Origin of the sequence: Burkholderia pseudomultivorans (assembly GCF_001718415.1) — a bacterium.
In the GTDB taxonomy this organism is placed as follows: Bacteria; Pseudomonadota; Gammaproteobacteria; order Burkholderiales; family Burkholderiaceae; genus Burkholderia; species Burkholderia pseudomultivorans_A.
Genome location: NZ_CP013377.1, coordinates 2,912,826 through 2,969,546, shown reverse-complemented (window position 1 = coordinate 2,969,546; position 56,721 = coordinate 2,912,826). Strand labels below are relative to the sequence as shown.

Below are 56,721 nucleotides of genomic sequence, written 5' to 3'. Positions count from 1 at the left end.
CGCCGTCGTCGCAGGAACTGGCGGCGGCGTGGCAGCCGTATTTCGACATCTGCGTCGAATGCTTTGGCGTCGATCGCTGCATGTTCGAAAGCAATTTCCCCGTCGACAAGGGGATGTTCAGCTATCGCGTGCTGTGGAACGCCTTCAAACGACTCGCGTCCGCGATGTCGGCCGACGAAAAGGCCGCGCTGTTCAGCCGGACGGCTGCATCGACGTACCGCGTCGCGATTCCCGGAGACAACCCATGAAGACGAGTGCAACCGTGGCGACGCAGGACCTGGAGTCCGCAGCCGCGAAAAAAGGGTCCACGCGCATGACCGGTATCGAGTGGCGTTCGCTGTCGCTCGCAGGGCTCGGCTGGACGTTCGAGAGCTACGACTCGTTCCTGCTTTCGCTGCTGCTGCCGACGCTCGCGCTGCAGTTCGGGCTGAGCAAGGCGCAGCTCGGCATTTTCACGAGCGTCACGGCGGCCGGACAGATCATCGGCGGCATTCTGTTCGGCTTCGTGTCGGACCGGATCGGGCGCGTGCGCACCGCGCTGCTCTGCGTCGGCATCTACTCGCTGTTCTCCGGCCTGATTGCATTTGCGCCCGACGCGCACGGGTTTGCCGCGTTGCGCTTTTGCGGCGCGCTCGGGATGGGCGGAACCTGGACCGCCGGCGCGGCGCTCATCGCGGAAACCTGGCACCCGAGCCGGCGCGGCAAGGGTGGCGCGCTGATGCAGATGGGCTTGCCGATCGGCGCGATTCTCGCGATCGCGATCTCGGGCATCGTCAGTGCCGCGCATGGCGGATTGGGCGGCGACAGCTGGCGTCTGCTGTTCCTGATCGGTGCATCGCCGTTCTTCATTCTGTTCTGGGTCGCGCGCAAGACGCCGGAATCGCCGATCTGGCTCGAACGCCGGCACGCGAGGTCGCAAGCCCGCAAGCCCGGCACGGCAGGGCACGAGAAGCTGAATGTGCGCGGCCTGCTCACCGCCTTCGGCTTCATCTTCTTTCTGCAGTACCTGTACTGGGGCGTATTCACGTGGACGCCGACGTTCCTCGTCACGGTGAAGCACCTCGACTTCGTGCATAGCCTGAAGTTCGTGCTCGCACTGCAGTTCGGCGCGATCTCCGGCTTTCTGCTGTTCTCCGCATGGGTCGACCGGATCGGCCGGCGGCCGATGTTCCTGGCGTACCTGCTGGTCGGGGCGATGGCCGTCGGCGTGTACATCGTGTCGGCGAATCCGTTGCTGCTGATGAGCGCTATCTTTCTGACCGGCTTCAGCGTGAACGGCATCTTCGCGGGTGCCGGCCCATTCCTCGCCGAGATCATCGGCAACACGGCATCGCGCGGGTTCTTCATGGGCCTCGCGTACAACGGCGGCCGGCTCGGCGGCTTCATCGCGCCGTTGGTCATCGGTACGCTGGCGTCGACGTCGGGCGGCTTCGTGCTCGGACTCGCGACGACGATCGTCGCGTTCATCGCTGCGGCCGTGGTCGTGCTGTTCGCGCCCGAAACGCGCGGGAAGGCGCTGTCATGAACGTGGCGACGCAAGCGGGGTGGGTGAGCAGGCTGTTTCCCGCGCTGTCGGAGGCATCGCTGCGGCGCTATCTGAGCGGGCAGGTCGCGTCGGTGCTCGGCAGCTGGACGCAGAACGTCACGCTGAATCTGCTGATCTATCACCTGTCCGGCTCGGCGGCGATCCTCGCGCTGCTCAACTTCCTGCTGTACGGGCCGCAGTTGATCGTCGCGCCGGTGGCAGGCTCCCGCATCGGCTCGGCCAATGCGCGCCGCGTGACGCTCTGCGTGCTGACGACGTCACTGCTGCTGACCAGCAGCCTCTTCACGCTGTCGCTGCTCGGCTTGCTCGGCGTGAAGCTGATCCTCGCGCATGCGCTGGCGATCGGCGTGTCGAGCGCGGTGGAAACGCCGGCGCGGCAGGTGCTGCTGCTGACGAGCCTGCATGATGCGACGCACACGTCCAACGCGGTCGCGATGAACACGATGGTCTACAACGTCGGGCGCATGGTCGGCCCCACCATCGCCGGGTTCGTCTATCCGACGCTCGGGCCCAGGACGTCGTTTGCGATCTATGCGCTCGCGCTCTGCTTCATGGCGACGTGCGTGCGGTCGATCCGGACTGCGTCGGTGGAGCGCCCGTCGCGCGCGGAGAGCGGCCTGCGCGACGCGGTCGGCTATGTGCTGTCCGATGCGTTCTCGGCCCGCTATCTGCCGATTCTCGCGTGCATCGGCCTGTTCGCCGGTAGCTACCAGACGCTCGTGCCGCTGCTCGCGGACCACGGCTTTCACGACGCGGCGCGCTTTACCGGCGTGTTCTTTGCGTGCGCCGGCGCCGGCTCGTTGAGCGCGGCGGTGCTGCTGTCGTCGGCGTTCGGGCCGCGCGCATCGCACCGCTTCATCGCGTATGCGCCGTGGACGGCAGTCGGCGCGCTGACCGTGCTGGCCGCGACGACCGATGCGGCGGGATCGATCCCCGCGTTCTATGCACTCGGCTTCAGCCTCACGTTCGCGGCCACGTCGACGAACGCGACCATTCAGCGCCAGTGCCCCGAACACGTGCGCGGCGGGCTCGTCGGGATGTACGGCATGGCCTACAACGGCACGATGCCGTTCGGTTACCTGCTCGTCGGCAGCGCATCCGAGGCGCTCGGCGTGCGACACACCTTCGCCGCCATGGCCGCCGTGCTCGCGTGCGGCGTCGTGGCGGTCATCGCGTGGCAACGGTTTACAGGAACGCGCCCAGGCGCACAATAAACGGAGACAACATGCAAACCGCTTTCATGGACGCGTCCGCGATCGAACGCCGGACCATACGAAAGGTCGTCTGGCGACTCATTCCCTTTTTGATGATCTGCTACCTGCTTGCCTTCATCGACCGGGGCAACGTGGGGATGGCGTCGCTGCAGATGAACCATGACCTCGGGATGTCGGCGCAGGTGTTCGGTTTCGGCAGCAGCCTGTTCTTCATTTCATACTTCTTTTGCGAAGTGCCGAGCAATCTCGCGCTGCAGAAATACGGCGCGCGGATCTGGATCGCCCGGATCATGATCACGTGGGGCATCGTGTCGGCGGCGACCGCGCTCGTGCACAACGCGACGACGTTCTACGTGCTGCGTTTCCTGCTGGGTGCGGCCGAGGCCGGCTTTTTCCCCGGCGTGCTGCTTTATCTGTCGTACTGGATTCCCGCGCAGTATCGTGCGCGGATCGTCGCAACGTTCATGGTCGCGATTCCGGCCGCGAGCTTCATCGGCTCGCCGATCTCCGCGCTGCTGTTGCAGATGGACGGTGTCTGGGGCCTGCGCGGGTGGCACTGGCTGTTCATTCTCGAAGGCATTCCGACCATGCTGCTCGGCATTGCGTGCCTGTTCGTGCTGACGAACAAGCCGGAGAACGCGAAGTGGCTCGACGACGACGAGCGCGCGTGGCTCACGACTACGCTGGCCGCCGGCCACAAGACACGCAAGAAGGTGCCGTCGCTGCCGCTCGCGCAACTGTTCCGCAACCGCTACGTGCTGTGCCTCGCGCTCGTCGACACGTGTGCGTCCGCGGCAGGCAGCACGCTGTCCGTGTGGCAGCCGCAGTTGCTGAAGTCGTTCGGCTTGACCGTCATGGAGACCGGCCTGCTGAATTCGGTGCCGTACGCGGTGGCCTCCGTCCTGATGGTCTACTGGGGGCGGCGCTCGGACCGCGTCGGCGAACGGCGCTGGCACACGGTCGTGCCGATGCTGCTGATCGGCGTGGGCCTGTTCGCGACGTCGCTCAGCGGATCGCTGCTGCCGACGATCTGCATGCTCTGCGCGGTGCTGGTGGGCGCGTATTCGTTCAAGGGCCCCTTCTGGGCGCTCGCGACCGACATGCTGTCCAACAGCACCGTGGCGGCCGGGCTCGCGACGGTCAATGCGATTGCGAACCTGCTCGGCGGCGGGCTGATGGTGAACGTGTACGGGTGGGTGAAGGCGGCGACGGGCAGCTATGCGCTCGCATTGATGCCGCTCGCGATCCTCACGCTCGTGAGCGTCGCGACGCTGCTGCTGCTCACGCGCAATCATGCGTCCGGCAAGCTGGTCGGCAAGACGGGGACCATCTGATCATGGCGCGGATGGCAAGACGCGGGTTCCTCCGGATCGCCGGTGCGACGCTGGCTTCGGCTGCATTGCCGAGGCCGGCCGCTGCCGACGAAACCTGGTCGAGCGGCATCGCGCGCCCGGCGTTCCGGCTGCCCGAAGGGGCGATCGACTGTCACATGCACATCTACGACGACCGGTTCCCGGTCGCGCCGGGCACGACGCTGCAACCGCCGAATGCGACCGTCGCGCAATACCGGAGCGTGCAGACGCGCGTCGGTGTGAAGCGCAACGTGGTCGTGACGCCGTCGACGTACGGGACGGACAACCGCTGCACGCTGATGGCGCTCGCGCAGTTCGGCGACGCCGCGCGCGGCGTCGCCGTCGTCGACAGCACCGTGAGCGACGACGAACTTCGGGCGCTCGATCGCGGCGGCATCCGTGCGATCCGGTTCAACCTGAGCTATCCGGGCGCGACGACGCTCGACATGCTGGCGCCGCTCGCCGCTCGCCGCGCGCATCGCGAACCTCGGATGGCATATCGAGCTGGTGGTGCAGGGCGCGCGGCTGCCGGAGCTGGAACGTCATCTTGCGGTGTTGCCTTGTCCGCTCGTCATCGACCATATCGCGCATGTGCCGCAGCCCGGCGGGCTGTCGTCGGCCGCGTTTCGTAGCGCGCAACGCCTGGTTGAAAAGGGCAATACGTGGATCACGTTGTCGGGCCCGTACGTCGACAGCAAGACGGGGGCGCCTGCCTACGACGACGTCGCCCCGGTCGCGAAGGCGCTGATCGACATGGCGCCGGAGCGCATGCTGTGGGGCACCGACTGGCCGCACCCGACGCAGAAGACGGACAAGCCGGATGACGCGAGCCTGCTGGACGTGATCGCCGGCTGGATCGGGCGTCCGGACTGGCAGCGGCTGATATTCGTTGCCAACCCCGCGAAGGTGTATGGGTTTGCGTAGCGCAGGCAGGATGTCGCGAAAGCGTCGGGGCAGTGTGGTCGGGTATCCGGGGCCGACTGCATCCGTCGACTCTCGGCCAGGAGGGGACACGGGGCCTTATGCCAGCATCGTTGACAATCGCAGCAAAAAAGCGCCTAAAGCAACTGGGGTTCACGACCAATCGAAAGATAGGTTGATTGTTCGAATCAAGATTGACGCCTCCGTCATGCATTTCCACAATCTCTTTTGCCTATTTTGACGGAGTGAGGATCGCAAATGGATCAGCCCCAAGCTTGCATGGTCGCCGCCGATGCAGTACCCCGTACGAAACCTTCAAACTACCCTGAGCCGTTTGCCTCGCGCATGACGGGACGGGAGAAGAAACCTCTTGGCGATCCGTTCGGTTTGAGTCAGTTTGGTGTGAACTTGACGACATTGAGCCCCGGCGCGGTGTCTGCTCTACACCATCGGCACTCGAAACAGGACGAGTGGGTGTATGTCCTCAGCGGCGAGGTTACCCTCTACGTCGGTGACGAAAGCTACCTCATGCGACCTGGAATGTGCGCCGGGTTTTGCGCGAATGGTATGGCGCACCATCTACAAAACAACTCGGCAGCCGATGCCACGATCATCGAGGTCGGCAGCAGGGTATCTGGCGACGCAGTAAGCTATGCAACAGACGATCTCGTTGCTGTGATGGGTTCAAACGGCCAGTGGGGTTTCCAGCACAAGAACGGTGAACCCTACTAATTTCAACGTCCGCTTTGGACGGAGCCGAACGTCACCGATGGGTCGATCACGGCCCTTGATGAAGTGACGGCGAAGCAATCTCAGACCTGATCTGACGCTGACTGAGAGATCAGGTCTTGACTTACGCAACTGCTCGACTGATACCGACATCACAAGGCTGGCCTCGACGGAGACCGGAATTCAACGGAGACCCGGCGCGAGCGGCCATCGGCTTTGCCACCGCACTTCGGAACACGACCTCGCGCGATGGAGAGGTGAAGCCGCGCGGCGAGCGACTGTTCCAGCGGCAACGCACGTGCATTGCAGACGTATCACCAGACGAAGGGAAGGCAAGATCCGCGCTGGCCGCCCATCACGCCGAAACGTCGATCGACGAACTGCCCGGTAACGTCAAGACGAACGTGCAGCCCTCTTCCGGGCGAGTGTGCAGTTCGATGTTGCCGCCATATCGCTTGGCGATCGTTTTCACAAAGGCCAGTCCGAGGCCGGCGCCGGCGGGGTGACGAGGCGGTTCGACCGGCAGGCGTTGAAATGGCTCGAACAGACGTTCCCGGGCTTCAGCGGAAATGCCGGGCCCGTGATCGGAAACGGAAATGGCATATCCGTGCTCGACGCAGTACAGACGCACGGTTACCGTGGCATCCGCCGGACTGAACTTGATCGCATTGCTCACGAGATTGACGACCGCGCGCACCAGCAGGAAGGGTTCCACGCGCGCGACGCAGACCTCATCGCCAATGTCCACGTCGAGCCGGATGCCGCGCGCTCGAGCCGGCGCCCACAATTCATCTATCGCATCGAGCACCACGCTGCCGATGTCCGTTTCCGCCAGGGACCAGATCGGCGCTTCGGCGCGCGCCAGCAGAACGAAGTCGTCGGCCAGCGCCAGCGTTCGGCGCGCGTATGCGGCAATTCGGTCGAGCAGGCCCTGGGTGGACGGGCCCGGTTCAGCCGCTCGCTGAAGATCGATCAACGCGAGAATCGACGACTGAGGTGAGCGCATGTCATGGGAAATGAAGTGCAGCCACGCTTCCCGCCGACGCTCAGCGAGACGGATCTTCGTTACGTCGAGCACGAAGCCGATCGTTCGCTTGACCCTGCCGTTTTCATTCTGAGGACAGGCCGTGGTCTGAACCCATCGGATTTCGCCATCGGGTTGAACGACGCGGTACTCGACCCGATGATCCGTGTCGGACGCAATGCACGCCTCCGCGGTGCGGGTGACCTCGACCGCCATCTCGACATCGTCGGGATGAATGAAGCGGCGGAACTGCTCGATCGAGGTGATCGGATGGTCGGGCGAGCGGCCCATGATGCGATACCAGTTCTCGTCACACTGCAGTGTGTCCGATTCGATGTCGTACTCCCAGATTCCCAGTCCGCCGACACGGGCCGCGATAGCCAGTCGTTCTTCGCTGCGCCGGAGCAAATCAAGCGCGACGCGTTCGCGCGTGACGTCTCTCGAAACGCACAGAATGGCTGTCGTTTTTCCCTCGGCGTCCAGTATCGGCGTCAGCATATTGTCCCAATACCGGGTATCGTGTCCGGCGCGCTCGCTTCGCCCGGGAAACCTGCCGGATGCGCCGTTCCTTGCGGATTCCAGCGCGATACTTCCCTCGGGACGGACGTCTTCGGGCAACAGTGGCAGCCACGGCATGCCGAATCCCGAGTCTTCATCGACATCCAATGCCTGGCATCCGGCGCGGTTCATGTGCAGCAGCCTGCCTGTCGGCGAAATCAGCTTGATGCAGTCGATGCTGATATTCAGCATATCTGACTGTATCGACGTATGACCCTTCAGCTCCATTTCCCTGGCCTTCAGGTCATGGATGTTCGTGCACGTGCAGAGCGATCCGGTGTCGACTCGATGAAGATTGACGATGAACCACTCGTCGACGCCGCGGGAACCCAGCAGCCGGCACTCGAGCGTTTCGTGTTCCGATCCGGATTGCATGGCGCGCAGGGCCGACAGGGCGGCATATCGGTGCTCGGCATGCACCAACTCGGTCCATTGGAGCCGAGAGGGCGTCTCGATCGAGCGATCGGCGTAGGCAAGCCACGCGTCGTTGATGCCGATGACCTCGCCGTTCTCGTCGAAGTGGCATGCCGGTGTCCGAAGGGCGTTGATCAGGCCGGCAGTCGCAAGGCCGTCCGGGTTCACGGGGCGAGATTTTTCTGAAGAAACAGCGGGAGATTCCGTTTTCCGGGGTCTGGGGTATGAATGATCGAGGCCGTCTATGCCGGACGCGCGAGAAGTTTCATTTTCAAAACAAAATCCGTTCATTTAAATTACGTTCCGCGCATTGACGACACGTTTTACAGAATGTCAGACATCAAATAAAGCATCAATGGGGGGACGGAAATATGAATTCATATCGTAGTAGTCCATATTATTTTTCAGGTCGGAAGAAAGAAGTGGCGCTCTGCCACGATTGGACATCTCGCCAGACATAGTGTCGGCGTGAGGTGGAGAATTAAAAACCAGTGGTATCGAATGACGCCGACATCCGCGCAGCGTGCCGGCCCGGCGACACGCCCGCGCTGTCCCGATACGACCACGCAATGTCCCGTTTCGACAAGGGCAGCGCACGCCGGAACGTCCATCATCGGCAAACCGGGTGCACGAGGCCTCGTGTCCCGCGATCGGGATGACGGGCGCACGCGCATCCCCGAAAGAGATCAAGCACGCCGCACGGGCCCGGGCTGAATCGGGCGAAACGGCGGCGCGGCGCACACCGAGGAGATGACGGAATGTTCTATGAAAATGTGGCGACCGAATGCATCGACGACGCGTCGATGCCCTGGATACCGATGTCGGCCGACTTGCCGGACGTGAAGGTGAAGTACTTCAAGCTCGACCCGACGCGCGGCGAGATCATCGTGCTGCTGAAGTCGCCGGCGCACGCGCAGTTGCCGAAACATCACCATACCGGGACGGTCATCGTCTATACGTTGTCGGGTCGCTGGAAGTACGTGGAGCACGACTGGGTCGCCGGCCCCGGCAGCCTCGTATTCGAAACCGCGGCGTCGCGTCATACGCCGCAGGCGCTCCCCGGCGACGAAATCGTGACGCTGAACATCGTGCAGGGCGAGCTGATCTACCTCGACGACGAGGATCGCATCATCTCGACCCAGAACTGGTCGTCGGCGCTGCAGCACTATCTGTCGTATTGCGCCGGAAACGGTACCACGCCGAAGGACATCACCGCGTTCGGCGCGTGATCGGCACGTCGGCCCCGATGCAGCGGCATTCACGGTCGACTATGATACGGAGCCGCCGTCGTTCTTCGAACCGACGCCGGCTATCCGGGCACCTTCCGTGCCGGCGCGATCGTACATGAAACAGGCGCTGCTGATCGTCGACGTCCAACCCTGCTTTTCCCCGCCGTCGTGGCTGGTGGACGGCATTCGCGCGTGGGTCGGCGTGATTCCCACCGTCGCGACCGTCGAGCGGCACGACGAGCAGCGCGTCCCGTTCCGGCGCCAGCTGGGCTGGGCGCCGGGCCCGGCGGACGACAGTCTCGTCGCGGCCGACCGGATCTTCATCAAGCACGGATATGCGCCGTCGGCCGACACGATCGACCATCTGGTGCAACTCGACGTCGAGCGTGTGCTGGTCTGCGGCATCCAGACGGATACCTGCGTGCTGGCCGCCGGGTTTGCGCTGTTCGACGCGGGGCTGAGGCCGACGCTGGTCGAGGATCTGACGGTCGGGTCGTCGCTCGATCGGTCGGGCGCGCTGGGCGTGACGCTCTGGCGGCATCATTTCGGGCACGTTATTCGATCCGCGCAGATTCTTCATCGATCGACGTCGAACTGAAGACCCGCACGATGCGATCCATCGTGACGATCGGGTTCACGATCACGAGGCGGTTCAGCCGCGTCCGAACATTTCCTGACAGAATACGGTCACATTCGCGAGAAATCGCATTCGCTGAAACCCGCCCGGGTTTCCGTGCCGATACGCGGCGGCCATTCCGCCGCGCCCACTTCGCGATAAAGATCGAACGAAAGAGGAAATTTGCAATGACCAGAACGGATAAGTCGGCGAAGGCTCGCGCGGCGCTCGACCAGTTGTTTTCGGATGTGCCGACCGCCGGCGGCAGCGACGGCGCGCGTCCAGGCGATCCGTTCGCACCCGCGTCCGCCGATGCCGGCGCGCGCGCAGGTCTCGAGGTGACCGTGTCGACACGAATCCAGCTGCGCGGCTATCCGAACGCCGACGCGTTCATGAAGCGGATGGCCGAAGCATGGGGGCTGACGTGGGGCGCCTACGACAATGTGCAGGCCGTCGCGACGCTGCCTTTCGGCTGGCGACTGCGCCAGTTGCCGGGCGTCACGCAGATCGTCGACGCGCGCGACGTGCTGCGCGCCGAGAGCAGCCTGCAGGGCGGCGACATGTCCTATCTGAAAGTGCAGCCGCGTTACTACATCGACGCGCGCAAGGGCTTCGGCTGGGGCAAGTCGTCGCGGGCGTCCGACGATCCGGATCTCGACGGCCCGGACTGGCGCTGCCTCGTGATCGACCGCGAGACCTCCACGGAAGTGCATGAAATGACCAGTTCGCCATCCCGGGCCGACCTGGACAATGCGCGTGCGGAATTGCTGAAGTGGCTCGACGCGCACTACCCGCGTCATCGCGATCCGTTTGCGTACTGGACGGATTGCGAAGGGGGCGCGTGATCCGGAGGACGGGGCGAATCCCGGTGGGGGTTCGATTCAACGGCTCGGCATGAGGCGGCGGCGAATCGCGCCCTTCATGACCGGAACGCCGATCTGCAGCAGCTTGCGGATACCGTCGTCGCGGCCGACCTTGTCGGTCGCGCTGTCGGTCATGATCTTCATGATGTCGGCCGGATAAAACTCGGTGAAGAGCGCATTGGCGCCGAACTTGGCGAACACATGATGCAGGAACGAGCCGACCGGCGGCCCGATCTTCTTGAACAGCCCCATCTTCACGAGCCGGTTGTTCCACAGGTGCAGCGTGTAGGAATCGGCGCACAACGCTGCGCACTCGTCGAAGTGTTCGGGCAGGAAGACCTTGTAGTAGTCGTCGTAATGCACCGGGTAGAAGAAATTCTGCGGCAGTCCTGCGTCGATTCCGTATATTTTCGTCAGCAGCAGCGGACCGGTCTCGCCCCACTGAATCGGGGTGCCCTTCATGGCTTCGATCTGGCGAATCGTGTCGTGCAGACGCGGATCGTCGGAATCCAGTCGAAGGATCGCGTTACAGATTTTTATCGGGTCTTCGCGGCCGATCAGGTTGCGCGTGTCGCCGAGGTCGAAGTCGCGCAGCAGCAGGATATCGGTGTCGACCCAGATTTCATCCGTCTTCGTAAACATCATGAAGCGGAAGTAGTCGGTGAAATGCGCCATCGACGGCACGCCATTGACCGGGAAGGCGTTGAGGGTATCGCGGGAGGTAATCGTGCTCGCGTCCTTGGCGACGATGCCCTCGGGCAGGTTCCTGATCTCTTCGTAGCTGTAGAGGCTCACCTCATTGCCATAAGCAGCAAAGGAATTCAGGCAGGCGGTTTCATAGGGCGATAATTCCGGGCCATGCCAGAACGATGCAAATTTTACTTGGGTCATGATCTTTCCTGCTGCAGGATGCCGATAATCGATTCGGCGTGCAGATCAAGCACGCGGTGTCGGCTGATCTGCGGGGACTCCGTGGGGGCAGGATATCCTTTCACGGTTGCCCTGCATTTTTTGTTCGGTAGATCACCGACGGGGGGATGAGGCGGTTCCGTGAAGCGCCGGCGCTTCGGAAGAATCGCGACCCGATTCAGGATGCCGAAGCAGGGAAATACCGCCGCGACCGGCGATTGCATCTATCGTCGACCGAATGCAAAGCGGGACCTGTGCCGCTCGCGTGGGGAAGATGGCGCGAGTGGCGGGCGGCGGCATGTCGAGCCGCCGCCTGTTCGCGAAAACGCGGCGTTCCGCGCCATGCGACGATCACGGGCGGCCGCGGGCAGCGGCCGGACCTCGATCGTCGTCGGCGCGGCGCGATCAGCGATAGACCGGGAAACGCTTGGTCAGCTCGGCGACCTGCGCACGCACGCGCTCGATCGTCGCGGCGTCTTCCGGATTGTCGAGCACGTCGGCGATCAGGTTGCCCACCTGCTCGGCTTCCGCCGGGCCGAAGCCGCGCGTCGTCATCGCCGGCGAACCCAGACGGATCCCGCTCGTCACGAACGGCTTTTCCGGATCGTTCGGGATCGCGTTCTTGTTCACCGTGATGTGCGCCGCACCCAGTGCCGCTTCCGCCGCCTTGCCGGTGATGTTCTTTGCGCGCAGGTCCACCAGCATCACGTGGCTTTCGGTGCGCCCCGACACGATCCGCAGGCCGCGCTTGACCAGCGTCTCGGCCAGCACGCGCGCGTTCTCGACCACCTTCTGCTGGTATGCCTTGAACTCCGGCGACAGCGCTTCCTTGAACGCCACCGCCTTCGCCGCGATCACGTGCATCAGCGGGCCGCCCTGGATGCCCGGGAAGATCGCCGAGTTGATCGGCTTCTCGTACTCGGCCTTCATCAGGATCACGCCGCCGCGCGGGCCGCGCAGGCTCTTGTGCGTCGTCGTCGTCACGAAGTCGGCGTGCGGCACCGGGTTCGGATACACGCCCGCGGCGATCAGGCCCGCGTAGTGCGCCATGTCGACCATCAGGTACGCGCCGACCGACTTCGCGATCTTCGCCAGACGCTCGAAATCGATCTTCAGCGCGAACGCCGACGCGCCCGCGACGATCAGCTTCGGCTTGTGCTCGTTGGCCAGCTTCTCGGCCGCGTCGTAGTCGATGTCCTCGTTCTCGTTCAGCCCGTAGCTGACGACGTTGAACCACTTGCCCGACATGTTCACCGGCGAGCCGTGCGTCAGGTGACCACCGTGCGCGAGGCTCATGCCCATGATCGTGTCGCCCGGCTTGAGCATCGCGAAGAACACGCCCTGGTTCGCCTGCGAGCCGGAGTTCGGCTGCACGTTCGCGGCTTCCGCGCCGAACAGCTGCTTCACGCGGTCGATCGCGAGCTGCTCGACGACGTCGACGTATTCGCAGCCGCCGTAGTAGCGCTTGCCCGGATAGCCTTCCGCGTACTTGTTCGTGAGTTGCGAGCCCTGGGCGGCCATCACGGCCGGGCTCGTGTAGTTTTCCGACGCGATCAGCTCGATGTGATCTTCCTGGCGGCGGTTTTCCTGCTGGATCGCGGCGAAAACTTCGGGGTCCACGTTTTCGACGGTGCTGGTGGCGCGATTGAACATGTCGTATTCCAAAGCAGATTGAGAGGCGGCCTGACGGACGTTCGTCCCACAGGGCCGGTGCGCGTTTTTTCTGACGAATGCAACGGAAAGGCGGGCCGACCGGTCGAATCGGCGGACCGGGCGAAGCGGTGTCTGTCGCCCGGCGTCATTTGAAAAGACGGGCCGTTTTTCCGCTAGAACGATTGCGACAAACTGGTAGAACGCCGTCGGTTTCGCGATGGCGCATACGGACAGGAAAATGTCCGGGATGCGCAGGCACGGGTGTTCGCGCGCCGGCCGTCGAGGCTTCGCGGCGGCTGGCGCAACGCGGGGCCGCCGCGCGCTCGCGCCGTTCCGTGGAGAGGAAGTTCGGAAGCCGCGCCCGTCAGCCCCGCCGCGCGCGCGCCTTGCCCTGCGCCGGCGCGGCCGGCTTTGCGCTTTTCGCCTCGCGCTTGCGTGCCGGCGCCGCGCTTGCGTCGCGCAGCGCGGCGGCGTGCGCTTCGCCCATCGAGCCGAGCGCGTCGGTCAGCTGCGACATGTACGTCGCCATCGAGCAGCCGTCGCGGGACTGCAACGACACGAACGCGCCGTCGAACCCGGCCATCCCGAAGTGCGCGAACCGCTCGGCGACGGCCGCCGCGATCGCTTCGCCTTCCGTGCTGAACGCCGCGCGGATCATCTGCCGCATGTAGTCGCGGCCCTCGTTGCGCACGGTCGCGACGATTTCCATGGCCTCGGGCGCGTCGGTCGCCTCGCTGGTCATGACCATCACCATCAGCAGGCGCAGGAAATTCTCGCGATGCACGAACACTTCGCCGGTGCGCTGCAGATACCAGCCGAGCCGTTCGCGCGGCGTCCCGTCCTGCGGCGGATCGCGGTGCGCGTCGCGCATCGCCTCGAAGAAGCCGTGCGCGCCCTGCGCCATCACTTCCGCCAGCAGCCCCGCCTTCGATCCGAAGTGGTGATAGATCGCGCTTTTCGGAATGCCGGTCGCCTCGACCAGCGCCGACATCGACGTGCCGGCGTATCCGTACGCGGACATCACGCGCGACGCCGCGTCGAGGATCTCCTGGCGCGACTGCTGGCCGCGCCGGTTGCCGGTGGGTTGGGAATTTTTCATGGCCGAAGTATACCGTTCCCCATTTATGGACCGATCGGTCCAATACTCGTATTCCCTAGTTTTTAGTTTTGGACCTATCGGTACAATTCCGTCGCATCGAAGGCGGTTTCGCGGCAACGCGGCACGCGCCGGGCGACCGGTCCGCCGGACAGCGGATGAGAGACAGGAGACAACGAATGACCCAGCACTACGATGCGGACGTCGCGATCGTCGGCTATGGCCCGACCGGCGTGATCGCCGCGCTTGCATTGGCGAAGCACGGCATTTCCACCATTGCGTTCGAGCGTCACCGCGACATCTACCCGCGCGCGCGGGCCGTGACCGTCAACGACTGGACGATGCGCATCTTCCAGAACCTCGGCGTCGACGAGCCGGTGCTCAAGCAGATCGACCCGCAGCGCGCGCTGCGCTGGATGCGCTACGACGGCACCGAGATCCTGCGCATCGAGCACCCGCCATCGACGCTCGGCATCAAGCCGCGCTTTTTCAACATCTACCAGCCGACGATGGAAGCGACGCTGCGCGAGTGCGCGGCCGCGCACGGCGAGCGCATCGACGTGCGCTACGGCAGCGACGTGGTGGCGCTCGAACAGGACGAGGACGGCGTCACGGTGACCGCGAAGGACGCGGCGACGGGTGAACTCGGCAGCGTGCGCGTGCGCTACGTGATCGGCTGCGACGGCGGCAGCAGCGCGACGCGCGGAATGATCGGCGTGAAGCTGCTCGGCGACACGCTCGACGTGCAGTGGATCGTGATCGACTGTCGCGTGAAGCGCTGGTGGCCGGACCGAAACCTGCTGACCTTCTGGTCCGACAAGGAGCGGCCGGTGGTCGACATCGCGCTGTCCGGCGGCAATCACCGCTGGGAGCTGCCGCTCAAGCCGGGCGAGACCGAGGCCGATTTCAGCACGAACGAGCAGGTGTGGCCGCTGCTCGAGGCGCTGGGCGTCAGCGAGGACGACGTCGAGATCCATCAGCACGCGTTCTACCGGCACCACACGCGGATGGCGGACCGGTGGCGCGTCGGCCGCGTGTTCCTGGCGGGCGACGCGGCGCACCTGATGCCGCCGTGGGCCGGCGCGGGGATGCAGACCGGCATGCGCGACGCGTTCGATCTCGGCTGGAAGCTCGCGGGCGTGCTCAACGGCAGCTTGCCGGCGCACTTCCTCGATACGTACGAGGCGGAGCGCCGCCCGAACGCCAGCTTCTACACCGATCTCGCGGTGCAGCTGGGCCGCATCATCAAGCAGGAACTGACCGACGAAGAGCAGGCCGCGCTCAACGCACCGCCGGCGCCCGATGCGCCGGAAGCGCCGCTGATCGCACCGCCGGTGCTGGCCGCCGGCTGGCTGCGCGGCCCGCTTGGCGAAGGCAGCATCGTCGGCCGCATGGTGCCGCAGCCCGTGGTCGGCGACAACCGCGGCGTGATGGCGCGCCTCGACGATCTGCTCGGCGACGGCTTCGCATTGCTCGGCGACGACGTCGATCCGGCCTCGCTGCTGACGCCGCAGGAAAAGGCCGCATGGGACAAGCTCGGCGCGCGCTATATCGCGCTGCGTCAGCAGGACCAGCGCACGCAGGGTCGCGACGAACTGATCGATCTGGATGGCGTGCTGCGTCCGTGGCTACGCAAGTACGGCGTGCGGGCAGTCGCGCTGCGGCCCGACCGCTTCGTCGCCGCCGCGGACGTCAGCGGCCTCGCGGTGCCCGCATGAGTACGTGTGCGTCGCCGGACGAAACAACGAAGGAGATTTCACGAATGAGCACTGTGACCGAACTCGGTTACGTCGGCATCGAGGCGAGCGATCTTGCCGAATGGGAACGCTTCGGCGTCGAGCTGCTGGGCATGCAGCACGCGAGCCGGACCGATACGTCGCTGAGCCTGCGCATGGACGGCAAGGCGCATCGCTGGATCGTCGAGGCCGGCAGCGCCGACGATCTCGCGTTCACCGGCTACGGCTGCGAGACCGATGCCGATCTCGATGCGATCGTCGTGCGGCTGCGCGCGGCTGGCACCCGGGTCGACGCAGGCGACGCGGCGCTGGCCGCCGCACGCAAGGTGCGGCGCATCGCCGTCACGGCCGACCCGCTCGGCAACCGCATCGAGCTGTACGTCGGGCTGGCCGACGCGGACACGCCGTTCGCATCGGACCGGCTGGTGTCGGGCTTCGTCACCGGCGCGGGCGGCGCCGGCCATCAGGTGCTGATGGAGCGCGGGATGGACCGGCAGGTGCTGGTCGACTGGTACGGGCTGCTCGGCTTCCGGATCACCGACGTGATCGATCAGCAGCTGGCGCCCGGCATCGTCGCGAGCGTGACGTTCATGCGCTGCAACGGGCGTCACCACACGGTCGCGCTCGCCAACATGCCGTTTCCGAAGCGGATGCATCACTTCATGGTCGAGGTCGCGGACATGAACGACGTGGGTCTCGCATACGACCGCTGCATGGACGCGAAGCAGCGCTTCGAGATGACACTCGGCCTGCACCCGAACGACCGCATGTTCAGCTTCTACGTCCGCACGCCGTCGGATTTCAACGTCGAGGTCGGCTGGGGCGGGCTGATGGTCGACGACGCAACCTGGCAGGTCCAGCATCTGGACCGGCTCAGTACCTGGGGGCACCGCCCGCCGCACGTCGTGGCCGACCTGCTGCGGTCGTGACGGCGGCCATCGCCGCAAACAAACCGCCTTCCTGCGCGATGCGCGAGCGCATCCGCGATTTTTGAACGAGGACCGAAATCATGGCACTGACTCAGGCTGGAACGAGCCGTACCGTCAAGACGCGCGACTGGCAACTGCACTATCAGGAGGCCGGCACAGGGCATCCGCTGATGCTGCTGCACGGCAGCGGCCCGGGCGCGACCGGCTGGAGCAACTTCTCCGGCAACATCGAAGCGCTGTCGAAGCAGTTCCACGTGTATGCGGTCGACATGCCGGGCTGGGGGCAGTCGGATGCGGCGACGGTCGAGCAGCTCGATCACGTCGACGCGGCGATCCAGTTCATGGATGCGCTCGGCATCGACAAGGCCGCGTTCGTCGGCAACTCGATGGGCGGCCAGACGTCGCTGCGCCTCGCGACCGAGCATCCCGACCGCATCACGCATCTCGTTACGATGGGCCCGCCGGTCGGGCGCATGCCGACGCTGTTCGGCGCCGGCGACGGGCCGTCCGAGGGGCTCAAGGTGCTGATCCAGGCGTATCGGGACCCGAGCGCGGAGAACATGCGCCGGCTCGTGGAGATCATGGTGTACGACAAGGCGCGCTTCGCGACGCCCGAGCTGTGCGAAGCGCGTTCGAACGCCGCGCAGGCGCGTCCCGAGCATCTGCGCAACTACGTCGAGGGGCTGCCGAAGGGTGCGCCGCTGCCGAAGTGGGTGAAGCCCGAACTGCTGCCCGCGATCAAGGTGCCGACGCTGCTGATCCACGGCCGCGACGATCGCGTGGTGTCGTACGAGACGTCGCTGTTCCTGCTCGCGAATATCCCGAATTCGCGTCTGGTGCTGCTCAACCGCTGCGGGCACTGGGCGATGATCGAGCACCCGGAGGAGTTCAACCGGCTGGTCGCCGATTTCGTCGCGAACAACTGACGAAACGATCACGCGTGCCGGCGCGGTGCTCGTGCCGGTGCGCGCCGGTCGACGGATGGCCGGACGAAACGCGGGCTGCAGGCGCGGCCATATCGTTCGCACCACGAATTGAAGCAACAACCGAAACGGAGGCCGCGATGACGGACCCGAATACCGTGCATGAGCTGGCGGCGCGACTGCGCGAAGCCGAGGCGTCGCGCAGGACGATCGAACCGGTGCGCGGCACGATCGCACTGGACGACATGACCACCGCCTACGCGGTGCAGCAGGCAAACGTCGAGCGCCGCATCGCCGCCGGCGAGCGCGTCGTCGGCCGCAAGATCGGCCTCACGTCGCGCGCGGTGCAGCAGCAGCTGGGCGTCGACCAGCCCGACTTCGGCGCGCTGTTCGCGTCGATGGCGTACGGCGACAGCGAGCCGATCCCGCTGTCGACGCTGATCCAGCCGAAAGTCGAGGCCGAGATCGCGCTGGTGCTCGAGCGCGATCTTACGCACGACAGGCACACCTTCGCCGACATCCTGCGTGCGAGCGCCTATGCGCTCGCCGCGATCGAGGTCGTCGACAGCCGCATCGAGAACTGGAACATCCGCTTCGTCGACACGGTCGCCGACAACGCGTCGAGCGCGCGCTTCGTGCTCGGCAGCCGGCCGGTGCCGCTGTCGCGACTCGACCTGACGGCCTGCGCGATGACGCTCTCGCGCGACGGCGAGGTGCTGTCCGAAGGCAGCGGCGCCGCATGCCTCGGCAATCCGCTGAACGCGGCCGTGTGGCTGGCCGACCGGATGGCGCAGCTCGGCACGCCGCTGCGCGCGGGCGACGTGGTGCTGACGGGCGCGCTCGGCCCGATGGTCGCGGTGCGCGAAGCCGGCACCCATGTCGCGCAGATCGACGGGCTCGGCAGCGTCCGGGCAACTTTTACGGCTTAACCGAGGCATTCGCATGGCTTCCGAAAAACTCAAGGTGGCGATCATCGGCTCCGGCAACATCGGCACGGACCTGATGATCAAGATCCTCCGTCATGGCAGGCATCTGGAAATGGCGGCGATGGTCGGCATCGACGCGAACTCGGACGGTCTCGCGCGCGCCGCGCGGCTCGGCATCGCGACCACGCACGAAGGCGTCGAAGGACTGACGCGCCTGCCGGTGTTCGACCGGATCGACTTCGTGTTCGACGCGACGTCCGCCGGCGCGCACGTACGCAACGACGCGCTGCTGCGCACGCTCAGGCCGTCGATCCGGATGATCGACCTGACGCCGGCCGCGATCGGCCCGTACTGCGTTCCGGTCGTCAATCTCGACGCGCACATCGACGCGCCGAACGTGAACATGGTGACCTGCGGCGGCCAGGCGACGATTCCGGTCGTCGCGGCCGTGTCGCGCATCGCGCCCGTGCACTACGCGGAAATCGTCGCGTCGATCAGCAGCAGGTCGGCCGGCCCCGGCACGCGCGCGAACATCGACGAATTCACCGAGACGACGTCGAAGGCGATCGAGGCGGTCGGCGGCGCGGCGAAGGGCAAGGCGATCATCGTGCTGAACCCGGCCGAGCCGCCGCTGATGATGCGCGACACCGTCTATACGCTGTCCGCGCTCGCGTCCCGCGACGCGATCGAGGCGTCGATCGAGGACACCGTCGCGAAGGTGCACGCGTACGTGCCCGGCTATCGGCTGAAGCAGAAGGTGCAGTTCGACGAGATTCCGGCGCATGCGCCGCTCCATATCCCGGGCCTGGGCCGCTTCAGCGGGCTGAAGACGTCGGTGTTCGTCGAAGTCGAAGGCGCCGCGCACTACCTGCCTGCGTACGCGGGCAATCTCGACATCATGACTTCCGCCGCGCTCGCGACCGCCGAACGCATGGCGCAGGCGCGCGTGAGCGCGTAAGGAGCATCCGGCGATGAGCAAGAAAATCTATATCTCCGACGTCACGCTGCGCGACGGCAGCCATGCGATCCGGCATCAGTACTCGATCGCGAACGTGCAGGACATCGCACGCGCGCTCGATCGTGCGAAGGTGGACAGCATCGAGGTCGCGCACGGCGACGGCCTGCAAGGCTCGAGCTTCAACTACGGCTTCGGCGCGCACAGCGATCTCGAATGGATCGAGGCGGTGGCCGAGGTGGTCACGCACGCGAAGATCGCGACGCTGCTGCTGCCGGGCATCGGCACGATCCACGACCTGAAGGCCGCCTACGACGCCGGCGCGCGCATCGTGCGCGTCGCGACGCACTGCACCGAGGCGGACATCTCGAAGCAGCACATCGAATATGCGCGCGCGCTCGGGATGGACACGGTCGGCTTCCTGATGATGAGCCACATGACCACGCCGGAGAACCTGGCCGTCGAGGCGAAGAAGATGGAAAGCTATGGCGCGAACTGCATCTACGTCGTCGATTCGGGCGGCGCGCTGACGATGCGCGACGTGCGCGACCGGTTCCGCGCGGTGAAGGCCGTGCTGAAGCCCGAGACGCAGACGGGCATGCACGCGCATCACAACCTGTCGCTCGGCGTCGCGAACTCGATCGTCGCGGTCGAGGAGGGCTGCGACCGGATCGATGCGTCGCTCGCGGGCATGGGCGCGGGCGCGGGCAACGCGCCGCTCGAGGTGTTCGTCGCGGCGGCCGAGCGGATGGGCTGGAACCATGGCACCGATCTCTACACGCTGATGGACGCGGCCGACGACATCGTGCGGCCGCTGCAGGACCGTCCGGTGCGCGTCGATCGCGAGACGCTCGCGCTCGGTTACGCGGGCGTGTATTCGAGCTTCCTGCGTCATGCGGAGGTGGCCGCGAAGAAGTACGACCTGAAGACGGTCGACATCCTCGTCGAGCTGGGCAGGCGCCGGATGGTCGGCGGGCAGGAGGACATGATCGTCGACGTTGCGCTCGATCTCGCCGGAAAGTAGCCGTCGGCGGGCCGCATTCGAATCGCGCCATCACAAGAACGCCTGACGTCGCGGCCGATTCGAAAAAATAAAACAATGTTTGGAGACACGAATGAAAAAGAGATTTGCTGCCGTATGTTTTGCAGTCCTCCCGATCAGTTCGGCCATTGCGCAAAGCAGCGTCACGATCTACGGCTTGATCGATGCCGGTGTGACCTATGTTTCGAACGAGGGCGGACACGCCGTGGCGAAGTTCGACGACGGGATCCTCGTGCCGAACCTGTTTGTGATCCAGGGCGCCGAGGATCTCGGCGGCGGCACGAAAGCGATCTTCAAGCTGGAGGACCAGTTTCAGCTCGGTTCGGGCATGACCATGCAGCCCGGAATCTTCGGCCGCAACGCGTACGTCGGTCTCGACGACGCCCGCTTCGGCAAGCTGACGCTCGGGAATGTCTACGAGTTCATGTTTACGTCGCTCACCGAAGCGAAAAACACGCCGGGCCTGATCTCCGGTGGCCTTTACAGTATCGCGGCCGGTCCGTTCCAGAATCTCGGCATCCCGCAAAACCCGACCGGCTGGTTCTCGTGGGCCCGCACGAACGGCATGCCGATCAACAACGCGGTCAAGTACCAGTCGCCGCAGATCGCCGGCTTCTCCTTCGGCGCCCTGTATTCGTTCGGCGGCGTCGCCGGGTCGTTCGGATCGAACTCGGGCATCAGCTTCGGCCTGAACTACGATCGCGGCCCGTTCGGCTTCGGCGCCGCCTATACCGAACAGAAGTATCCCGGTGCGGCCGATGGTTCGCCGCAGGTGGCGATCCGGAACTGGGGCGTCGGTGCCCACTACGCGCTCGGCCCGACGCTGAACTCGGCCAGCTTCGTCACGGTCCGGAACGCGCAGACGGGCGCCTATGCGTATGCCGGACAGCTCGCCAGCAACTGGCAGATCACGGCCGCGCTTTCGCTCGGCGTCAGTTACATGTACATGAAAGGGAACGACGTTCTGTACGGCAACCATGCCAACCAGGTCGACGCGATCCTGGGCTACTCGCTCTCGAAACGCACGATGGTCTATGCGGAAGGTGCGTACCAGCGGGCCAACGCCGGCGCGCGGGCCGCCATCAACGGAATCCTGAATCCGTCCGGCTCGTCGAGCGGCGCTTCGCAGGCGATCGCCCGGGTCGGGATCCGGACCATGTTCTGATCGAGGGAATGACGGACGCGAGGGTAGCCGGCTTTGGGCTGGCTACCCGGTCGGCGCGCCTGGCGGCCGTCCGGCACCGAACGCATGCCGGCTTCCACCCCGTGCTCAATGCGAACCGAGCACGTCCCGCGTGCCGATCTCCAGGTTCACGCGCATCGCCCAATGTACCGCGCGCCAGCCGTCCGGCGTGCGCTTCCAGGCCGCCACGTATTCGCCCAGCGCCTCGTACAGCAGAGGCTGTTTCGCGCCGGCGCCGCGATGCGCGGCCCGCACGTAGATGCGGCTGCGCGCGTCGGTCTCGCCGTCGCCGACCTCGACGTGCGGCGTGCCGAGCAGATGCTGGGTCGGGCCGCAGCCGTCGAGGTGCGAGCGGATCATCGCGACCAGTTCGGCGCGCCCGTCGACGCGAAACTCGCCGCTGTTGTAATCGGCCTGCACGTGCGGCGCGAATACCGTGTCCAGCATCGGCCAATTCCGCTCGTCGAGGGCGCGTGCATACCGGCTGTGCGCCTCAGCGATCGCCAGTGCTGCCGCGACGTGATCCGAATCCATCCGGGTTCTCCGTATCGATGTACCTCCCGACGCGTGCGTGCGCACCGTCGGGCGTGGCGGCGCGCAGCGATGCGCGCCGTGTGTCACAGTCCCGAGCCGCGTGCGGCGTCCGGCGCGAAGTACGCTTCGTTGAAGGACGGATTGCGGTTGAGGACGGTCATCGGTCCCGCGTTCGTGAGCCGGTCGGCCATGTACGCGCCCGACACGAGGTCGTGATAGAAGACCGCGGTCGGATAGAAGCGCTGCGCGTCGTACGCGTAGACGTTCGTCTGAATGTTCGTGCGCCACAGCGCGCCGCGCGAGTCGAAGTTGTCGGACAGCAGGCCGTACCACGAATCCTCGTCGAGGTAGATCACGCGCTTGGCGTACTGGTGGCGGAAACCGGGCTTCAGCGTCGCCTCGAGCACCCAGACGCGATGCAGTTCGTAGCGCATCCGGGCCGGATCGGCATGGTGCGGCGTCAGCAGCTCGCTGTACTTCAGCGACGACGACAGCATCCGATAGTTGTCGTACGGCACGTAGATCTCGCGCTTGCCGACGATCTTCCACTGGTAGCGTTCCGGCGAACCGTTGAAGAAGTGGTCGTCGTCGACGGTGCGGAATCCGCCGGGCCCTTGCGGCTGATCGTAGCCGTATTCCGGCGCCTGGCGCACGCGCCGCGTGCCGGGGCTGTACATCCAGGTGCGGTTGGAACTCGCTTCGGCGCTGTCATAGACGGAGTAGCCGACCATGATCGTGCCGCGCTCGTTCAGCGGCAGGTCGGTCGCGACGCGGAAGTACGCACGATTGAGGTTCGACAGCTTCGGATCGAACGGCCGCGCGTCCTTCGGCGACCAGATGTCGTACTTGACCTTCCCCCACGCAATATTGCCTTCCGGATAGACGACCGCCTGGTCGTAGACGGCCTTTTCCGTATCGATCGACGAAGCGTATTTCAGGTTCCACAGCAGTTCGAGGCCGGTTTTCGGCACGGGGAACGGCACGGTCGGACCGGCGTTCTTCAGGCCGTTGCCGTCGCCGATCATCTCCACGCCGGCCGCATAGGTGCGGATCGCCTTGTAGGTGCCGTCGTCGTAGCGGAAGTCGCGGTGGCTCGGATAGACGGGAATCCTGAACGTGTCCGGGTACTTCTTCAGCATGGCCTTCTGGCCGTCGGTGAGGTTCGCTGCATATTGCGACATGTTCTGCGCGGTGATGACGAACAGCGGCTTCTCGTCCGCGTAGGGATCCGGGTAGCGGTCGCCCGGCTGGTATTTGATGGTCGGCGGCGCGCCGAGCCATTTGCCGGACCATGCGGGCACGTTGCCGTCGCTGGATGCCGCGCGCTGCGCGCCCATCGGCGTCAGCGTCGAGTCGAGCGCCTTGAGTCCGTCCGGCGAGATGCCGGCCCATGCCGTCGCGGCCAGCCACGTGCCGGTCGCGATCAGCCCGGTTCGAATCAGACATGCCGTGCTTGGTTTCATCTGGTGATTCCCCCTCGATAGTCGTGGATTGGGTACGACGCCGGCGCACCGCCCGCGCGCGTGATCGGCGCGGCACGGCATCGGCTGGATATCCGGATTCGGTTGCCGCTCGCCGGAAGCCGGCTGGCTGGGTCGCGTGTCGGCGACAAGGCGGCGTCGTGTCGGCCGGGCAGGCCGACGCGTTCGACGACCCACTCTATCGAAGGGCGCGGCGCGGTTAATCGTCTGAATGAATTAGGGGAGAGGCCGGAGATGAAGCCGCCGGCGCGGCAGCGGCAGGCTGCAGCTGGTTCGCCCGGCACGCGCGGCCGGACCGGCGGACATCGAAACCGACGCGCAGGTCGCACGCGCTGCGCGTCCGGTATCGGCGGCCTTGGCAGCCGCGCCGCCGAGGGGGCGGCCGACGTCTAGAACCGCGTGCTGAGCCCGATCCGTGCGATCGATTGCAGCGCGCCGCCGGACGCGCCGTCCGGATCCATCACGCCGTTGATCTGCGCGCGGCTGCCGTGGTTCGCGCGCTGGTGAACGCCGGCGACATACACCATCGTGCGCTTCGACAGCCAGTACTGGACGGCGGCGAGAACCTGGTGCGCGTGCGCGTTGTCGAGCGTGTCGTTGCCCTTCATGTACGTGTAGGCTGCGCCGATCACCCAGGCGGGCGACGGCCGCCACGACGCGCCGGCTTCCGCCGACCAGATGCCCGCGCCATTCGCCGCATTGCGCACGGTCGTCACGAGCGCTTTCGCGGTGACCTGGCCGAGCGTGTAGTGCATGCCCGCGCCCCAGTTGCGCACGCTGGTGGCCGGCAATCCGTTCGCTGCGCCGTACTTCTGGTTCGTATAGGCCGCACCTGCGCCGAACGGGCCGTTGTCGTAACTCGCACCGACACTGACGGTATTGGCCGCGCCGATCGAGCCGGCGACGTTGCCGAAGCCGTACAGCGCGCCGACGGTCAGGCCCGCCAGCGACGGGCTCGTGTACTTGACGGAGTTCGCGACGCGGTTGCTGCCGGCCACGCGGTCCCAGTCGAACGCGCCGGTCGGGTTGTTCGGCAGCGCGAGCCTGTCGAACGGTCCGTTGCGGAACCCGTACAGGCCGACGAGGTCCTGCGCGACCTCGTTGCCGCCGGCGGCCAGCGCATCGACCATGAACTCGTACTGGTTGCCGAGCGTCAGCGTGCCGTAGCGGTCGTTCTGCAGGCCGACGTACGCGGTCCGCCCGAAGAGGCCGCCGCCGATGATCGCGCCGTTCGCGAGCGAATACTGGTTGACGAGCCGGAAGATCGCGCGCGTGCCCGCGCCGAGATCCTCCTTGCCTTCGAAGCCGAGCAGGTTCGGAAAGAAGATGTTGTCGTCGAACTTCGCGCTGCCGTGGCCGCCTTCGTTGCTGACATAGCTGATGCCGGCGTCCATCAGCCCGAACATCGTCACGCTGCTTTGCGCAAACGATACGGCAGGAATCGCGCAGGCCGTCAGCGCGAGAAGCGTCTTTTTCGTCGTCTCCAAGATATGTCTCCTGTCTGTCCGATCAGATCGGATTTCTAATTGGATTACTAATTATTTGGTCGGTTGTTCCGTATGGATCCGTTCGGTTCGATCGAATCCGGAGGGAATCGCCTGCGTGCCGGCGCATCGGCGGGCTGCCGATACGCCGATACGCCGCGCGCTAGACCGTCGAATAGCCGCCGTCGACCGGCACGATCGCGCCGGTGACGAACGATGCGCCGGGCGAGCACAGGAACAGGATGACTTCCGCGACTTCGTCGGTCGTGCCCCAGCGCCCGAGCGGCGTGCGATCGAGGATCCGGCGCGACGCCTGCGCGTCGGCCATCAGTCCGCTGCTGAGCGGCGTGTCGATCCAGCCGGGCGCGACCGCGTTGACGCGGATGCCGCGATCGGCCCACGCCTGCGCGAGCGAGCGCGTGAGCTGCGCGACGCCGCCCTTGCTCGCGCTGTACGCGGGCCGGTCCTTGCTGCCGAAGTACGTGTACATCGACGCGATGTTGACGATCGAGCCGCCGTTGACCGACAGCGCGGGTCGTGCGGCATCGGATGCACGCATCACCGACGTCAGGTTCACGTTCAGCACGCGTTCGAACTGGTCCATCAGGTATTCGTCCGCGTGCCGGCTGATGCCGACGCCGTTGACGAGCACGTCGAGACGCGGCAGTGCGGCGATCGTGTGCGTCAGCGCATCGCTGTCGGTCACGTCCAGCTCGACGTTGCGGATGGCGTCGTGCACGGGCGCATGCGGGCCGGCGGCGTCGAGCCCGAGCGTGACGACCGACGCGCCCGCCTGCGCGAAACGCAGCGCGGTGCGCGCGCCGATGCCCGACGTGCCGCCCGTCACGACGACGCTCTTGCCTTCAAACACCGACGGCTGGCTCATGCTCGATGCTCCCTGTGACGTGTGTGCGCCGGGCGGGCCCGAGCGCGGGGGAAACCAGGATCTTGATCTGCGCGCGATCCGCGAGCAGCGCGTCGAAGCCGTCCGCGACCGCGTCCTCGAGCGACACGGTGCGCGTGACGATCGACGTGAGGTCGAGCGCGCCCGACGCGACGAGGCGCAGCAGATCCTCGTATGCATGCCGGTAGCCGACGCTTGCCGTGAACGTCAGTTCGTCGTTGACCGCGCGGAATGCATCGAAGCTGGCATGCGGCATCAAGCCGACCATCACGACGCGGCCGCCCTTGCGCAGTGCGTGCATTGCCGCTTCGAACGTGGACGGCAGTCCGGCCGCCTCGAAACTGGCGTCGACGCCGAGCCCGCCGGTGGCCGCGTGAATCGCGTCGCGCAGCGCGGGCGGGTCGAACGCGCGGGCGTCGAACACGTGCGTCGCGCCGAAGCGCGTGGCTGCCGCAAGACGTTCGGGCGACACGTCGACGGCGGCGATCGTCGTCGCGCCCTGCAGCTTCGCGAGCATGATCAGCAACAGGCCGATCGGCCCGAGCCCGAACACCGCGCAGGTGTCGCCGAGCCGCAGTTCGCCGCGCCGCAGCGCATGCAGCGCGACGGCGGCCGGTTCCATCACCGCGGCTTGTTCGAGGCTGACGCCGTCGGGCAGCCGATGCAGCATGTAGGCGGGCACGACCGCGAAGTCGGCCATCCCGCCGTCGCCCATCAGTCCGGCGAAGCCCATCGACACGCACAGGTTGTACGACCCGGCGCGGCAGTACGCGCATCGACGGCAGCGATACTCGGGCTCGATCGCGACGCGGTCGCCGGCGCGCAGCGCGGTGACGTTCGCGCCGGTTTCGACCACGGTGCCGCAGAACTCGTGGCCGAGCGTCAGCGGCGCGGTGCGGCCCGACAGCGGATGCGGCGCATCGACCGGGATCGCATGCGGGCCGTCCGCGTACTCATGCAGATCGCTGCCGCAGATTCCGCAATACGCGACCGCGATGCGGACCTCGTCGGGCCCGACGCGCGGCGTGTCGATCTCGACGAGGCGCACGTCGCGCGCGCCATGCCATTGAAGTGCGCGCATCTCAGCGTCCTCCGAGGTTGGGCGTGTCGAGACGGTTCGCGGCGGCGCCGGCGAGCGCACGCCTGCGCAGCACGGCCGGCGCGGTTTCGACGAGACCGAACGACAGCACGCATGCGAGCACCGCGCCGGCCGCCGACATCCACATCGCAAACGACAGTCCGTAGCGATCGGCCGCGACGCCGGCGACGGTCGGCGCAACGAAGCCGCCGATCAGCTCGCCGGCGCCCATGATCAGGCCGAGCGCGCTCGCGATCGAGCGCGGGGGCACCGTCTCGGCCGGAATCGTCGCCATGAACAGCGTGAAGCAGCCGAGGCCGGTGTAGGTCGCGAACACGAGCGTGCCGAGCGCCCACAGCGAACTCGCATGGATCATCACGACCGGGCAGGCGGCCGCGACGAGCGCGAACACGATCATCGTCGGCTTGCGGCCGATGCGGTCGGAGATCGCGGGCACCGCGAAGCCCCAGAACACCCATGCGGCGCCAAGGCAGGTCATCACGACGCCCATGTCCGACGCGGACAGGTGGCGGCTGCTGACCAGGAACGTCGGCGCGAACGAGATGACCACGACGAACCACGTGAGGAAGAAGCAGCTGATCAGCACGCACAGCAGGATGTTGCGTTCCTTCAGCAGCGCCCAGCGGCTGACGGCCGCGCCGCCCGCGGCCGGCGCGCCGTCGCCGTGGGCCTGCGCATGCCGTGCGCCGCCGGGCGGCACTTCGCGCACCCAGCGCCAGATGCAGAACGCGATCGCGAAGCCGGGCAGGCACGACACGTAGAACGCTTCGCGCCAGCCGTATGCGGTCGCGATGCCGATCACGACCGGCGGGCCGATCATCGCGCCGAGCAGGCCGGCGGCGGAGCCCTGCAGCAGGCCCATGTTCAGCCCGCGGCGGCTCGGCGTCGAACTCTCGACCATCAGCGACTGCGACAGCGGCAGCACCGGGCCTTCGGCGATGCCCATCAGCGCGCGGAACGCGATCAGGCTCGCGAAGCCGCCGACGAGCCCCGACAGCGCCGAGCAGACCGAGAAGCCGAGCACCGCCGCGATCAGCAGCGGCTTGCGTGTGCCGCGCGCATCGGACCACGCGCCGGTCGCGGCGCCCGACAGCGCCCAGGTCAGCGCGAGCGCGGACGACACCATGCCGAGCTGCGCGTTGGTCAGGTGCAGCTCGGCCGACATGAACGGGAACAGGAACGACAGCGCGAGGCGGTCGAAGAACACGAAGCCGAACGTCATGAACAGGATCAATAGCAGCCTGTTCTCGTACGTCCACGCCGACTTCCGGGAAGGGGAGGATGTCATGGATGGCCTCGTCGCGCGTCAACGGAACAGTTTCTCGACCGCCTGTGCACCGAGGCCCACTTTCTCGTAGTGGGCCTTGCACATCGCGATGTACGAATGCACGTCGAAGTAGCCGTCGGGATTGCCGGCCTCGTCGAGCCAGATCAGCGGCCCCTTGACGATGAAGAACGCGCGCATCGGCTCCGGGTGATCGAACGCGACGAGCGTATGGCCTTCGCCCGGCGTCTCGTACACGAAGTCGCCGCGCGTCGCGGTCCACTCGTGCTCGAGGTAGCCCCATTTCCCGGAGATCGTGTACGCGAATACTTCGTGCGGGTGGTAGTGACGGTTCACGAGCCCCGCCTGCTTCGCCATCAGGATGTCGCACCATTTGTTCTGCGTCGGCGAGATCCACAGCGGCCGCGACGAAACCGTTTCGGTGAACGGAACGTAGTATCGCTCGTCCTCGGTGACCGCATTCGCGATGTAGACTTCCGGCAGCGCATCGGGCTTGAACGGATTGGCAATCGGCGCGATGTTTTGCCAGAATTCGGTGACGGCTTGGTCGACCACGGTTTGTCTCCTTTGTGTGCAGATGTCGTGGGCTCGACTTTAGCCGGCCGGTACTCACCGCTCTTGACTGGGCGGGACGAATTGCTTGATCGGTTCGGACATTGCTCCGCACCATTTTCGAGACGAACCATCCCCAATCGTGCCGCTGCGCACGACAGGCGCCCGCAGGAGGCGACGTGACGAATTCGACCGTTCTTTCATGCACGCACGGCTCGACCGCCGACGTGCCGGCGCGCGACCGGATGGCGTACTGGGATGCGTTCAACGCGGCGACGCTGGTCGGCCTGCGCTGTTCGTCGCTGTCGCCGGCGGGGCTCGAGGTCACGAAGACCGACCTGGCGCTGCCGGGCCTCGGGATCGCCGACATTCGCGGGCAGGACCATGTGATCGAGCGCAGTCCGGCGCTCGTGCGCCAGTTGCCGAAGGAAGCGCTGTTCGCGTGCCAGATCGTCAGCGGACGCGCGTATTTCATCCAGCACGACCGCTGCCTGCTGGCGGAAGCCGGCGACATCGTCGTCTACGACACGCGCGTCCCCTATCTTTTCGGATTCCTGACGCCGATGCGGCAGCTGTTGATCGACATCCCGATCGCGATGATCGACCGCCGGCTCGAAGCGGAACTGGCGTTGCTGCCGCTGAAGATCTCGCCGCGGCCCGGTGCGGGCGAGATGCTCGGCACCACGCTGCGCGCGAGTGTCGAGCGCTTCATGAAGACGCCCGTCGAGGGCGACGCGGCGCGCTTCTCCGAGTGCACGCGCACGCTGGTCGCGGAACTGATCGACGCCGAGGTGAACGGCGTGCGCGCCTCGCGCACGTCGCTGTCGTATCTGCTGACCGCGAAGCAGTACATCGCGACCCATCTCGGCGAGCCGGAACTCGGGCCGCAGGCCGTCGCCGATGCGGTCGGGCTGTCGCTGCGCCACCTGAGCCGGCTGTTTGCCGCCGAGGGCGAGTCGGTCACGCAGCACATCTGGTCGGAACGGCTGCTGCATGCTTACCGCGAGCTGACGGATGCGCGCCTGCGCAAGACCAGCGTCGGCGAGATCGCGTTCCGCTGGGGATTTTCGAGCCAGGCGCATTTCAGCCGCGCGATTCGCGACCGGTATGGCGCGTCGCCGATGGCGCTGCGCGACGCGGCGCGCACGACCGACCGCTGAGGCCGGCGCGGCGGCGCGTGCCGTGCGCGCCTTTTGCGCGTCAGTCCGTCAGCATGAAGTCCGCGCAGCGCTCCGCGATCATGATCGTCGGCGCGTTCGTGTTGCCCGACACGATGCGCGGCATCACCGACGCATCGCAGATCCGCAGCCCATCGACGCCGCGCACCGCGAGACGCGGCGTGACGACCGCCTGCGCGTCGCTGCCCATCCGGCAGGTGCCGGCCGGGTGGTAGACGGTCTTTGCACGCTGCCGCACGTAGTCGGCCAGCGTCGCGTCCGACAGCGTTTCCGCTTCCCGCACGAGACGGGCGAGCGACGGCGCGCGGATGATGCGCCGCGCGAGCGCGACGCCGCGCACGAGCCCGTCGACATCGGCCGGATCCGACAGCGCGCCGCTGTCGAAGCGAATCGGCGCGGCGGGGTCGCGGCTGCGCAGCTGCATCGCGCCGCGCGAGCGCGGCCGCAGCAGGCACGGGTTGATCGACAGGCCGTGGCCCGGCAGCGGCGCGCGGTCGACGTCGCCGACCAGCGTCGGCAGCACGTGGAACTGGATGTCGGGCCGGCCGTCGCCCGTCGTGTCGACGAACGCGCCCGACTCGACGACGTTCGACGTCAGCAGGCCGGTGCGGCACAGCATCCATTGCAGGCCGTGGCGCAGCGCCGCCAGCCCGCGGTCCTGGCCGAGCAGGCTGATCGGCGCATGGCTGTAGCCGTAGATCGACACTTCGAGGTGGTCCTGGTAGTTCGCGCCGACTTCGGGGCTGTCGTGCAGCACGTCGATGTCGAGCGCGTTCAGGTGCGCGCCGGGCCCGATGCCCGACAGCATCAGCAGCTTCGGCGTGCTCAACGCGCCGGCTGCGAGCACGAGGTCCGAGCGCGCGGCTGCCGCGCCCGTCGCGCCGGTGCCGCTGCGCCATTCGACGCCGCACGCGCGCCGTCCGTCGAAGCGCACGCGCGTGACGCGGCAGCCGGTCAGCACGCGCAGGTTCGGCCGGTCGAGCACGTCGGCGAGATAGGTGGCTGCGGTGCTGCCGCGCCGTCCGTCGAAGATCGTCGTATGGTAGAAGCCGACGCCCTGCTGCGCGGCGCCGTTGAAGTCGTCGTTGTACGCGAGGCCGGTTTCCTGCGCGGCCTTCACGAACGCGAGGCTCAGCGGGTGCCGGAAGCGCGTGTCGCCGACCTTCAGCGGCCCGTCGGTGCCGTGGAACGGCTCGGACAGCCGCACGTGCGATTCGGCGCGCTTGAAGACCGGCAGCACGTCGTTCCATCCCCAGCCGGCACAGCCGAGCGCGGTCCATTCGTCGTAGTCGTCGCGCGTGCCGCGCACGTACAGCATCGCGTTGACCGAGCTGCCGCCGCCCAGCGTGCGGCCCTGCGGCACATAGGTCCGGCGTCCGGCGGCGCCGGCCTGCGGCTCGCTTTCGAAGGTGACCGTGCGCGCGGTGCCGAGCACGCGGATGAACGTCGCCGGAATCCTGATGAACAGGCTGTCGTCCTTCGGCCCGTCCTCGAGCAGCAGCACGCGCCTGCCGGCCTTCACCAGTCGATGCGCGATCGTGCAACCGGCCGAACCGCCGCCCACGACGATATGGTCGTACGTCTCCATCCCGCTTTTTCTCCTTGCTGTGTCGGGCGGCGGAACGTGTGCCGCCGCGCAAGGCGCCAGATTAGCGAGCGGGCCGTGGCCCGGTTTGACCGGCACGGCCGTCGTGCTTGCCTCGCGCGGACACGCAGCGGCCCGGCGCAGCGAATGGCGCACGTCCTGTCCGCTCAATGACGCGGGCGAACCGACGTTATCGCGTCATGCCCGGTGCGCGCGTCTCGCTCGGCGTTTCGCCGAAGCGGGCGCGGTAGCTGCGGCTGAAGTGCGCGCTGTTGTTGAAGCCCCAGCGGAACGCGATTTCGCTGACCGTCAGGTGTTTCAGCGACCGGTCGCGCAGGTCCGCGCGACAGCGCTCGAGACGCCGCGCGAGGATGTAGCGCGTGAGCGGCATTCCCTCGATCTCGAAGATGCGCGCGAGCTGGCGCGGCGACAGGTGGATCGCGCGGCTCACCGCGTGGCAGTCGAGCGCATCGTCGTCGAGACGGCTTTCGATGAACGCCTTGGCCCGCGACAGCGTATGGACGGTCGACTTCGTCGGCGATACATCGCCGTCGCGCAGGCGCAGCATCGACCGCAGGAGATCGAGCACGGCTGCGGCGCGCCGTTCGCGCGCGTCGTGCGCCGGCGAATGCGGCTCGGCGAGCAATGCATAGACCTGGCGCGCGGCCCACGACGTGACGCCGTCGTCGCGATCGATCTTGACCGCGCCGCGATAGCGCCACGGGCCGACGCGCGCCTCGAACACGTCGCGCGGCACGTCGAGCACGGTCATCGCCATGTCGGCGGGAAAGCCGTGGCCGTACGGCATCGACGTGTCGTAGAGCACGATGTCGCCGGGCGCGTGCTGCATGCACTCGACGTCCTGGAATGTATAGCCTTGTCCCGCGTGCATCAGGCAGACGAACACCGCGTCGCGCTGGTCCGCATGGATGTTGTGCGGCGTGCGCACGACCGCGTGCCGGTTCGCGACGATGTCGCATGCGCTGAACAGCGCGAGGTCGCGCTTGCGCAGGGTCGCGTCGATGCCGTCCGACGATTTGCCGCTGCACTCGATGCGCACGAGCGAGCGTGCGACGTGGTCGACCCAGAAGTCGACGCGCTCGTGGCCGCGCACGGCGCGCGTCGAGATCGTGACGATCCCGGTGCTGGTGTCCGGCATGACGTTCTCCCAATGACGCCCGAGCGGCGCAGTCTCGGCGACGTCGAAGGCCGCGGTCAATCCGTGAAACACCGGGGCGCGGCGAAAGCCTTGCCGGGCGGGGCGTTGCGGCCGGCGACCGGGGCGATGTCCGTGTCGGGCAAAAGAAGCGGCCGTGCCGGTCAAATCGCGAATGCGATTTCGGGTTAAGGGCCGTGTTCGCCGATCGCGCGCTTGCGGCGGCTCGTGCTGCAAGTGACGTTCAAGTCGGGAGAACGCGCGTGACTGACGTGAAGATCCCGAATGCTCGATTCGGCGTGCGCGTTGCGATGCGCGCGCCTTCGCCGCCATCGCATCGCTGGTACACCGCGTCACGCGGGCCGGGCGGCGGAACCGCGCGACGGCGCGATATTCCTACGACCCGCCCGCATGCACGCAGCTCAAGCGGCGCTGGCTTCGTCGATTTTCCGGATGTCGTCCTGATCGAGCTGTACGCGAATCGCGTCGCCGAGCAGCGCGAGTTGCGCAAGCGACGTCGCGCTGGCGATCGGTGCGGTGATCGTCGGCCGCGCGATCTGCCATGCGAGCGCGATCGCGGCCGGCTGCGTGCCGTGCTTGTCGGCGACGGCGTCGAGCGCCGCGAGTATGCGCAGGCCGCGATCGTTCAGATAGCCGGCGACGCGATCGCCGCGCACGCTCTTCTTCAGGTCGGCTTCGCTGCGGTACTTGCCCGACAGGAAGCCGCTCGCGAGCGCGTAGTAGTTGACGACGCCGAGCTTCAGGTCGCGCACCACCGGTTCGAGATCGCGTTCGTATTCCGCGCGGTTGATCAGGTTGTATTCGGGCTGGATGACCTGGTACGCGGGCAGGCCGTCGCGCCGGCTGATCTCGGCGGCTTCGCGCAGGCGCGCGCCGCTGTAGTTCGACGCGCCGATGATGCGCACCTTGCCCGCGTCGATCAGCGTCCGATACGCGCCGAGCGTTTCCTCGAGCGGCGTGTCGGCGAGGTCGCGGTGCGAGAAGTACAGGTCGATATGGTCGGTCTGCAGGCGGCGCAGCGAATCGTCGACCGCGTTCAGGATGTTGTCCTTCGACAGGCCGGCGCGCGCGCCGAGCATCCCGACCTTGGTCGCGATCACGACCTGATCGCGCTTGCCGGAGCGCTTGAGCCACTTGCCGATGATCGTTTCCGATTCGCCGCCGCTGTTGCCGGGCACCCACGCCGAATAGACGTCGGCCGTGTCGATGAAGTTGATGCCGGTGTCGGCGAGCGCGTCGAGCAGCGAGAACGAGGTGTTCTCGTCGGCGGTCCAGCCGAACACGTTGCCGCCGAATGCGAGCGGCGATACCTGGATGTCCGACGTACCGAGTGTGCGTAATGCCATCTTTCTCTCCGATGTGGGTGTCACGGATTGAACTGCGGAATTGACGGTGTCGATCGCGACGACGCGGCAGTGCGTGCAGAGCAGGTTCGCCGGCGTCGCGGGAACCCGAACATTGTCCCTGATCGGTGCGATTCGTGCAGGCCGTGAAATGCCGCGATAACGGAGGGATTGGATCGCACGGCAGACGAGTCGTCCGCTATCCGTCATCCGGTGCGGCCGGATTCGATCGGGAGCGGATTTCGCGACGGATGCGTGCTGCTGCGGTAATGCGCAGCGGGGTCGGAAAAGCCGGGAAAAGACGGGAAAGCCCCGCGCGACGAGCGGGGCCGAATCGGATGACGGCCGGCGGATGCGGCCCGTGCGTTATCGCAGCTGCACTGCCGCGAGAAACAGCACCATGCTGCCGATCGCGCCGTCGAGCACGCGCCATGCGACGGCCTTGCGGAACCACGGCGCGAGCAGTCGCGCGCCGTAGCCGAGCCCGACGAACCAGACGACGCTGACCGTCATCGCGCCGATCGCGAACGCGGCGCGCGATCCTTCCGGCTCGCGCGCGCCGGCCGTGCCGATCAGCAGGAACGTATCGAGATACACGTGCGGGTTGAGCCACGTGAACGCGAGCGTCATCAGCACGATCGCGAGCCCGCTCTGCGGCGGCGGCGCGACCGCATCGCCGCGCACGTCAAGCGTTTCGTGGCCCGGCTTGAACGCGCGGCGCAGCGCATTGATGCCGAACCATGCGAGATATGCGAGACCGACATACAGCACCGCGTGGACGAAGGTCGGGTAGCGTTCGACGAGCACCGAGGCGCCGCCGACGCCGGCGCCGATCAGGATCATGTCGGACAGTGCGCACAGCAGCACGATCTTGCCGACGTGCGAGCGCATGATGCCCTGCCGGAGCACGAACGCGTTCTGCGCGCCGATGGTGACGATGAGCGAAGCGCACAGCGCGACGCCGTGGGAAAAAGCGAGCCAGTTCATGGTGGATGACAGCAGTGGACGGATGGATCGGGTAGCGCTAGTCTGCGGGCATCGGCGAAATAAGAGAAGCTAAATCGCCTAATGTCGATTAAGGAAATCTAATGCTCGACTATGCATTGCTCGATGCGCTCGCGGCGGTGATCCGGCACGGTTCGTTCGAACGGGCCGCCAAGGAGCTGAACGTCACGCCGTCGGCCGTGTCGCAGCGCGTGAAACTGCTCGAGGAACGCGTCGGCAGCGTGCTCGTCAAGCGCGGCCAGCCGTGTGTCGCGACGCCGTCGGGCGCGCTGCTGTGCCGGCACACCGAACGCGTGCAGTTGCTCGAAGCCGAGCTGTCCGGCCGGATGCCGGCGTTGCACGGGCCGCTCGCGTCCGGGTGGCCGACCTTGCGCGTGGCCGTCAACGACGACAGCGTCGCGACGTGGTTCATCGACGCGGTGGCGCCGTTCTGCGCGGAGCGCGAGACGCTGCTCGACCTCGTGATCGACGACCAGGACTACACGGCCGCGCGCATCCGCGACGGCAGCGTGCAGGGCGCGGTGACCGCGCAGGCGGAGCCGATCCAGGGCTGCCGCTCGACGCGGCTCGGGCGCATCCGTTATCGCGCGGTGTGCTCGCCCGCGTTTCACGCGCGCTATTTCGCGGCGGGCATCACGCGCGATGCGCTGCGCCGCGCGCCGTGCGTGATGTTCAATCCGAAGGACGGGCTGCAGGCGCGCTTCATCCGGCGCGTGACGCGCGCGGATCTCGATCCGCCGCAGCACTGGATCCCGCATGTCGCCGGTTATCTGCGCGCGTGCGAAACGGGGCTCGGATGGGGAATGTGCCCGGACCGGATGGTCGATCGCCAGCTGGCGGCGGGGGAACTGGTCGACATGTCGGCCGGGCGGACCGTCGACATCGAGCTCTACTGGCAGAGCTGGCGCCTGTCGATCGGCTGGCTCGACGATTTCAGCGCGGCGCTCAAGGCGCGCGCCGCGCTGTTTCTGGATTGACGGGCCCGACGGACGCGGGCCCGGCGGCGGTCGCGCATGTTGCGCGCGCCGCGTGCGGGATCAGACGTGGTGAAGGCCGTCGAAGTCGACGATCTGCACGTGACGGCCCTGCATTTCGATCAGGCCGCGCTTCTGGAATTTCGACAGCGTGCGGCTGACCGTTTCGAGCGTCATGCCGAGGTAGCTGCCGATGTCTTCGCGCGTCATGCGCAGGTTGAATTCGGACGGCGAATAGCCACGCTTCAGGTAGCGCGACGACACGTCGAGCAGGAAGGCGGCGACGCGCTCCTCGGCGTTCAGCGAGCCGAGCAGCATCGTCTGCGACGTTTCGCGCACGATCTGTTCGCTCATCAGCTTGTGCATGCGCAGCTGCATCGAGCCGGCCTCCGAGCACAGCGTTTTCAGCGCGGCGTACGGAATCACGCACACGGAGCTGTCTTCGAGCGCGATCGCGGTGCGCGGATGGGTGTCGTCGCAGATGCCGTCGAGGCCGAGCGCTTCACCCGCGAGGTGCAGGCCCGTGACCTGTTCGCGACCGTCGTGGCGCGTCGCGACCGTCTTCAGCGAACCGGAGCGCACCGCGTACAGGTTGTCGAACGCGTCGCCTTCGCGGAACAGCGCTTCGCCGCGCTTCACCGGCCGCGCCGCGCAGATGACGGATTCGAGGCGGCTGAGCGCTTCGGGCGCGAGGCCCTGGGGCATGCACAGGTGCCGCATGGCGCACGTCGAGCAGTGCGCGGCCTGACGAGGTGCCCAGCTCGCGGCGTGAGACGTGGCGGCGGGGCGTGTGGCGACGGGCGTCAGCATGATCGTTTACTCCGGCGTTGAATCGACGGAATCATTGTCCCACCGCAAGTTGCGACTGTCGGGTGACAAAACGTCGCGACCGGTTGCACTGCCGCGCGCACGCTTGCGCAGCCCGCGCATGCGGGCGCACCGATGCATGCGCGGCATGCGCACGCCGGTGACGGGGCGATGCGGCGGCAGCGCCCACCCGTTCAGCTCGCCGCTTCGTCCGTGTGCGCGGCTGCGGGAATCAGCAGCACCGGCAGCGATGCGTGGCGCACGCACTGCTCGGCGATGCTGCCCAGCACGAGGCGACGGAAGCCGCGACGGCCGTGCGTGCCGAGCACGAGCAGATCGGCGCCGAATGCCTTCGCGCCTTCGAGGATCAGCGACGACACGTCGTTGAGCGACGACGCCTCGCTCGTCAGCGTCTGGCCCTTCACGCCGGCCGCCTGCATCTGCGCCGCGAAGTCCTTCGCGAGATCGTTGCCCTGCGCGAGCAGCTGGTCGCGCAGCACGGACGGATCGTAGCCCGGCACGTTGTAGTAGATCGCGGCGTTCTCGACGACGTAGAGCGCCTGCAGCTCCGCGCCGTGCGACTTCGCGAGCGCGAGCGCGGCATCGAATGCGTGGCGGGACGTGTCGCTGCCGTCGACGGCAACCAGAATACGCTTGTACATAGTGTCTCCGAGAGGCGGATTGAACGGAAGTCGGCCGGATGGCCGATCGAGCTGCGCGTTGCTGCGACGCAGAGTAAACCAATGCCCGGGACTTTGCAGTGCGGCGTCCGCTGCATCGCTTGCCGCGAGCGGGATCGGCGCCGCACGGGCACGTCGGCGTGCATCGCGATGACGTCGGTTGCTGCGATGCGCGCCGGTCGAGGCACGGTCGTCGTGCGCGGCGCGCACCCCACGCGACGCGCGACAGGCTGCATCGCCGCAACGAGGTGGACCGTCGAACCGGCGAAACGGTGCGGGCGGCGTACCGACGGACGGAACGACTTCATCGCGAACGGCCGAACGGGCAACGCGATGCCGCGCGCGGCGGCGCGACGCAAGCACGGCACCGACCGTACCGCCATTGAATCGCAACCGCGTCGCCGCGACCTGATCTCGATCAACGTCGGCACGCAGGCGCTACCCGCAGGCCGAGGCAAACGACCGATTCAAACGCCGCGCCGATCTTCGGCGACGCGTGCGCGCGCCGGCGCCCACGCCCGCGCACGCACGCACCGCCGCCGCGCGCTACCGCGGCACCGGCGTCAGCTCGATCACGCGCCCGGGTCGCCGGCTGTGGCCGGGCCAGTGCGTGCTGCCGTACATCCGGTGCACGGCGCCGGACAGTTCGTCGCCGATCGGCGGCGGCGCGTCGAAGCCCTTCTCGACCAGCATGTAGCCCGCGCGCAGCGCGAACGCCGGATGATTGCCGCCGGGGCGGCTGTCGAAGCCGGCAAAGCCGTCGCCGGCCTCCGGCATCGCGTTGACGAGCGACGCGTTGCTGCGCGTGATCTCGTCGGGCGAGATCGGCCCGCCGCCGGCAAGGCGCGCCGCCTCGCGGTTCTTGCCGTCGGTGTCGACCGTGCTGTCGTGCGTGTCGTCGTTGTCGAGCTCGATGCTGCGCGGACGGGCGGGCGGCTTCGGGGCAGACGGTTCCATCGCGACTCTCCTGGCGGCGAAGCGCTCCGGATCAAGCAAATCCCGTTCCGGGCACGACGGGAAAAGGCGCGCGGGCGATCGCCGCGGTCGCGCGGCGCGCGCTGATTTGTCATGATTTATTTCAGCTAGAAGACGCGTTTTCTACAGAGTATGATTCGTTTCTTGCGAAGCGGCGACAGGGGATGCGATCTCGCCGTCTCTGCCCGCATCGGGGCGCCAGCACCCTCAAAGACGGGTAGTGAACAACAAAGCAAGGGACTAGAGGTGGCGTATTCATGCAAGCGACTACTGCCTTCACGCATCGCGGCTATCTGTTGAACTGCGCGCCCGCGCGCGCCAGCGACGGTTCGTTCAAACCCTATGTCGTGATCTCCCGGTCGAGCGACGGAGAACTGGTGGCGAACCGGTTCTTCCCGTCCGAGCTCCAGTTCAACGACGAAGGCGCCGCGATCGCGCATGCGCGCGACTGGGCGGTGCGCTGGATCGACGCCAGCAGTATCACGATCTGACGCCGCCGCGCGCCCCGTCGCGTCGGCCGTCCGGCCGATGGCCCGCGCGCCGCTTTCGGACGAAAAACGCGGTAATCTTGTCGAACCCGTCACTTTATTTGCGGCCGAGCGATGCGGCGCGGCCGCCTGCATGGACCTATGTCGACATCACCCGCCCGTCAGTGGGGCCTCGAAGAAATCGTCGCCGGCTTGCGCGAGTCGCGCGAGGAGCGCCATCGCACGCGCCATCCGCGCGGCATCCGTGAACTGCCGTCCCGCGACGCGATCTGCAAGATCGTGACCGGCCTGCGCGCGTCGATGTTTCCGACGCATTACGGCGCGCCGGACCTGACAGATGAAAGCGTCGACTACTACGTCGGCCATACGCTCGAAAGCACGCTGCGGATCCTGTCCGAGCAGATTCGCCGTGCGCTGCCGTTCCTGCCCGAGCATGCGGATACGCCGCCCGCCGCGCTCGACGAGCGCGCGTTCGAGATCGCGCGCGAGTTCGGCCGGCAATTGCCGGAGATCCGCGCCCTGCTCGTCAGCGATATCCAGGCCGCCTACGCGGGCGATCCGGCCGCGCAGCACATCACCGAAATCCTGCTGTGCTACCCAGGCGTGCTCGCGATGATGCACCATCGGCTCGCGCATGCGCTGCACCGGCTCGGCGTGCCGCTGCTCGCGCGCTTCATCAATGAAATCGCGCATTCGGCCACCGGCATCGACATCCATCCGGGCGCGCAGATCGGCCCGAGCTTCTTCATCGACCACGGCACCGGCGTCGTGATCGGCGAGACCGCGATCATCGGCGAGCGCGTGCGCGTGTACCAGGCCGTCACGCTCGGCGCGAAGAGTTTCCCGGCCGACGGCGACGGCGCGCTGGTGAAGGGCAATGCGCGCCATCCGATCGTCGAGGACGACGTCGTGATCTATGCGGGCGCGACGATTCTCGGTCGCGTGACGATCGGCCGCGGCTCGGTGATCGGCGGCAACGTGTGGCTCACGCACAGCGTGCCGCCCGGCACCAGCGTCGCGCAGGGCAAGGTGCGCGAAGGCGAGCGCGCCGAAAAGCCGTAACGCAAGGCGGGGGCGCGCGCCGGCGTCAGTGCTTGCCGGCCGGCGAGCGGTGCTTGTACAGCACGTCCTGGTCGACGCGGATCAGGTTCTGCCCCGCGTCGACGACGAAATCCACGCCGTTGTAGGCGCTGCCCGTCAGCAGCAGGATCGCGCTCGCGACGTCCTTCGGCCCGGCGATGCGCGCGAGCGGCGTCGACGCGCGGCTCGCGTGTTCGAAGTCGGCCTGCGTCTGGTCGTCGCTCGGCAGCATCAGCCCGGGGAACACCGCGTTCACGCGCAGCACCGGCGACGCCGACAGCGCGAGCATCTGCGTGAGATTGCCGAGCGCCGCCTTCGCGACCGTGTAGCTGAAATGGTCGCGGTGAAAGTTTTCCTTGATCTTCTGGTCGACCACGTTCACGACGACGCCCTGCGCGCCGGCCGCGCGGGCCCGCTCGTAGAACGCGCGCGTGAGCAGGATCGGCGCGCGGCAATTGACGGCCCAGGCCTGGTCGAACGCCGCGAGGTCGAAGCTCGGGAAGTGGTCCTGCCAGAACACCGATGCATTGTTGACCAGCACGTCGAGGCGGCCGAAGCGTGCGTAGACCTGGTCGATCAGCGCGGCGACCTGCGCGGCGTCGGACAGGTCGGCCTGCAGCGCGACAGAATCCGTTCCGCGTTCGGCGATCGCGCGGGCCGCGGCCTGCGCGGCGTCCGCCGAGCGATCGTAGTGCACCGCGGTGCGATAGCCGTGCGCGGCGAAATACTCGGCGAACGCGCGTCCGGCCCGGCGCGCGGCGCCGGTCACCAGCACGACGGGCGCGTGCGCCGCTTGCTTCGTCGACTCCATTTACGTATTCGTCAGGTTGACTGAAGAAGGGTTCGCGACGATCGACAGGAATTCGCGCCGCGTCGACGGGTCGGTGCGGAACGTGCCGAGCATCCGCGACGTGACCATCTCGACGCCCGGCTTGTGCACGCCGCGCGTCGAGATGCACTGGTGCGCGGCTTCGAGGATCACGCCGACGCCCTTCGGCTGCAGCACGTCGAACAGCGTGTCGGCGATCTGCACCGTCATCTTTTCCTGGATCTGCAGGCGCTTCGCGAACGCATCGACGAGGCGCGCGAGCTTCGAGATGCCGACGACGCGATGATTCGGCAGATACGCGACGTGCGCGCGGCCGATGATCGGCACCATGTGGTGTTCGCAGTAGCTCTCGAAGCGGATGTCCTTCAGCACGATCATCTCGTCGTAGCCGTCGACCTCGCTGAAGGTGCGCGCGAGGATGTCGCGCGGCTCGAGCGTATAGCCGGAGAAGAACTCCTCGTACGCACGCACGACGCGCGCCGGCGTATCGATCAGGCCTTCGCGCGCGGGATCGTCGCCCGCCCAGCGCAGCAGCACGCGGACGGCTTCCTCGGCTTCGTCGCGGCTCGGCCGGGATGCGACCGGCTCGGGCCGCCTGGTTTTCTTAGCCATGTATCAGCTCCATGCTCCATCGAATGCGGCCGCCCGGCGGCGGCGCGGAATCCGCGCATTGTTTCATGCTTTCGCCGGTCGTGCGTGCGGCCGCGCGCTCACTTCGGCCATTCGTCCTGTTCGTCGTTGAACAGCGACGCGACCACGCCGCGCAGCCACGCGGTGCGCGGATCGTTGTGGAACTTGCGGTGCCAGTGCTGCTTCAGGTCGAAGCGCGGCAGCGGCAGCGGCGGCTCGACGGGCACGATGAACGCGTGCTCGGCCGCATACGCATAGCCGATCGCATGCGGCACCGTCGCGATCAGGTCGGTGCGGCTCAGGATGAACGGCAGGCTCATGAAGTGCGGCGTCTCGAGCACCGCGCGGCGCTGCATGCGCTGCTTCGCGAGATATTTCTCGAGCACTTCCTGGCTGCGCCCTTCGGCGCGCACGACCGCGTGCCCGCAGCCGAGAAACTGCTCGACCGTAAACGGCGATGCCTGTTCGAACGGATGGCCGCGCCGCATCAGGCAGACGAACCGGTGCGTAAACAGGCGCTGCTGGAAGAAGTTGTTGCCGTCGAGATCGGGGAAGTAGCCGACCGCGAGATCGATCGTGCCCGCTTCGAGCCCGCGGCCGACTTCGTCGTGCGCGAGCGATACCGAGCGCAGGTTCGCATGCGGCGCCCGCGTCGCGAACGCCTGCAGCAGCTTCGGCAGGAACACGATCTCGCCGACGTCCGACAGCGCGATCGAGAACGTGTGCGTGCTCGCGGCCGGATCGAAGTCGTGCGGCGCGACGAGGCCGCGCTCGATCTGCGCGAGCGCGTCGCGCGCGGCCGGCAGCAGCGCCAGCGCGCGCGGCGTCGGCTCCATGCCGCGCGACGTGCGCACGAACAGCGGGTCGCCGAAATAGTCGCGCAGCCGGCCGAGCGCCGTGCTCACGCGCGGCTGGCTCACGCCGAGCAGGTCGCCGGCGCGGCTGACGTTGCGCGTGTCGTCGAGCGCGACGAGATAGGGAATGAGGTTCAGATCGAGGGCGTCCATCGTCGGACCAGTATCTTGGAAACGTATAGAACATATCTCCGGAATCGCGTTGCCGCATAGTCGGGAAAGCGCTCAAATGTGTTCCACGATTCGAATTAATGTTCTGGAGACGAACAATGCGTACTCAGGTCGCCATCATCGGCGCCGGGCCGTCCGGCCTGCTGCTTTCCCATCTGCTGCGCCTGCAGGGCGTCGATTCCATCCTCGTCGAAGCGCGCTCGCGCGAATACTGCGAGAACCGCATCCGCGCCGGCGTGCTGGAGCAGGGCACCGTCGACACGCTGAACGAGGCCGGCCTCGGCGAGCGGATGCGCCGCGAAGGGCTCGAACACCACGGCATCGAGCTGCTGTTCTCGGGGCAGCGTCACCGCATCGACCTGAGCGGCCTGACCGGCGGCCGCGCGATCACCGTCTACAGCCAGCACGAAGTCGTGCGCGACCTGATCGCGGCCGGCGTCGAGCATGGCCATCAGATGCACTTCGAAGTCAGCGGCGTTGCGCTGCACGATGTCGAGAGCGCGCATCCGTTCGTCACCTTCACGCATGCGGACGGCCGCGAGGACCGCATCGACTGCGACTACATCGCCGGCTGCGACGGCTTTCACGGCATCGCGCGGCAGACCATTCCGGCCGAGCGGCTGCGCACCTTCGAGCGCGTGTACCCGTTCGCGTGGCTCGGCATCCTGGCCGACGCGGCGCCGTCGCTCGACGAGCTCGTCTATGCACACCACGAACGCGGCTTCGCGCTGTTCTCCATGCGCTCGCCGACCGTCACGCGCCTCTATCTGCAGTGCAGGCCCGACGAGAACCTCGACGAATGGTCGGACGCGCGGGTCTGGGACGAACTGCATACGCGCTTCTCGAACGACACCGGCTGGACGCCGACCGAGGGCCGGATCACGCAGAAGAGCGTGACGCCGATGCGCAGCTTCGTGTCGGAGACGATGCAGTACGGGCGCCTGTTCCTTGCCGGCGACGCCGCCCACATCGTGCCGCCGACCGGCGCGAAGGGCATGAACCTCGCGGTCGCCGACGTCCGGGCACTGTCGCGTGCGCTCGGCGCCCGCTACCGGAGCGGCGACGCGACGCGGCTCGACGCGTATTCGGCGACCTGCCTCGAACGCGTGTGGCGCGCCGAGCATTTCTCGTACTTCATGACGAACATGCTGCACCCGTCCGCGGACGACACGCCGTTCGTGAACCGCCTGAAGCTCGCCGAACTGAAGTACGTGTCGCGCTCACGGGCCGCCGCGCAATCGCTCGCCGAGAACTACGTCGGGCTGCCGTTCGACGACGACGCATCCCCCGAGGCATCCCGCCTTGACAACGCCCTGAGCGCGACTCTATGATCGGCCCATCGTTCGCTAATCGAATCTGGGTTCGTGTAGCGAACAAATGCCGGGTCCGGATACGGTCCCGGCGCGGCACGCGGCACGCGCGTGTCCCCTCGACAGCCGCGCATCGTGCCGCGGGTACGTATCAGGAAGAGACATGGTCAACAAGATTTTCGAATCGCTTCAGTCGGCGGTCGCCGACGTTCACGACGGCGCGACGATCATGATCGGCGGCTTCGGCACGGCCGGCATGCCGTCCGAGCTGATCGACGCGCTGATCGAACAGGGCGCGCGCGACCTGACGATCGTCAACAACAACGCAGGCAACGGCGAGATCGGCCTTGCCGCGTTGCTCAAGGCGAAGCGGGTGCGCAAGATCATCTGCTCGTTCCCGCGCCAGAGCGACTCGCAGGTGTTCGACGGGCTGTACCGCGCGGGCGAGATCGAGCTGGAACTGGTGCCGCAGGGCAACCTCGCGGAGCGCATCCGCGCGGCGGGCGCCGGCATCGGCGGCTTCTTCACGCCGACCGGCTACGGCACGAAGCTCGCGGAAGGCAAGGAAACGCGCGTGATCGACGGCAAGCCGTACGTGTTCGAGACGCCGATCCATGCCGATTTCGCGCTCGTGAAGGCGTACAAGGGCGATCGCTGGGGCAATCTCGTGTATCGCAAGACCGCGCGCAACTTCGGGCCGATCATGGCCAGCGCCGCGAAGGTCGCGATCGTGCAGGTGTCGGAAGTCGTGCCGCTCGGCGCGCTGAACCCGGAACACATCGTGACGCCGGGCATCTTCGTGCAGCGCATCGTCGAGGTGCCGCAGGCCGCGCATGCGGCCGAGCTGGCCGCCGAACGTGCCGCGGCCCGCGCCGCCTGACCGCCTGCCTGAGGAGCATTCAAATGAAACGACTGACCCGCGATGAAATGGCCAAGCGCGTCGCCCAGGACATCCCCGAAGGCGCGTACGTGAACCTCGGCATCGGCGTGCCGACGCTGGTGGCGAACCACCTCGACCCGAGCAAGGAAATCTTCCTGCACAGCGAGAACGGCCTGCTCGGCATGGGCCCGGCGCCCGCGCCCGGCGAGGAAGACGACGAACTGATCAACGCCGGCAAGCAGCACGTGACGCTGCTGACGGGCGGCGCCTATTTCCACCACGCCGATTCGTTCGCGATGATGCGCGGCGGCCACCTTGACTACTGCGTGCTCGGTGCGTTCCAGGTGTCGGCGAACGGCGACCTCGCGAACTGGCACACCGGCGCGCCCGACGCGATTCCGGCGGTCGGCGGCGCGATGGATCTCGCGATCGGCGCGAAGCAGGTGTTCGTGATGATGGAGCACCTGACCAAGCAGGGCGAAAGCAAGATCGTCGCGCAGTGCTCGTATCCGGTGACGGGCGTGCAGTGCGTGAGCCGCATCTATACCGACCTGGCGGTGCTCGACGTGACGCGCGACGGCCTCGCGGTCGTCGAGATCTTCACCGACCTGTCGTTCGACGAACTGCAGAAGCTGACCGGCGTGCCGCTGATCGACGCGACGCGCAAGGCCGCCTGAACCCGCAAGCCGCCGGCGGCGCGCGTTCGGGCGCACGCCGGCGCGCTTCGGTGGACAATAGGCGCACCCGTTTCCCAACCTGATGCCATGCTCGAAGACAGCGCCCGCCTGACCTCCCTCATCTGCGGCACCGAGCCGCTCAACCGGATCTGGTCGCCCCGTGCCACCGTCCAGCGCATGCTCGACGTCGAGGCCGCGCTGGCGCGTGCGCTCGCCGCGCAGCAGGTGATTCCCGCCGCCGCCGTCGCACCGATCGAACGCGCGTGCGACGCCGGCCGGCTCGACGCCGACGCGCTCGCGCGCGACGCGGCGCTCGGCGGCAATCTCGCGATTCCGCTCGTCAAGCAGCTCACCTCGCAGGTGAAGACCGACGATCCCGAGGCCGCGAAGTTCGTCCACTGGGGCGCGACGAGCCAGGACATCATCGATACCGCGACCGTCCTTCAGCTGCGCGACACGCTCGACGTGCTCGAGCCGATGCTCGACGCCGCCTGCGCCTCGCTCGCGGCGCTCGCGCGCACGCATCGCGCAACGCCGATGATCGGTCGCACGTGGCTGCAGCAGGCGCTGCCGATCACGCTCGGCCTGAAATTCGCGCAGTGGCTCGACGCGCTGCTGCGTCATCGCGCGCGCTTCGCCGAATTGCGCGCGCGTGCGCTGGTGCTGCAGTTCGGCGGCGCGGCCGGCACGCTCGCGAGCCTGCGCGAGCACGCGCGCGGCGTGACGGACGCACTCGCCGCCGACCTGAAACTCGCCGCGCCGGCCGTGCCGTGGCACACGCAGCGCGACCGCATCGCGGAAGCCGCGTCGTGCTTCGGGATGCTGACGGGCACGCTCGGCAAGATCGCACGCGACGTGTCGCTGCAGATGCAGACCGAAGTCGGCGAGCTCGGCGAACCGGCCGCCGCCGGCAAGGGCGGCTCGTCGACGATGCCGCACAAGCGCAACCCGGTCGGCTGCGCGGCCGTGCTGACCGCCGCGGTGCGCGCACCCGGCCTCGTCGCGACCGTGTTCGCGGGGATGGTGCAGGAGCATGAGCGCGCGCTCGGCGGCTGGCAGGCCGAGTGGGACGCGCTGCCCGACCTCGCGCGGCTGACCGGCGGCGCGCTCGCGCAGATCGTGCAGATCGTCGCGGGCCTCGACGTGAATACCGCGCGGCTCGCCGCGAACCTCGACCTGACGCACGGGCTGATCCTCGGCGAAGCCGTGATGCTCGCGCTCGGCGACCGGATCGGCCGGCTCGATGCGCATCACGTCGTCGAACATGCGTCCAGGGAAGCGGTGCGCACCGGCGCGACGCTGTTCGACGTGCTCGCGGCCGATTCGACCGTTTCCGCCCACCTGTCGCGCGACGCGCTTGCACGTCTGCTCGATCCCGCACATTACGTCGGCGAGGCGCAGGCCTACGTCGATGCCGTGCTCGCGCTGCACGCGGGCACACCGACCCCAGGAGAACACTGATGCCCTTCGCCACTGTCAACGGCGTGAAACTGCATTACCGGATCGACCGTGCCGCGCGCGCCGACGCGCCGTGGCTCGTCTTCTCGAACTCGCTTGGCGCGGACCTGCAGATGTGGGCGCCGCAGATCCGCCCGTTCACGCAGCACTTCAACGTGCTGCGCTACGACACGCGCGGCCACGGCCATTCCGACGCGCCGGCCGGCTCGTACACGATCGACCAGCTCGCGGGCGACGTGATCGGCCTGCTCGACCACCTCGACATCGCGCGTGCGCATTTCTGCGGGATCTCGATGGGCGGGCTGACGGGCGCGGCACTGGCTGCGCGCTTCCCGTCGCGCATCGAGCGCGCGGTGCTCGCGAACACCGCCGCGAAGATCGGTTCGCCGGAAGTGTGGGCGCCGCGTGCGCAGAAGGCGCGTGCCGAAGGGATGGCCGCACTGGCCGACGCGGTGCTGCCGCGCTGGTTCACGGATGCGTTCGTCGGCCGCGAGCCGCGCCTGTTCGACGCGATCCGCGACACCTTCGTGCATACCGACAAGGACGGCTACGCGGCGAACTGCGACGCGCTGAACGCGGCCGACCTGCGCGAGGAAGTGAAGCGCATCGCGCTGCCGGTGCTGGTCGTGACGGGCGCGCACGACATGTCGACGCCGCCCGACCAGGGCCGCGCACTGGCCGCCGCGATTCCCGGCGCGCGCCACGTCGAATTCGACGCCGCGCATATTTCGAATATCGAGCGCACCGACGAATTCAATCGCGCGCTGCTCGAGTTCCTGACCGCGTGAGGCCCCGACGATGGACGACCAGCAACGTTACGAAGCAGGGATGAAGGTGCGCCGCGCGGTGCTCGGCGACGCGCACGTCGATCGCTCGATCGAGAACCGCACCGAGGTGACCGAGGAATTCCAGAACCTGATCACGCGCTATGCATGGGGCGAGATCTGGACGCGGGAGGGCTTGCCGCGCCATACGCGCAGCCTGCTGACCATCGCGATGATGGTCGCGCTCAATCGCGGCGAGGAACTGGCGCTGCATCTGCGCGCCGCGCGCAACAACGGCGTGACGCGCGACGAGATCAAGGAAGTGCTGCTGCAGACCGCGATCTATTGCGGCGTGCCGGCGGCGAATTCCGCGTTTCACCTCGCGGACAAGATCTTCAAGGAACAGGACGGGGCCGCCTAGGCGGAGCCCTCCAGGCCGAGGCAGGTCTGACGCCTGCCTCGGCCGATCGCGACACCCGTCGTTGCGGCGGGCCGTCGACGATGCAAGAACGTGCCGGCAGTGTATCGGCGCGACGCGCACCGGATGGCCGGTGCGTGAACCAGGAAAGGCGCGACCCGCATGCCGGGTTGCCGATATGACGGCACAGTATGCGACCGCTGCACGCGCTGAAGCGCGCCGTGCGATCGACATCCGGCCGACAAGGAGACAGACGTGAATCGCACACCGGTCGTCGACGTACAGACCTTCATCAACGAGCAGCCGTTCGGCGGGTTTCAGTGGCTCGTCTTCCTCATGTGTTTCGTGATCGTGCTGCTCGACGGCTTCGATACGGCCGCGATCGGCTTTATCGCGCCGTCGCTGCTCGGCGAATGGAACCTGACCAAGCCCGATCTCGCGCCGGTGCTGAGCGCCGCGCTGTTCGGCCTCGCGTGCGGCGCGCTCGTGTCGGGCCCGTTGTCCGACCGGCTCGGCCGCCGTTCACTGCTGCTCGGCTCGGTGTTCCTGTTCGGGGTTGCGTGCCTGCTGTCCGCCTTCTCGACGACGATCGGCCACCTGACGGTGCTGCGCTTCGTGACCGGCGTCGGGCTCGGCGCGGCGATGCCGAACGCCGTCACGATGATGGGCGAGTTCTGCCCGGACAAGCGCCGCGCGACCGTGATCAACCTGATGTTCTGCGGCTTTCCGCTCGGCGCCGCATTCGGCGGTTTTCTCGCCGCGTGGATGATTCCGCATTTCGGCTGGCGCAGCGTGCTGATGCTCGGCGGCGTGACGCCGCTGCTGCTCGGCGTGCTGCTGTTGCTGAAGATGCCCGAATCGGTGCGCTTCATGGTCGCGAACGGCCAGTCGGTCGACCGGATCCGCGCGACGCTGGCGCGCATCTCGCGCGATGCGTTGAACGCCGGCTCGTTCGCGATGACGGAGGCCGCGCCTCAGACCGGCAGCAAGGGCCTCGGCGTCGTGCTGTCGCGCTCGTACGTGGTCGGCTCGGTGATGCTGTGGGTCGCGTATTTCATGGGGCTCGTGATCTTCTACGCGTCGATCAACTGGATGCCGATCCTGCTGAAGGATGCGGGCCTCACGCCGAAGAGCGCGACGCTGATTTCCGCGCTGTTCCCGCTCGGCGGCGTCGGCGCCGTGCTGTGTGGCGTGCTGATGGACCGCTTCAACGCGAACCGCGTGATCGCCGTGTGTTACGCGCTGACGGCGATCAGCGTCTACGCGATCGGGCAGGCGGCCGGCAACGTCGGGCTGCTGGTGCTGGTCGTGTTCATCGCCGGCGTGCTGATGAATACCGCGCAATCGTCGATGCCGGCGCTCGCGGCCGCGTTCTACCCGACCGAAGGGCGCGGCACGGGCGTCGCATGGATGCTCGGCGTCGGGCGTTTCGGCGGGATTGCCGGCTCGTTCCTGGTCGCGGAGCTGACGCGCCGGCACTTTTCGTTCGCGGGCGTGTTCGCGACGGTGGCCGTGGCGGGCGGGCTCGCGTGCGTCGCGCTGCTGATCAAGCAGATCGCGCGGCCGCACGGCGCGACGCAGCCGGCGGGCAAGATCGAATCGCTCGGCCATTGAGCGTGCGCGGGCCGGTGCGATGCGCCGGCCTGCGCGCCGCTACTCCTCCGCGTCGTGTTCCTTGACGAAGTTGCGCAGATACGCGCGCAGCGCGGCCTCCCGGCTGCGGTGATCGGCAAGGTTCGCGGCGCCCATGTCTTCCTCTTCGCCGAACAGCGTCGGCGGCGCGCAGTACGTGCCGACCTCGATGTCTTCGCGCAGCACACGGATGTCGTGCGTGTCAGGGTGATACTCGGCCACCCAGTGCATGCCCTCGATGTGCTCGCCGGCTCTCAGCAGTGACTTCATCGGCATTTCTCCCGGCAGCAGCGGCGCAACCGGCGAAGCGGCGGCGCGCGCCCGTACCAAAAGGGTACGCCTGCCTCACGCGAAGCTCAACGGGCGCGCGGTGAGCGCTCACTGCTGCAGCAGGTGCGCGACGAGCGGATACAGGGACAGGATCAGCAGCACGGCCATCGTCACGTTGAAGATGCGCAGCGCGCGCGGGTTCGACAGGAAGCGCCGCAGGCCGAGGCCGAACGCGGCCCACAGGCTGATGCAGGGGAAGCCGATCAGGATGAACAGGACGGCCATCCACGCGGCGTTCATCCCGTAGTCGGCGGACAGGCGGATCGTCGTCGCGGCGGTCAGCACCATCATCCATGCCTTCGGGTTGACCCACTGGAACGCGGCGGCTTCGATGAACGTCATCGGTCGCGGCTTCGCGCCGTGAGCCTTCACTTCGCCCGACGTGCCGATGCGCCACGCAAGATACAGCAGGTACGCGACGCTGGCGACTTCGAGGATCGTGTAGAGCAGCGGCACGCGCTTGAATACTTCGCCGAGCCCGAAGCCGACGCAGAGCATCAGGATCGCGACGCCGATGCTGATGCCGAACAGGTGCGGCATCGTGCGGCGAAAGCCGAAGTTGACGCCGGACGCGAGCAGCATCGTGTTGTTCGGGCCGGGCGTGATCGTCGTGACGAGCGCGAACAGCATGCCGGCGGGCAGCGCACTCAGGGTGAGGAATTCCATCGCGGGGTCTCCATCGGAAGGGCGGGGGATGGAGGTCAGTTTAGCGACGGTTGGCGGTACAGTACCGGTACAGTTTGGCTGGTGGGTGCCGGTACGGGGGCGGGAGTGGTCGTGACCTGCCCCCGGTTTTAGTCCGAACCGCAGTTAGAGTCCGAGGTTAAAAACTGCTGCTTTGCATCGTGCGCCCGCGCGAACTGCACCGGCGTCAGATAGCCGAGTGAACTATGAGGCCGCTCGGTGTTGTACTCGATACGCCATTCCTCAATCAGCCGCTTGGCGTGGCGCATTGAGACGAACCAGTGCTCGTTCAGGCATTCATCGCGGAACCGCCCGTTGAAGCTCTCGATATAGGCATTCTCCACCGGCTTGCCAGGCCGAATGAACGACAGCGTGACACCGGCTTCGTAGGCCCATGCATCCAGCACCTTACCAGCGAACTCCGGCCCGTTGTCGACCGTGATGGATGCGGGTAAGCCTCGCATCTCCTTGAGCCGCTCGAGCACTTGCTGCACTCGTAGGCCCGGCAGCGAAGTATCGACCTCGATGGCCAAGCACTCGCGCGTGTAGTCGTCGACCACGTTCAGGCATCGAAACCGCCGACCATAGGCCAGCCCGTCAGAAACGAAGTCCATCGACCAGCTCTGATTCGGGCCTGTTGCTAACGGCAGCGGCGTGCGCTCGACAGCCGCAATACGCTTGCGTCGCCGCTTGCGCACGCTCAGCCCCGCCTTGCTGTACAGGCGCCAGATGCGCTTGTGGTTGGCGAAGCAGCCATCCCGCTGCAACAGCACGTGAATCCGGCGATAGCCGTAGCGGCGCTTCTGCGCGGCGATGGCCATCATCCGGCCAGTCAGCGCTTCGTCATCAACTCGGCGGCGTGATTCGTAGTGGAACAGCGAGCGCGAAATCCCTACCAGCCCGCAGGCCCGGGTAACACCCATGGCACGTTCGGTCATCAATATCCGGACCGCTTCGCGCTTGGCCTGCGGGCTTGCTACTTTCGAGCCAGCAGGTCCTTCAGCGCGGCGTTGTCGAGCATCGATTCGGCTAACAGTCGCTTGAGCTTGCTGTTCTCCTGCTCCAGTTCCTTCAGGCGCTGAGCTTCGGAGACCGTCATCCCGCCGAACTTCGCTTTCCAGTTGTAGTAGGTCGCTTCCGAGATGCCGTACTTGCGACACAGCTCCGCCGGCTTCAGGCCAGCCTCGGCTTCCTTCAAGATGCCGATGATCTGTTCTTCGGTGAATCGCTTTTTCATTGCCGTTCCTCTCTGGAACGGACTCTACACCGTCACCGTACTAAACGCGGGGAGCAGGTCAGTCGTTCGGGGCGCGAAGCGGGTGTTGTTGTTTCTCTAAAAAGATGTCCGCAGTCTCAATATGTTGTCTTTGAATAATTGGCTGTTTTCCATATGTGAAGGATGTGGCCCGCATCGACAAATAGGAAATGATCGGAGAATATTTGGCAGTCGCGACCTATCCCGCAATGTTTGATCGACGGTGTCAGGTCGGATGTCGCCCTGGAGGCGCTTAGTTGCCCTTTGAGGTCCGGGGCTTGTGCAAAAAACTTATGGAGAGTAGATCGTATAAGCAAGATCGACTTGCCCGTGAAGGACCTTGGCGAGTTCCTGGACCTCCGGCAAATCCTTGTATTTCGCGAAGAGATTGGAGAACTTCTTCCAGCTATCGTCGCCAGCGTAGTACTGTTCGAGCATACTCATGCGTTCACTTTCATGGTGCAAGATTTTCGAGATCTTTGCGAGCATCCGGAAAGTACTCTTTGGCCTGCTCAAGCGTACGAAAATATGGAGCTCGCGCTTCCGCAACAATCTCTAGAAATTGGCCACAATTCTTGCACCGGTACAACTCCGCATGCCTGGAAATATTTATACCCAGATACTCATAGTTAGAACTCGTTCCGCTAAAGCTGCGACACTTTTCACACGACATCAAAATCTCCTGATCGGGGTCCAGCTTCCATCTGGATTCATCTCAAAAAATACCGAGCTTTCCGGCATTGGCATGCCTTTCGACATTTTCGCGGCGTCTTGGGCCGAGAAGCCCGCGTCGCGATACATTTTGTAGCGCTCGTATCGGAGCGGACAAACAGCAAGGCCAAGTGGATCGAAATATTCCGATGGGTTATGGACATAACCCTGTTTCGAATGCCACCCTCGAGTCTGATGGGATCAACCGAGATGTCGCAGGAACAGGCTTCTCCATGCTGGGTGAAAACCCTCACCTTGCCAGACCCGACCGGTATCCGCCAACATGCGGTTCCGGCGCGCTTGCGAATGACGATAGCGGCCGGCCATACATACATCGACAGTAGCGACGTGCATTCGCATGCGGCAGCTGACCGGCTTGGCGCCCGCGAATGGCATGAGGGAGACACGCATGTCAGAAAAACATCGGATCCTGGTGGTGGACGACGATCCGGAAGTGCGCGCCTGGCTGAACGGCGTACTGGAAGAAGCGGGATTCGAGGTCTCGGCGGTCGACAGCACCGCCCAGATGCAGCAACGGCTGGCTGCCGCGCCGCATGCGGTCGTGATTCTCGATCTGAAGCTGCGCGGCGAAGACGGCCTGACGGCCGCGCGCGAGCTGCGGCGCCGGTCCGACGTGTCGATCATCATGATCAGCGGCCTTGGCGACGAGACGGATCGCATACTCGGTCTCGAGACCGCTGCCGACGACTTCGTCACGAAACCGTTCTCCGGTCGCGAACTGATCGCGCGGGTGCGTGCGCAGCTGCGGCGTACGACCGAGCTGTCGATGCCGCGCCCGGCATCGAACGGCGGCGGCCCGCGCTACTGCTTCGACGGCTGGACGCTGGATCTGGCCGCACGCACGCTGACGCACAGCGGCGGTCCGTGCGCGCTGACCCAGGGCGAGTTCGAACTGCTCGCCGCGATGGTGCAGCAGCCGTCGCGCGTGTGGTCGCGCGATCAGCTGCTCGAACATACGCGCGGTTTCGGCATCGACGTGTACGACCGGACGATCGACGTGCTAATCCTGCGCCTGCGCCGCAAGATCGAGCCGAACCCCGAGCAGCCGACCTATATCCGCACGCAACGCGGCGTCGGCTATGTGTTCGCGGTGCCCGTCGTGCGCGTGTGACGCGATGCGCGCGACGTTGACGTTGTTGCCGCCCTGGAGTGTCCGGGCCAAGCTGATTGCGACGTTTCTGCTGCTGTTCGGCATCACGCTCGCGGTCGTGGTGGTCGGCGTGTTGTCCATGCGCGCGAACCAGAACGCGCTCGACGAATACGAAGCGAACGTGGTGCCGGAAATCGCCCGCGCGCTCGAGTTGTCGGACAAGGTCGCGCAGCTCGCCGCCGTCGCGCCGAGCATGATGCTGACCGATTCGCCGGACTTGCTGCACAACGACACCGAGCTGATGCGCGGCCTGCTCGGCGACATCCGGCGGCTGTCGCCAGCCTCCGGCAAACAGCCGGGCCCTGCCGCGAAGGCGGGCGAGCAGCTTGCGGTGATCGACGATCTCGACGCGATCGACCAGGATCTCGCCCGGCTGCTGATCGTGTCGGGCAGGCAGCGACAGCTGAAAGAGGAGCTGAGCGCGCTGCGCCTCGCGAACGACGGCATCGGCGACGGCATCGCGCGCGACAAGAGCGTGATCGCACAGCAGGCGCCGACGCTGCTCGAGATCTGGGCCCGGACGGCCGGTGCGCTGCAGGCAGCCAACGCGGCGGAACTCGGCAGTGCGGAAAGCGACAACGAGGCGCTGTGGCTGCGCGTGCGCGAACGCGCCGAAGACCGCCGCCGGCCGGCGCTTGCCGAGGCGCTGCAGCAACTCGACGGCGGCGCGCGCAGCGTGTTCGCGGTGCGCCGCGAGTTTCTGTCGAGCGAAGCGCAGACGGGTTATCTCGTCACGCTCCTGCGCGGCCACGCGGATCACCTGAGCGGCAAGTCGGCACGCTACGTCGAACGCTTGCGGCAGATTGCCAGCGAGCGCAGCGACAAGGTGCGCAAGGTCGCGGTCTCCAGCCAGTCGGGCCTGCTGCTGCTGGCCGTCGCGGGCGTCGCGGTGGCGCTGCTCGGCGTCGCGTATGCGAGCCGGATCCTGCACAAGCTGCAGGCGATGACGCGCGTGATGGCGCGACTCGCGAAAGGGATCACGTCCGACCGGGTGCCGTCGACGCACCGGCCGGACGAGATCGGCGAACTGGCGCGCGCATTCGAGGTGTTCCGCACCAACCTCATCGAGAAGGAGCAACTGACCCACGGCCTCGAGTCGCAGCGCCGTCTGCAGGAGTCGGTGCTCAATTCGATGAACGACGGGGTGTCCGTCCACGCCACGGACGGCAGCCTGATCGCGTGGAATCCGACCTTCGCAACGCTGCTCGGGATCGACCCGCGCACGCTGCATGCAGGCATGTCGCTCGCGATGCTGCGGCAGGCCATGCATCAGCCCGCGCGCTGGCGCCAGGTGTCGCGCGAGACCGCGACCCGCAGCTCGGATGGCGCACGCATTGCCGCGTCGGCCGAACTGCACCTGCGCGACCAGCGCACCCTCGAATTCCACTGCCAGCCGCTCCCGGACGGCGGATGGGTGGCGGTCTGCCGCGACTTGACGAGCCGGCGCGCGGTCGAGGCCGAGTTGCGCCAGGCGCAGAAGATGGACGTGCTAGGCCAGCTGACGGGCGGTGTCGCGCACGATTTCAACAACTTCCTGGTCGCGATACTCGGCAACCTGGAACTGCTGCTGCCGCGGCTCGACGGCCAGCAGGATGCGCAGACGATGGCCGAGCGGGCGCGTCGCGCGGCCGAGCGCGCGTCGCGGCTCACACGGCGGCTGCTCGCGTTCGCGCGGCGCCAGCCGCTGCAGGCAGAACGCGTGTCAGTGCGGGCGATGCTCGCGGAGATGCTCGATCTCGTCGAATATTCCGCAGGCCAGCGGGTGACCGTCGTGCTGGAGCCGGCCGCCGACGCGATGTGGGTGAACGTCGACCGCGGCCAGCTCGAGAATGCGGTCCTCAACCTGACGCTCAACAGCGCCGCCGCGATGCCGGACGGCGGGACGCTGGTGCTGGCCGCGCGCCGCGCGCCGGCGGCCGACGGGGTCGGCGCGCCGCACGCGATCGTGCTGAGCGTCGCCGACACGGGATGCGGGATCGCCCCGGTGCTGCTCGACAAGGTGATCGAGCCGTTCTTCACGACCAAGGCGGCCGGCGAGGGGAGCGGGCTCGGGCTCAGCAGCGTCTACGGCTTCGTGCGCCAGAGCGGCGGCGATCTGCGCATCTACAGCGAGGTCGGCCAGGGGACGCGCGTGGAACTGTGGCTGCCCGAGAGCGCACCGCCCGAGCGGCGTGGCGCGCCGGCCGTTCCGGCGGCGGCGACCGTTGCAGGGCGGACCGGTGCCCGTGTGCTCGTGGTCGACGACGATCCCGAGGTGCGCGACACGGCGCTCAGCCAGTTCACGGCGCTCGGCGCGCGGGCCGATGCGGTGGCGACCGGCGACGCGGCGTTGCGCTGGCTGGCCGAGCACGGCCCTGTCACGCTGGTGCTGTCGGACATCTCGCTCGGCGCGGGCGGCAGCGGCATCGCGCTCGCGGCGCGGCTCGCCGAGCGCTGGCCGGCGCAGCGCGTTGCGCTGACTTCGGGCCTGCCGCCCGAGATTCATCAGACCCATCCCG

The 56,721-nt window shown here is 66.8% G+C and carries 53 protein-coding genes and 1 pseudogene (2 of these 54 running past the window's edge); 29 read left to right on the top strand and 25 right to left on the bottom strand.

The features are described 5' to 3' along the window. The 6 genes and pseudogenes from WS57_RS12895 to WS57_RS12870 all read left to right on the top strand — a co-directional run. A protein-coding gene (locus WS57_RS12895) for an amidohydrolase family protein (RefSeq protein WP_069244309.1) crosses the window boundary here: on the top strand, positions 1–248 show its 3' end. 799 nt of this gene lie to the left of the window's left edge; only the last 248 of its 1,047 coding nucleotides appear in the window; the start codon falls outside the window, past its left edge; it ends in the stop codon at positions 246–248. After that, the gene (locus WS57_RS12890; RefSeq protein WP_069244308.1) at positions 245–1,525 is read left to right on the top strand and encodes an MFS transporter; all 1,281 of its coding nucleotides are present in this window, start codon (positions 245–247) and stop codon (positions 1,523–1,525) included. Before WS57_RS12895 ends, WS57_RS12890 begins: the two co-directional genes overlap by 4 nt. Then, positions 1,522–2,760 carry an MFS transporter gene (locus WS57_RS12885; protein WP_069244307.1) on the top strand — a complete coding sequence of 413 codons (1,239 nt, stop codon included), beginning with the start codon at positions 1,522–1,524 and terminating at the stop codon, positions 2,758–2,760. Before WS57_RS12890 ends, WS57_RS12885 begins: the two co-directional genes overlap by 4 nt. Positions 2,761–2,771: 11 nt before the next feature. Then, positions 2,772–4,094 (top strand): MFS transporter, encoded by a 1,323-nt coding sequence (locus WS57_RS12880; protein WP_069244306.1) that lies wholly within the window; start codon positions 2,772–2,774, stop codon positions 4,092–4,094. 2 nt (positions 4,095–4,096) lie between these two features. Next, positions 4,097–5,036 (top strand): annotated as a pseudogene (locus tag WS57_RS12875) (amidohydrolase family protein). Positions 5,037–5,291: 255 nt separating this feature from the next. After that, entirely contained in the window at positions 5,292–5,765 is a 474-nt protein-coding gene (locus tag WS57_RS12870) for a cupin domain-containing protein (protein ID WP_069244305.1), read from the top strand. A gap of 352 nt (positions 5,766–6,117) precedes the next feature. On the opposite strand, the gene WS57_RS12865 is transcribed toward WS57_RS12870, so the two are convergent. Then, the gene (locus WS57_RS12865; RefSeq protein WP_069244304.1) at positions 6,118–7,926 is read right to left on the bottom strand and encodes an ATP-binding protein; all 1,809 of its coding nucleotides are present in this window, start codon (positions 7,924–7,926) and stop codon (positions 6,118–6,120) included. 590 nt (positions 7,927–8,516) lie between these two features. Between WS57_RS12865 and WS57_RS12860 the strand changes: the two genes are divergently transcribed. The 3 genes from WS57_RS12860 (at position 8,517) to WS57_RS12850 (ending at position 10,448) form a co-directional block, all read left to right on the top strand. Then, positions 8,517–8,987: a 2,4'-dihydroxyacetophenone dioxygenase family protein gene (locus tag WS57_RS12860; protein ID WP_059513940.1), complete on the top strand. Its 471-nt coding sequence runs from the start codon at positions 8,517–8,519 to the stop codon at positions 8,985–8,987. 115 nt (positions 8,988–9,102) lie between these two features. Then, complete coding sequence (locus WS57_RS12855) at positions 9,103–9,585, top strand: cysteine hydrolase family protein (RefSeq protein ID WP_059513943.1); 483 nt, start codon at positions 9,103–9,105, stop codon at positions 9,583–9,585. A gap of 206 nt (positions 9,586–9,791) precedes the next feature. Then, a complete protein-coding gene (locus WS57_RS12850) occupies positions 9,792–10,448 on the top strand; it encodes a hypothetical protein (RefSeq protein ID WP_059513945.1) in 657 nt (218 codons plus the stop codon). A 36-nt stretch (positions 10,449–10,484) separates the two neighbouring features. Here WS57_RS12850 and WS57_RS12845 read toward each other — a convergent pair whose 3' ends face one another. The 3 genes from WS57_RS12845 to WS57_RS12835 form a co-directional block, all read right to left on the bottom strand. Further along, positions 10,485–11,357 carry a hypothetical protein gene (locus WS57_RS12845; RefSeq protein ID WP_059513948.1) on the bottom strand — a complete coding sequence of 291 codons (873 nt, stop codon included), beginning with the start codon at positions 11,355–11,357 and terminating at the stop codon, positions 10,485–10,487. A gap of 423 nt (positions 11,358–11,780) precedes the next feature. Then, on the bottom strand, positions 11,781–13,028 hold the full coding sequence (gene glyA, locus WS57_RS12840) for a serine hydroxymethyltransferase (RefSeq protein WP_069244384.1): 1,248 nt from the start codon (positions 13,026–13,028) through the stop codon (positions 11,781–11,783). Between the two features lie 364 nt (positions 13,029–13,392). Beyond that, positions 13,393–14,127 carry a TetR/AcrR family transcriptional regulator gene (locus WS57_RS12835; protein WP_059604415.1) on the bottom strand — a complete coding sequence of 245 codons (735 nt, stop codon included), beginning with the start codon at positions 14,125–14,127 and terminating at the stop codon, positions 13,393–13,395. A 176-nt stretch (positions 14,128–14,303) separates the two neighbouring features. Here WS57_RS12835 and WS57_RS12830 point away from each other — a divergent pair, with 176 nt between their 5' ends. From WS57_RS12830 to WS57_RS12800, 7 genes are all read left to right on the top strand, one after another. Continuing rightward, positions 14,304–15,842 carry a bifunctional 3-(3-hydroxy-phenyl)propionate/3-hydroxycinnamic acid hydroxylase gene (locus tag WS57_RS12830; protein ID WP_059515999.1) on the top strand — a complete coding sequence of 513 codons (1,539 nt, stop codon included), beginning with the start codon at positions 14,304–14,306 and terminating at the stop codon, positions 15,840–15,842. A 44-nt stretch (positions 15,843–15,886) separates the two neighbouring features. Then, positions 15,887–16,789, top strand: a complete 903-nt coding sequence (locus WS57_RS12825) for a VOC family protein (protein WP_069244303.1) — start codon at positions 15,887–15,889, stop codon at positions 16,787–16,789. 80 nt (positions 16,790–16,869) lie between these two features. Then, complete coding sequence (locus WS57_RS12820) at positions 16,870–17,715, top strand: alpha/beta fold hydrolase (protein ID WP_009687623.1); 846 nt, start codon at positions 16,870–16,872, stop codon at positions 17,713–17,715. A 137-nt stretch (positions 17,716–17,852) separates the two neighbouring features. After that, a complete protein-coding gene (gene mhpD / locus WS57_RS12815; RefSeq protein ID WP_069244302.1) occupies positions 17,853–18,641 on the top strand; it encodes a 2-keto-4-pentenoate hydratase in 789 nt (262 codons plus the stop codon). A gap of 13 nt (positions 18,642–18,654) precedes the next feature. After that, on the top strand, positions 18,655–19,596 hold the full coding sequence (locus WS57_RS12810) for an acetaldehyde dehydrogenase (acetylating) (RefSeq protein ID WP_069244301.1): 942 nt from the start codon (positions 18,655–18,657) through the stop codon (positions 19,594–19,596). Positions 19,597–19,609: 13 nt separating this feature from the next. Further along, positions 19,610–20,617, top strand: a complete 1,008-nt coding sequence (dmpG, locus tag WS57_RS12805) for a 4-hydroxy-2-oxovalerate aldolase (RefSeq protein ID WP_069244300.1) — start codon at positions 19,610–19,612, stop codon at positions 20,615–20,617. Between the two features lie 91 nt (positions 20,618–20,708). Continuing rightward, positions 20,709–21,800 carry a porin gene (locus tag WS57_RS12800; protein WP_069244299.1) on the top strand — a complete coding sequence of 364 codons (1,092 nt, stop codon included), beginning with the start codon at positions 20,709–20,711 and terminating at the stop codon, positions 21,798–21,800. A 105-nt stretch (positions 21,801–21,905) separates the two neighbouring features. Here the strand turns inward: WS57_RS12800 and WS57_RS12795 are convergent, their stop codons facing one another. The 7 genes from WS57_RS12795 to WS57_RS12765 all read right to left on the bottom strand — a co-directional run bounded on the left by WS57_RS12795 (position 21,906) and on the right by WS57_RS12765 (position 29,160). Next, entirely contained in the window at positions 21,906–22,352 is a 447-nt protein-coding gene (locus WS57_RS12795; RefSeq protein WP_009689233.1) for a nuclear transport factor 2 family protein, read from the bottom strand. 83 nt (positions 22,353–22,435) lie between these two features. Then, a complete protein-coding gene (locus tag WS57_RS12790) occupies positions 22,436–23,815 on the bottom strand; it encodes a DUF1329 domain-containing protein (protein ID WP_069244298.1) in 1,380 nt (459 codons plus the stop codon). A 407-nt stretch (positions 23,816–24,222) separates the two neighbouring features. After that, entirely contained in the window at positions 24,223–25,239 is a 1,017-nt protein-coding gene (locus WS57_RS12785) for a porin (protein ID WP_230949750.1), read from the bottom strand. A 241-nt stretch (positions 25,240–25,480) separates the two neighbouring features. After that, positions 25,481–26,203 carry an SDR family NAD(P)-dependent oxidoreductase gene (locus tag WS57_RS12780; protein WP_059516346.1) on the bottom strand — a complete coding sequence of 241 codons (723 nt, stop codon included), beginning with the start codon at positions 26,201–26,203 and terminating at the stop codon, positions 25,481–25,483. Further along, positions 26,181–27,302: a 2,3-butanediol dehydrogenase gene (locus WS57_RS12775; protein ID WP_009689227.1), complete on the bottom strand. Its 1,122-nt coding sequence runs from the start codon at positions 27,300–27,302 to the stop codon at positions 26,181–26,183. Before WS57_RS12775 ends, WS57_RS12780 begins: the two co-directional genes overlap by 23 nt. 1 nt (position 27,303) lies before the next feature. Further along, positions 27,304–28,608 (bottom strand): MFS transporter, encoded by a 1,305-nt coding sequence (locus WS57_RS12770; protein ID WP_009689226.1) that lies wholly within the window; start codon positions 28,606–28,608, stop codon positions 27,304–27,306. A gap of 18 nt (positions 28,609–28,626) precedes the next feature. Next, on the bottom strand, positions 28,627–29,160 hold the full coding sequence (locus WS57_RS12765) for a 2,4'-dihydroxyacetophenone dioxygenase family protein (RefSeq protein WP_009689225.1): 534 nt from the start codon (positions 29,158–29,160) through the stop codon (positions 28,627–28,629). Positions 29,161–29,336: 176 nt separating this feature from the next. Between WS57_RS12765 and WS57_RS12760 the strand changes: the two genes are divergently transcribed. Continuing rightward, positions 29,337–30,317 (top strand): helix-turn-helix domain-containing protein, encoded by a 981-nt coding sequence (locus WS57_RS12760; protein ID WP_069244297.1) that lies wholly within the window; start codon positions 29,337–29,339, stop codon positions 30,315–30,317. 40 nt (positions 30,318–30,357) lie between these two features. Here the strand turns inward: WS57_RS12760 and WS57_RS12755 are convergent, their stop codons facing one another. The 4 genes from WS57_RS12755 to WS57_RS12740 all read right to left on the bottom strand — a co-directional run bounded on the left by WS57_RS12755 (position 30,358) and on the right by WS57_RS12740 (position 35,427). Next, positions 30,358–31,923, bottom strand: a complete 1,566-nt coding sequence (locus WS57_RS12755; RefSeq protein WP_069244296.1) for a GMC family oxidoreductase — start codon at positions 31,921–31,923, stop codon at positions 30,358–30,360. A 187-nt stretch (positions 31,924–32,110) separates the two neighbouring features. Beyond that, positions 32,111–33,079: a helix-turn-helix domain-containing protein gene (locus WS57_RS12750; RefSeq protein WP_059516387.1), complete on the bottom strand. Its 969-nt coding sequence runs from the start codon at positions 33,077–33,079 to the stop codon at positions 32,111–32,113. A gap of 419 nt (positions 33,080–33,498) precedes the next feature. Then, positions 33,499–34,443 carry an aldo/keto reductase gene (locus WS57_RS12745; RefSeq protein WP_009690654.1) on the bottom strand — a complete coding sequence of 315 codons (945 nt, stop codon included), beginning with the start codon at positions 34,441–34,443 and terminating at the stop codon, positions 33,499–33,501. 363 nt (positions 34,444–34,806) lie between these two features. Then, the gene (locus tag WS57_RS12740) at positions 34,807–35,427 is read right to left on the bottom strand and encodes a LysE/ArgO family amino acid transporter (protein WP_069244295.1); all 621 of its coding nucleotides are present in this window, start codon (positions 35,425–35,427) and stop codon (positions 34,807–34,809) included. Between the two features lie 101 nt (positions 35,428–35,528). Between WS57_RS12740 and WS57_RS12735 the strand changes: the two genes are divergently transcribed. Continuing rightward, positions 35,529–36,422, top strand: a complete 894-nt coding sequence (locus WS57_RS12735; RefSeq protein WP_069244294.1) for a LysR family transcriptional regulator ArgP — start codon at positions 35,529–35,531, stop codon at positions 36,420–36,422. Between the two features lie 60 nt (positions 36,423–36,482). Here the strand turns inward: WS57_RS12735 and fnr are convergent, their stop codons facing one another. The 3 genes from fnr to WS57_RS12720 form a co-directional block, all read right to left on the bottom strand. After that, positions 36,483–37,229 (bottom strand): fumarate/nitrate reduction transcriptional regulator Fnr, encoded by a 747-nt coding sequence (gene fnr, locus WS57_RS12730; RefSeq protein ID WP_040130702.1) that lies wholly within the window; start codon positions 37,227–37,229, stop codon positions 36,483–36,485. Positions 37,230–37,420: 191 nt separating this feature from the next. Further along, complete coding sequence (locus WS57_RS12725; protein ID WP_040130701.1) at positions 37,421–37,888, bottom strand: universal stress protein; 468 nt, start codon at positions 37,886–37,888, stop codon at positions 37,421–37,423. Positions 37,889–38,452: 564 nt separating this feature from the next. After that, on the bottom strand, positions 38,453–38,863 hold the full coding sequence (locus tag WS57_RS12720) for a DUF3005 domain-containing protein (RefSeq protein ID WP_059604385.1): 411 nt from the start codon (positions 38,861–38,863) through the stop codon (positions 38,453–38,455). Between the two features lie 275 nt (positions 38,864–39,138). On the opposite strand from WS57_RS12720, the gene WS57_RS12715 reads away from it, so the two are divergent. Further along, complete coding sequence (locus tag WS57_RS12715; RefSeq protein ID WP_040130699.1) at positions 39,139–39,372, top strand: hypothetical protein; 234 nt, start codon at positions 39,139–39,141, stop codon at positions 39,370–39,372. A 138-nt stretch (positions 39,373–39,510) separates the two neighbouring features. Beyond that, positions 39,511–40,431: a serine O-acetyltransferase EpsC gene (gene epsC / locus WS57_RS12710; RefSeq protein WP_059477476.1), complete on the top strand. Its 921-nt coding sequence runs from the start codon at positions 39,511–39,513 to the stop codon at positions 40,429–40,431. Between the two features lie 25 nt (positions 40,432–40,456). Here the strand turns inward: epsC and WS57_RS12705 are convergent, their stop codons facing one another. The 3 genes from WS57_RS12705 to WS57_RS12695 form a co-directional block, all read right to left on the bottom strand. Continuing rightward, the gene (locus tag WS57_RS12705; protein WP_059516341.1) at positions 40,457–41,260 is read right to left on the bottom strand and encodes an SDR family oxidoreductase; all 804 of its coding nucleotides are present in this window, start codon (positions 41,258–41,260) and stop codon (positions 40,457–40,459) included. Next, positions 41,261–41,890, bottom strand: coding sequence for a GTP cyclohydrolase I FolE (folE, locus tag WS57_RS12700; protein WP_009690664.1), 630 nt, complete (start codon positions 41,888–41,890; stop codon positions 41,261–41,263). A 98-nt stretch (positions 41,891–41,988) separates the two neighbouring features. After that, entirely contained in the window at positions 41,989–42,915 is a 927-nt protein-coding gene (locus WS57_RS12695) for a LysR family transcriptional regulator (RefSeq protein ID WP_009690665.1), read from the bottom strand. 116 nt (positions 42,916–43,031) lie between these two features. Here WS57_RS12695 and pobA point away from each other — a divergent pair, with 116 nt between their 5' ends. The 7 genes from pobA to WS57_RS12660 all read left to right on the top strand — a co-directional run bounded on the left by pobA (position 43,032) and on the right by WS57_RS12660 (position 50,054). Continuing rightward, a complete protein-coding gene (gene pobA / locus WS57_RS12690) occupies positions 43,032–44,264 on the top strand; it encodes a 4-hydroxybenzoate 3-monooxygenase (protein WP_009690666.1) in 1,233 nt (410 codons plus the stop codon). A gap of 142 nt (positions 44,265–44,406) precedes the next feature. Next, positions 44,407–45,123 carry a 3-oxoacid CoA-transferase subunit A gene (locus tag WS57_RS12685; RefSeq protein WP_009690667.1) on the top strand — a complete coding sequence of 239 codons (717 nt, stop codon included), beginning with the start codon at positions 44,407–44,409 and terminating at the stop codon, positions 45,121–45,123. 23 nt (positions 45,124–45,146) lie between these two features. After that, positions 45,147–45,800: a CoA transferase subunit B gene (locus tag WS57_RS12680; RefSeq protein ID WP_009690668.1), complete on the top strand. Its 654-nt coding sequence runs from the start codon at positions 45,147–45,149 to the stop codon at positions 45,798–45,800. An 87-nt stretch (positions 45,801–45,887) separates the two neighbouring features. Beyond that, a complete protein-coding gene (locus tag WS57_RS12675; protein WP_069244293.1) occupies positions 45,888–47,261 on the top strand; it encodes a 3-carboxy-cis,cis-muconate cycloisomerase in 1,374 nt (457 codons plus the stop codon). Beyond that, positions 47,261–48,046 (top strand): 3-oxoadipate enol-lactonase, encoded by a 786-nt coding sequence (gene pcaD, locus WS57_RS12670; RefSeq protein ID WP_009688281.1) that lies wholly within the window; start codon positions 47,261–47,263, stop codon positions 48,044–48,046. Before WS57_RS12675 ends, pcaD begins: the two co-directional genes overlap by 1 nt. Before the next feature lie 10 nt (positions 48,047–48,056). Continuing rightward, positions 48,057–48,443, top strand: coding sequence for a 4-carboxymuconolactone decarboxylase (pcaC, locus tag WS57_RS12665; protein ID WP_009688282.1), 387 nt, complete (start codon positions 48,057–48,059; stop codon positions 48,441–48,443). A gap of 252 nt (positions 48,444–48,695) precedes the next feature. Beyond that, positions 48,696–50,054: an MFS transporter gene (locus WS57_RS12660; protein WP_009688283.1), complete on the top strand. Its 1,359-nt coding sequence runs from the start codon at positions 48,696–48,698 to the stop codon at positions 50,052–50,054. A gap of 39 nt (positions 50,055–50,093) precedes the next feature. Here the strand turns inward: WS57_RS12660 and WS57_RS12655 are convergent, their stop codons facing one another. The 4 genes from WS57_RS12655 to WS57_RS12635 all read right to left on the bottom strand — a co-directional run bounded on the left by WS57_RS12655 (position 50,094) and on the right by WS57_RS12635 (position 52,785). Next, positions 50,094–50,342: a hypothetical protein gene (locus WS57_RS12655; RefSeq protein ID WP_009688284.1), complete on the bottom strand. Its 249-nt coding sequence runs from the start codon at positions 50,340–50,342 to the stop codon at positions 50,094–50,096. 108 nt (positions 50,343–50,450) lie between these two features. After that, complete coding sequence (locus WS57_RS12650) at positions 50,451–51,068, bottom strand: LysE family translocator (protein ID WP_060244707.1); 618 nt, start codon at positions 51,066–51,068, stop codon at positions 50,451–50,453. Between the two features lie 128 nt (positions 51,069–51,196). Continuing rightward, a protein-coding gene (locus WS57_RS12645; protein WP_419468979.1) for an IS3 family transposase occupies positions 51,197–52,323 on the bottom strand; the annotation gives its coding sequence in 2 pieces (ribosomal slippage) (positions 51,197–52,065 and positions 52,065–52,323; 1,128 coding nt in all). A 309-nt stretch (positions 52,324–52,632) separates the two neighbouring features. Next, complete coding sequence (locus WS57_RS12635; protein WP_155755077.1) at positions 52,633–52,785, bottom strand: hypothetical protein; 153 nt, start codon at positions 52,783–52,785, stop codon at positions 52,633–52,635. Positions 52,786–53,461: 676 nt separating this feature from the next. Here WS57_RS12635 and WS57_RS12630 point away from each other — a divergent pair. Continuing rightward, positions 53,462–54,184 carry a response regulator gene (locus tag WS57_RS12630; RefSeq protein ID WP_059477695.1) on the top strand — a complete coding sequence of 241 codons (723 nt, stop codon included), beginning with the start codon at positions 53,462–53,464 and terminating at the stop codon, positions 54,182–54,184. Positions 54,185–54,188: 4 nt separating this feature from the next. Continuing rightward, positions 54,189–56,721 carry the 5' portion of an ATP-binding protein gene (locus tag WS57_RS12625; RefSeq protein ID WP_059516333.1) on the top strand. Its footprint extends 71 nt past the window's final position, so the window shows 2,533 of its 2,604 coding nt (coding positions 1–2,533); it begins with the start codon at positions 54,189–54,191; its stop codon lies off the right edge, out of view.

Excerpts from the sequence above, each read along its gene's own strand:
- fnr (WP_040130702.1), bottom strand. The coding sequence starts at position 37,229 with ATGCTGACGCCCGTCGCCACACGCCCCGCCGCCACGTCTCACGCCGCG.
- WS57_RS12705 (WP_059516341.1), bottom strand. The coding sequence starts at position 41,260 with ATGGAGTCGACGAAGCAAGCGGCGCACGCGCCCGTCGTGCTGGTGACC.
- WS57_RS12735 (WP_069244294.1), top strand. The coding sequence starts at position 35,529 with ATGCTCGACTATGCATTGCTCGATGCGCTCGCGGCGGTGATCCGGCAC.
- pcaC (WP_009688282.1), top strand. The coding sequence starts at position 48,057 with ATGGACGACCAGCAACGTTACGAAGCAGGGATGAAGGTGCGCCGCGCG.
- WS57_RS12810 (WP_069244301.1), top strand. The coding sequence starts at position 18,655 with ATGGCTTCCGAAAAACTCAAGGTGGCGATCATCGGCTCCGGCAACATC.
- WS57_RS12785 (WP_230949750.1), bottom strand. The coding sequence starts at position 25,239 with ATGTTCGGGCTGATGGACGCCGGCATCAGCTATGTCAGCAACGAAGGC.
- WS57_RS12635 (WP_155755077.1), bottom strand. The coding sequence starts at position 52,785 with ATGAGTATGCTCGAACAGTACTACGCTGGCGACGATAGCTGGAAGAAG.
- WS57_RS12770 (WP_009689226.1), bottom strand. The coding sequence starts at position 28,608 with ATGACATCCTCCCCTTCCCGGAAGTCGGCGTGGACGTACGAGAACAGG.
- glyA (WP_069244384.1), bottom strand. The coding sequence starts at position 13,028 with ATGTTCAATCGCGCCACCAGCACCGTCGAAAACGTGGACCCCGAAGTT.
- pcaD (WP_009688281.1), top strand. The coding sequence starts at position 47,261 with ATGCCCTTCGCCACTGTCAACGGCGTGAAACTGCATTACCGGATCGAC.
- WS57_RS12800 (WP_069244299.1), top strand. The coding sequence starts at position 20,709 with ATGAAAAAGAGATTTGCTGCCGTATGTTTTGCAGTCCTCCCGATCAGT.
- WS57_RS12890 (WP_069244308.1), top strand. The coding sequence starts at position 245 with ATGAAGACGAGTGCAACCGTGGCGACGCAGGACCTGGAGTCCGCAGCC.
- WS57_RS12790 (WP_069244298.1), bottom strand. The coding sequence starts at position 23,815 with ATGAAACCAAGCACGGCATGTCTGATTCGAACCGGGCTGATCGCGACC.
- WS57_RS12745 (WP_009690654.1), bottom strand. The coding sequence starts at position 34,443 with ATGGCATTACGCACACTCGGTACGTCGGACATCCAGGTATCGCCGCTC.
- WS57_RS12860 (WP_059513940.1), top strand. The coding sequence starts at position 8,517 with ATGTTCTATGAAAATGTGGCGACCGAATGCATCGACGACGCGTCGATG.
- WS57_RS12795 (WP_009689233.1), bottom strand. The coding sequence starts at position 22,352 with ATGGATTCGGATCACGTCGCGGCAGCACTGGCGATCGCTGAGGCGCAC.
- WS57_RS12740 (WP_069244295.1), bottom strand. The coding sequence starts at position 35,427 with ATGAACTGGCTCGCTTTTTCCCACGGCGTCGCGCTGTGCGCTTCGCTC.
- WS57_RS12725 (WP_040130701.1), bottom strand. The coding sequence starts at position 37,888 with ATGTACAAGCGTATTCTGGTTGCCGTCGACGGCAGCGACACGTCCCGC.
- WS57_RS12680 (WP_009690668.1), top strand. The coding sequence starts at position 45,147 with ATGAAACGACTGACCCGCGATGAAATGGCCAAGCGCGTCGCCCAGGAC.
- WS57_RS12630 (WP_059477695.1), top strand. The coding sequence starts at position 53,462 with ATGTCAGAAAAACATCGGATCCTGGTGGTGGACGACGATCCGGAAGTG.
- WS57_RS12850 (WP_059513945.1), top strand. The coding sequence starts at position 9,792 with ATGACCAGAACGGATAAGTCGGCGAAGGCTCGCGCGGCGCTCGACCAG.
- WS57_RS12845 (WP_059513948.1), bottom strand. The coding sequence starts at position 11,357 with ATGACCCAAGTAAAATTTGCATCGTTCTGGCATGGCCCGGAATTATCG.
- WS57_RS12780 (WP_059516346.1), bottom strand. The coding sequence starts at position 26,203 with ATGAGCCAGCCGTCGGTGTTTGAAGGCAAGAGCGTCGTCGTGACGGGC.
- mhpD (WP_069244302.1), top strand. The coding sequence starts at position 17,853 with ATGACGGACCCGAATACCGTGCATGAGCTGGCGGCGCGACTGCGCGAA.
- epsC (WP_059477476.1), top strand. The coding sequence starts at position 39,511 with ATGTCGACATCACCCGCCCGTCAGTGGGGCCTCGAAGAAATCGTCGCC.
- WS57_RS12870 (WP_069244305.1), top strand. The coding sequence starts at position 5,292 with ATGGATCAGCCCCAAGCTTGCATGGTCGCCGCCGATGCAGTACCCCGT.
- WS57_RS12750 (WP_059516387.1), bottom strand. The coding sequence starts at position 33,079 with ATGCCGGACACCAGCACCGGGATCGTCACGATCTCGACGCGCGCCGTG.
- WS57_RS12885 (WP_069244307.1), top strand. The coding sequence starts at position 1,522 with ATGAACGTGGCGACGCAAGCGGGGTGGGTGAGCAGGCTGTTTCCCGCG.
- WS57_RS12820 (WP_009687623.1), top strand. The coding sequence starts at position 16,870 with ATGGCACTGACTCAGGCTGGAACGAGCCGTACCGTCAAGACGCGCGAC.
- dmpG (WP_069244300.1), top strand. The coding sequence starts at position 19,610 with ATGAGCAAGAAAATCTATATCTCCGACGTCACGCTGCGCGACGGCAGC.
- WS57_RS12830 (WP_059515999.1), top strand. The coding sequence starts at position 14,304 with ATGACCCAGCACTACGATGCGGACGTCGCGATCGTCGGCTATGGCCCG.
- pobA (WP_009690666.1), top strand. The coding sequence starts at position 43,032 with ATGCGTACTCAGGTCGCCATCATCGGCGCCGGGCCGTCCGGCCTGCTG.
- WS57_RS12655 (WP_009688284.1), bottom strand. The coding sequence starts at position 50,342 with ATGAAGTCACTGCTGAGAGCCGGCGAGCACATCGAGGGCATGCACTGG.
- WS57_RS12855 (WP_059513943.1), top strand. The coding sequence starts at position 9,103 with ATGAAACAGGCGCTGCTGATCGTCGACGTCCAACCCTGCTTTTCCCCG.
- WS57_RS12755 (WP_069244296.1), bottom strand. The coding sequence starts at position 31,923 with ATGGAGACGTACGACCATATCGTCGTGGGCGGCGGTTCGGCCGGTTGC.
- WS57_RS12835 (WP_059604415.1), bottom strand. The coding sequence starts at position 14,127 with ATGAAAAATTCCCAACCCACCGGCAACCGGCGCGGCCAGCAGTCGCGC.
- WS57_RS12775 (WP_009689227.1), bottom strand. The coding sequence starts at position 27,302 with ATGCGCGCACTTCAATGGCATGGCGCGCGCGACGTGCGCCTCGTCGAG.
- WS57_RS12695 (WP_009690665.1), bottom strand. The coding sequence starts at position 42,915 with ATGGACGCCCTCGATCTGAACCTCATTCCCTATCTCGTCGCGCTCGAC.
- WS57_RS12825 (WP_069244303.1), top strand. The coding sequence starts at position 15,887 with ATGAGCACTGTGACCGAACTCGGTTACGTCGGCATCGAGGCGAGCGAT.
- WS57_RS12650 (WP_060244707.1), bottom strand. The coding sequence starts at position 51,068 with ATGGAATTCCTCACCCTGAGTGCGCTGCCCGCCGGCATGCTGTTCGCG.
- WS57_RS12685 (WP_009690667.1), top strand. The coding sequence starts at position 44,407 with ATGGTCAACAAGATTTTCGAATCGCTTCAGTCGGCGGTCGCCGACGTT.
- WS57_RS12720 (WP_059604385.1), bottom strand. The coding sequence starts at position 38,863 with ATGGAACCGTCTGCCCCGAAGCCGCCCGCCCGTCCGCGCAGCATCGAG.
- folE (WP_009690664.1), bottom strand. The coding sequence starts at position 41,890 with ATGGCTAAGAAAACCAGGCGGCCCGAGCCGGTCGCATCCCGGCCGAGC.
- WS57_RS12715 (WP_040130699.1), top strand. The coding sequence starts at position 39,139 with ATGCAAGCGACTACTGCCTTCACGCATCGCGGCTATCTGTTGAACTGC.
- WS57_RS12675 (WP_069244293.1), top strand. The coding sequence starts at position 45,888 with ATGCTCGAAGACAGCGCCCGCCTGACCTCCCTCATCTGCGGCACCGAG.
- WS57_RS12880 (WP_069244306.1), top strand. The coding sequence starts at position 2,772 with ATGCAAACCGCTTTCATGGACGCGTCCGCGATCGAACGCCGGACCATA.